At 64.5% G+C, this 55689-nt stretch carries 52 protein-coding genes and 5 pseudogenes (1 of these 57 only partly in view); 26 read left to right on the top strand and 31 right to left on the bottom strand.

Annotated elements, in window-relative coordinates:
- The 3 genes in view from AUC69_RS05205 to AUC69_RS05195 are tightly spaced (at most 40 nt apart) and all read left to right on the top strand, a layout consistent with a single transcriptional unit that may run on beyond the window.
- Positions 1–2237, top strand: partial view of a transglycosylase domain-containing protein gene (locus tag AUC69_RS05205; protein ID WP_069441207.1) — the 3' portion only. It extends 58 nt beyond the left edge of the window; only the last 2237 of its 2295 coding nucleotides appear in the window; its start codon lies off the left edge, out of view; its stop codon occupies positions 2235–2237.
- A gap of 40 nt (positions 2238–2277) precedes the next feature.
- Positions 2278–2949: a DUF1214 domain-containing protein gene (locus AUC69_RS05200; protein ID WP_158008022.1), complete on the top strand. Its 672-nt coding sequence runs from the start codon at positions 2278–2280 to the stop codon at positions 2947–2949.
- Positions 2940–3503: a DUF1254 domain-containing protein gene (locus AUC69_RS05195; RefSeq protein WP_069441205.1), complete on the top strand. Its 564-nt coding sequence runs from the start codon at positions 2940–2942 to the stop codon at positions 3501–3503. Before AUC69_RS05200 ends, AUC69_RS05195 begins: the two co-directional genes overlap by 10 nt.
- A gap of 2 nt (positions 3504–3505) precedes the next feature.
- Here AUC69_RS05195 and AUC69_RS05190 read toward each other — a convergent pair whose 3' ends face one another.
- The 4 genes from AUC69_RS05190 to AUC69_RS05175 form a co-directional block, all read right to left on the bottom strand.
- Positions 3506–3703, bottom strand: a complete 198-nt coding sequence (locus AUC69_RS05190) for a hypothetical protein (RefSeq protein WP_069441204.1) — start codon at positions 3701–3703, stop codon at positions 3506–3508.
- A gap of 110 nt (positions 3704–3813) precedes the next feature.
- The gene (locus AUC69_RS05185; RefSeq protein WP_069441203.1) at positions 3814–4161 is read right to left on the bottom strand and encodes a DUF1491 family protein; all 348 of its coding nucleotides are present in this window, start codon (positions 4159–4161) and stop codon (positions 3814–3816) included.
- A gap of 22 nt (positions 4162–4183) precedes the next feature.
- Positions 4184–4933, bottom strand: a complete 750-nt coding sequence (locus AUC69_RS05180; protein ID WP_083239111.1) for a peptidoglycan-binding domain-containing protein — start codon at positions 4931–4933, stop codon at positions 4184–4186.
- Positions 4934–5048: 115 nt separating this feature from the next.
- The gene (locus tag AUC69_RS05175; protein ID WP_083239110.1) at positions 5049–6869 is read right to left on the bottom strand and encodes a PAS domain-containing sensor histidine kinase; all 1821 of its coding nucleotides are present in this window, start codon (positions 6867–6869) and stop codon (positions 5049–5051) included.
- A gap of 369 nt (positions 6870–7238) precedes the next feature.
- On the opposite strand from AUC69_RS05175, the gene AUC69_RS05170 reads away from it, so the two are divergent.
- The 3 genes from AUC69_RS05170 to AUC69_RS05160 all read left to right on the top strand — a co-directional run bounded on the left by AUC69_RS05170 (position 7239) and on the right by AUC69_RS05160 (position 8565).
- Positions 7239–7646, top strand: a complete 408-nt coding sequence (locus AUC69_RS05170) for a DUF5330 domain-containing protein (protein WP_204377272.1) — start codon at positions 7239–7241, stop codon at positions 7644–7646.
- Positions 7647–7803: 157 nt separating this feature from the next.
- On the top strand, positions 7804–8253 hold the full coding sequence (locus AUC69_RS05165) for a SufE family protein (protein ID WP_069441200.1): 450 nt from the start codon (positions 7804–7806) through the stop codon (positions 8251–8253).
- A gap of 117 nt (positions 8254–8370) precedes the next feature.
- Positions 8371–8565, top strand: coding sequence for a hypothetical protein (locus tag AUC69_RS05160; protein WP_069441199.1), 195 nt, complete (start codon positions 8371–8373; stop codon positions 8563–8565).
- Between the two features lie 62 nt (positions 8566–8627).
- On the opposite strand, the gene AUC69_RS05155 is transcribed toward AUC69_RS05160, so the two are convergent.
- Complete coding sequence (locus tag AUC69_RS05155; protein ID WP_244500101.1) at positions 8628–9014, bottom strand: helix-turn-helix domain-containing protein; 387 nt, start codon at positions 9012–9014, stop codon at positions 8628–8630.
- Between the two features lie 148 nt (positions 9015–9162).
- Here AUC69_RS05155 and AUC69_RS05150 point away from each other — a divergent pair, with 148 nt between their 5' ends.
- From AUC69_RS05150 to AUC69_RS16070, 3 genes are all read left to right on the top strand, one after another.
- On the top strand, positions 9163–10113 hold the full coding sequence (locus AUC69_RS05150; RefSeq protein ID WP_069441198.1) for an IS1595 family transposase: 951 nt from the start codon (positions 9163–9165) through the stop codon (positions 10111–10113).
- Between the two features lie 553 nt (positions 10114–10666).
- Positions 10667–11443 (top strand): hypothetical protein, encoded by a 777-nt coding sequence (locus AUC69_RS05145; RefSeq protein ID WP_069441197.1) that lies wholly within the window; start codon positions 10667–10669, stop codon positions 11441–11443.
- A gap of 453 nt (positions 11444–11896) precedes the next feature.
- Positions 11897–12190: a hypothetical protein gene (locus AUC69_RS16070; protein WP_083239109.1), complete on the top strand. Its 294-nt coding sequence runs from the start codon at positions 11897–11899 to the stop codon at positions 12188–12190.
- Here AUC69_RS16070 and AUC69_RS05140 read toward each other — a convergent pair.
- Together AUC69_RS05140 and AUC69_RS05135 are read right to left on the bottom strand one after the other, a co-directional pair.
- Entirely contained in the window at positions 12151–12699 is a 549-nt protein-coding gene (locus AUC69_RS05140) for a PAS domain-containing protein (RefSeq protein WP_069441196.1), read from the bottom strand. The genes AUC69_RS16070 and AUC69_RS05140 overlap by 40 nt on opposite strands.
- A gap of 235 nt (positions 12700–12934) precedes the next feature.
- On the bottom strand, positions 12935–13342 hold the full coding sequence (locus AUC69_RS05135; RefSeq protein ID WP_069441195.1) for a Ros/MucR family transcriptional regulator: 408 nt from the start codon (positions 13340–13342) through the stop codon (positions 12935–12937).
- A gap of 435 nt (positions 13343–13777) precedes the next feature.
- Between AUC69_RS05135 and msrB the strand changes: the two genes are divergently transcribed.
- Both msrB and AUC69_RS05125 read left to right on the top strand, forming a co-directional pair.
- On the top strand, positions 13778–14197 hold the full coding sequence (msrB, locus tag AUC69_RS05130) for a peptide-methionine (R)-S-oxide reductase MsrB (protein ID WP_069441194.1): 420 nt from the start codon (positions 13778–13780) through the stop codon (positions 14195–14197).
- Positions 14198–14223: 26 nt separating this feature from the next.
- Positions 14224–16313, top strand: a pseudogene (locus AUC69_RS05125) (S9 family peptidase); the annotation flags it as partial.
- A gap of 7 nt (positions 16314–16320) precedes the next feature.
- Here the strand turns inward: AUC69_RS05125 and AUC69_RS18330 are convergent.
- The 3 genes from AUC69_RS18330 to AUC69_RS18320 all read right to left on the bottom strand — a co-directional run bounded on the left by AUC69_RS18330 (position 16321) and on the right by AUC69_RS18320 (position 17986).
- Positions 16321–17355, bottom strand: a complete 1035-nt coding sequence (locus AUC69_RS18330; protein ID WP_244500100.1) for a hypothetical protein — start codon at positions 17353–17355, stop codon at positions 16321–16323.
- 140 nt (positions 17356–17495) lie between these two features.
- Positions 17496–17696, bottom strand: a complete 201-nt coding sequence (locus AUC69_RS18325) for a hypothetical protein (RefSeq protein WP_244500099.1) — start codon at positions 17694–17696, stop codon at positions 17496–17498.
- Between the two features lie 59 nt (positions 17697–17755).
- Entirely contained in the window at positions 17756–17986 is a 231-nt protein-coding gene (locus AUC69_RS18320) for a DUF262 domain-containing protein (protein WP_425283507.1), read from the bottom strand.
- Between the two features lie 161 nt (positions 17987–18147).
- Between AUC69_RS18320 and AUC69_RS05115 the strand changes: the two genes are divergently transcribed.
- Together AUC69_RS05115 and AUC69_RS05110 are read left to right on the top strand one after the other, a co-directional pair.
- A complete protein-coding gene (locus AUC69_RS05115; protein WP_069441192.1) occupies positions 18148–18702 on the top strand; it encodes a hydrolase in 555 nt (184 codons plus the stop codon).
- Positions 18703–19214: 512 nt separating this feature from the next.
- Positions 19215–19820 (top strand): superoxide dismutase, encoded by a 606-nt coding sequence (locus AUC69_RS05110; protein ID WP_069441191.1) that lies wholly within the window; start codon positions 19215–19217, stop codon positions 19818–19820.
- A 72-nt stretch (positions 19821–19892) separates the two neighbouring features.
- Here AUC69_RS05110 and AUC69_RS05105 read toward each other — a convergent pair whose 3' ends face one another.
- Entirely contained in the window at positions 19893–21758 is a 1866-nt protein-coding gene (locus AUC69_RS05105) for an ABC-F family ATP-binding cassette domain-containing protein (protein ID WP_069441190.1), read from the bottom strand.
- Between the two features lie 42 nt (positions 21759–21800).
- The gene (locus AUC69_RS05100) at positions 21801–23366 is read right to left on the bottom strand and encodes a helicase HerA-like domain-containing protein (protein WP_083239108.1); all 1566 of its coding nucleotides are present in this window, start codon (positions 23364–23366) and stop codon (positions 21801–21803) included.
- A gap of 185 nt (positions 23367–23551) precedes the next feature.
- On the opposite strand from AUC69_RS05100, the gene AUC69_RS05095 reads away from it, so the two are divergent.
- From AUC69_RS05095 to AUC69_RS05075, 5 genes are all read left to right on the top strand, one after another.
- On the top strand, positions 23552–25423 hold the full coding sequence (locus tag AUC69_RS05095; RefSeq protein ID WP_069441189.1) for a methylmalonyl-CoA mutase family protein: 1872 nt from the start codon (positions 23552–23554) through the stop codon (positions 25421–25423).
- The gene (scpA, locus tag AUC69_RS05090; protein WP_069441188.1) at positions 25420–27579 is read left to right on the top strand and encodes a methylmalonyl-CoA mutase; all 2160 of its coding nucleotides are present in this window, start codon (positions 25420–25422) and stop codon (positions 27577–27579) included. Before AUC69_RS05095 ends, scpA begins: the two co-directional genes overlap by 4 nt.
- Positions 27576–28580: a methylmalonyl Co-A mutase-associated GTPase MeaB gene (meaB, locus tag AUC69_RS05085; RefSeq protein WP_069441187.1), complete on the top strand. Its 1005-nt coding sequence runs from the start codon at positions 27576–27578 to the stop codon at positions 28578–28580. The genes scpA and meaB overlap by 4 nt, the downstream gene beginning before the upstream one ends.
- Positions 28581–28647: 67 nt before the next feature.
- On the top strand, positions 28648–29295 hold the full coding sequence (locus AUC69_RS05080; RefSeq protein WP_069441186.1) for a pyroglutamyl-peptidase I: 648 nt from the start codon (positions 28648–28650) through the stop codon (positions 29293–29295).
- 10 nt (positions 29296–29305) lie between these two features.
- The gene (locus AUC69_RS05075; protein WP_069441185.1) at positions 29306–30664 is read left to right on the top strand and encodes a TIGR03808 family TAT-translocated repetitive protein; all 1359 of its coding nucleotides are present in this window, start codon (positions 29306–29308) and stop codon (positions 30662–30664) included.
- Here the strand turns inward: AUC69_RS05075 and AUC69_RS05070 are convergent.
- Together AUC69_RS05070 and AUC69_RS05065 are read right to left on the bottom strand one after the other, a co-directional pair.
- Positions 30661–31703, bottom strand: a pseudogene (locus tag AUC69_RS05070) (asparaginase). The gene AUC69_RS05075 and the pseudogene AUC69_RS05070 sit on opposite strands and share 4 nt — an antisense overlap.
- Before the next feature lie 16 nt (positions 31704–31719).
- Complete coding sequence (locus AUC69_RS05065) at positions 31720–32244, bottom strand: Lrp/AsnC family transcriptional regulator (protein WP_069441184.1); 525 nt, start codon at positions 32242–32244, stop codon at positions 31720–31722.
- 183 nt (positions 32245–32427) lie between these two features.
- On the opposite strand from AUC69_RS05065, the gene AUC69_RS05060 reads away from it, so the two are divergent.
- Complete coding sequence (locus AUC69_RS05060) at positions 32428–33438, top strand: mitochondrial fission ELM1 family protein (protein WP_204377271.1); 1011 nt, start codon at positions 32428–32430, stop codon at positions 33436–33438.
- Between the two features lie 84 nt (positions 33439–33522).
- Positions 33523–34497 carry a thioredoxin-disulfide reductase gene (gene trxB, locus AUC69_RS05055; RefSeq protein ID WP_069441183.1) on the top strand — a complete coding sequence of 325 codons (975 nt, stop codon included), beginning with the start codon at positions 33523–33525 and terminating at the stop codon, positions 34495–34497.
- Here trxB and AUC69_RS19265 read toward each other — a convergent pair.
- Positions 34498–36140, bottom strand: a pseudogene (locus AUC69_RS19265) (OPT/YSL family transporter).
- 306 nt (positions 36141–36446) lie between these two features.
- On the opposite strand from AUC69_RS19265, the gene AUC69_RS16065 reads away from it, so the two are divergent.
- The 3 genes from AUC69_RS16065 to AUC69_RS05040 all read left to right on the top strand — a co-directional run bounded on the left by AUC69_RS16065 (position 36447) and on the right by AUC69_RS05040 (position 39866).
- The gene (locus tag AUC69_RS16065) at positions 36447–37595 is read left to right on the top strand and encodes a hypothetical protein (protein ID WP_141700597.1); all 1149 of its coding nucleotides are present in this window, start codon (positions 36447–36449) and stop codon (positions 37593–37595) included.
- Positions 37477–39381, top strand: coding sequence for a hypothetical protein (locus tag AUC69_RS16060; protein WP_158008021.1), 1905 nt, complete (start codon positions 37477–37479; stop codon positions 39379–39381). Before AUC69_RS16065 ends, AUC69_RS16060 begins: the two co-directional genes overlap by 119 nt.
- Positions 39382–39482: 101 nt before the next feature.
- On the top strand, positions 39483–39866 hold the full coding sequence (locus tag AUC69_RS05040; RefSeq protein ID WP_069441182.1) for a phasin family protein: 384 nt from the start codon (positions 39483–39485) through the stop codon (positions 39864–39866).
- 6 nt (positions 39867–39872) lie between these two features.
- Here the strand turns inward: AUC69_RS05040 and AUC69_RS18305 are convergent, their stop codons facing one another.
- From AUC69_RS18305 to AUC69_RS18295, 7 genes and pseudogenes are all read right to left on the bottom strand, one after another.
- Positions 39873–40676 carry a putative zinc-binding metallopeptidase gene (locus AUC69_RS18305; protein WP_244500098.1) on the bottom strand — a complete coding sequence of 268 codons (804 nt, stop codon included), beginning with the start codon at positions 40674–40676 and terminating at the stop codon, positions 39873–39875.
- A pseudogene (locus AUC69_RS18300) lies at positions 40646–41338 on the bottom strand (CreA family protein); the annotation flags it as partial. The gene AUC69_RS18305 and the pseudogene AUC69_RS18300, both read right to left, overlap by 31 nt.
- Before the next feature lie 247 nt (positions 41339–41585).
- On the bottom strand, positions 41586–41882 hold the full coding sequence (locus AUC69_RS05030; RefSeq protein WP_244500097.1) for a hypothetical protein: 297 nt from the start codon (positions 41880–41882) through the stop codon (positions 41586–41588).
- Between the two features lie 33 nt (positions 41883–41915).
- Positions 41916–42209 (bottom strand): ElaB/YgaM/YqjD family protein, encoded by a 294-nt coding sequence (locus AUC69_RS05025; RefSeq protein WP_204377267.1) that lies wholly within the window; start codon positions 42207–42209, stop codon positions 41916–41918.
- 123 nt (positions 42210–42332) lie between these two features.
- Positions 42333–42551: a hypothetical protein gene (locus tag AUC69_RS05020; protein ID WP_069441179.1), complete on the bottom strand. Its 219-nt coding sequence runs from the start codon at positions 42549–42551 to the stop codon at positions 42333–42335.
- A 67-nt stretch (positions 42552–42618) separates the two neighbouring features.
- Entirely contained in the window at positions 42619–43626 is a 1008-nt protein-coding gene (locus AUC69_RS05015; RefSeq protein WP_280136620.1) for a transglycosylase domain-containing protein, read from the bottom strand.
- 203 nt (positions 43627–43829) lie between these two features.
- Positions 43830–44603 (bottom strand): biosynthetic peptidoglycan transglycosylase, encoded by a 774-nt coding sequence (locus tag AUC69_RS18295; RefSeq protein ID WP_069441177.1) that lies wholly within the window; start codon positions 44601–44603, stop codon positions 43830–43832.
- An 821-nt stretch (positions 44604–45424) separates the two neighbouring features.
- On the opposite strand from AUC69_RS18295, the pseudogene AUC69_RS05000 reads away from it, so the two are divergent.
- The 3 genes and pseudogenes from AUC69_RS05000 (at position 45425) to AUC69_RS04990 (ending at position 47207) form a co-directional block, all read left to right on the top strand.
- Positions 45425–46232, top strand: a pseudogene (locus AUC69_RS05000) (lytic murein transglycosylase).
- Positions 46232–46900, top strand: coding sequence for a thermonuclease family protein (locus AUC69_RS04995; protein WP_141700594.1), 669 nt, complete (start codon positions 46232–46234; stop codon positions 46898–46900). Before AUC69_RS05000 ends, AUC69_RS04995 begins: the two are co-directional and overlap by 1 nt.
- Positions 46901–46958: 58 nt before the next feature.
- A complete protein-coding gene (locus AUC69_RS04990; RefSeq protein WP_069441174.1) occupies positions 46959–47207 on the top strand; it encodes a hypothetical protein in 249 nt (82 codons plus the stop codon).
- Positions 47208–47223: 16 nt separating this feature from the next.
- On the opposite strand, the gene AUC69_RS04985 is transcribed toward AUC69_RS04990, so the two are convergent.
- From AUC69_RS04985 to AUC69_RS04960, 9 genes are all read right to left on the bottom strand, one after another.
- Complete coding sequence (locus tag AUC69_RS04985; protein ID WP_204377266.1) at positions 47224–47958, bottom strand: alpha/beta hydrolase; 735 nt, start codon at positions 47956–47958, stop codon at positions 47224–47226.
- A complete protein-coding gene (locus AUC69_RS17875; RefSeq protein WP_158008020.1) occupies positions 47861–49237 on the bottom strand; it encodes a tetratricopeptide repeat-containing protein in 1377 nt (458 codons plus the stop codon). Before AUC69_RS17875 ends, AUC69_RS04985 begins: the two co-directional genes overlap by 98 nt.
- A 40-nt stretch (positions 49238–49277) precedes the next feature.
- Positions 49278–49547, bottom strand: a complete 270-nt coding sequence (locus AUC69_RS17870; protein WP_204377265.1) for a hypothetical protein — start codon at positions 49545–49547, stop codon at positions 49278–49280.
- Positions 49544–50047, bottom strand: coding sequence for a hypothetical protein (locus tag AUC69_RS17865; protein ID WP_204377264.1), 504 nt, complete (start codon positions 50045–50047; stop codon positions 49544–49546). The genes AUC69_RS17870 and AUC69_RS17865 overlap by 4 nt, the downstream gene beginning before the upstream one ends.
- A complete protein-coding gene (locus tag AUC69_RS17860) occupies positions 49972–50430 on the bottom strand; it encodes a PLP-dependent aminotransferase family protein (protein WP_204377263.1) in 459 nt (152 codons plus the stop codon). Before AUC69_RS17860 ends, AUC69_RS17865 begins: the two co-directional genes overlap by 76 nt.
- Before the next feature lie 284 nt (positions 50431–50714).
- Complete coding sequence (locus tag AUC69_RS04975; RefSeq protein WP_141700593.1) at positions 50715–50903, bottom strand: hypothetical protein; 189 nt, start codon at positions 50901–50903, stop codon at positions 50715–50717.
- 20 nt (positions 50904–50923) lie between these two features.
- Positions 50924–51988 (bottom strand): sensor domain-containing diguanylate cyclase, encoded by a 1065-nt coding sequence (locus tag AUC69_RS04970; RefSeq protein WP_069441172.1) that lies wholly within the window; start codon positions 51986–51988, stop codon positions 50924–50926.
- Between the two features lie 146 nt (positions 51989–52134).
- Entirely contained in the window at positions 52135–54183 is a 2049-nt protein-coding gene (locus tag AUC69_RS04965) for an elongation factor G (RefSeq protein ID WP_069441171.1), read from the bottom strand.
- Between the two features lie 134 nt (positions 54184–54317).
- A complete protein-coding gene (locus AUC69_RS04960) occupies positions 54318–55475 on the bottom strand; it encodes a TIGR03032 family protein (protein WP_244500096.1) in 1158 nt (385 codons plus the stop codon).
- Positions 55476–55689: the final 214 nt, after the last annotated feature.

Genomic DNA, 55689 nt, shown 5'->3' with positions numbered 1-55689 from the left:
ATTCCTGGATCGATTCAGGCCTTTACGGCGCTTGGATCGGATTTCGCGACTGGTGGAGCGCCTATTCCTCATTTTTCGGCCGCTTTGAAATCAAAGGCTTTTTGCGCGCCTGCAATGAGCTCGCCTGCGAGAGCCTGACCCTGAGCGTGGCCGGTTTGCTCGTCGTGCTGACCTTCGCCCTGCCCGCCTTCGAGATCGCCCAAGGCAAGATCAATCTTTCCGACGAGTACAGCGTCACGTTTCTCGACCGCTACGGCAACGAGATCGGCAAGCGCGGCCTTCTGCGCGACGACTCGGTACCGCTGGAAGAGATTCCCGATCATATGATCAAGGCGACGCTGGCCACCGAGGACCGGCGTTTCTTCGATCACTTCGGCATCGACGTCATGGGCACGTTCAGAGCCCTCGCCGAGAACGCCCGCGCCGACTCGGTCGTGCAAGGCGGTAGCTCGCTCACCCAACAGCTCGCCAAGAACATGTTCCTGACGCCCGAGAAGGCGCTCGCGAGAAAGATCAAAGAGGCGTTTATCGCCGTCTATCTCGAGAACCACTACACCAAGCCCGAAATCCTCAAGCTGTATTTCGATCGCGCCTATCTCGGCGGCGGCTCCTACGGCGTCGAGGCCGCGGCGCAATATTATTTCGGCAAGTCGATCCGCGAAGTGACGCTGCCTGAGTCGGCAATGCTCGCCGGCATGTTCAAGGCGCCGACCCGCTATGCCCCCCACGTCAACCTCGCCGCCTCACGCGCCCGTGCCAACGAGGTGCTGAGCAACATGGTCGAAGCCGGCTATTTGAGCGAGGGTCAAGTCTACGGCGCTCGGCTCAACCCGGCTAGAATCGTCGAGCGCGGTGAGAATAAGACGCCGGACTACTTCCTCGACTGGGCCTTCGAGGAAGTGCAGCGATTGATGCACGGCAAGCCAAACCACATCCTCGTCGCGCGCACCACTGTTGACCTCGGCCTGCAAAAGGCCGCCGAAAACGCGCTTGAAGACACCGTGAACAAGTTCGGCCGTTCGCGTAACTTCAACAACGGGGCTTTGGTCTCAATGGAGACCGACGGCGCCGTGCGCGCCATGGTCGGCGGTAAGGACTACGGCTCGAGCCAGTTCAATCGCGCGGCACACGCTTATCGGCAGCCGGGCTCCTCGTTCAAGCCTTATGTCTATCTCGCCGCACTTGAGCACGGCTACACCCCGGACTCTACGGTGAGCGATGGCTATGTCAGCTGCGGCCGTTGGTCCCCGAAGAACTACTCCGGCGGCTTCAGAGGGCGCATGTCGCTGCGGACGGCGCTGGCGAAGTCGATCAACACAGTCGCCGTAAAGCTGTCTCTGGAGGTCGATCGGGGTACCGTGCTCGCCAACATGGAAAAGATGGGCATCAAGCATCTCAAGAAGACCTGCTCGATGGCGCTCGGCGACAACGGCATGACCCCGCTTGAGCATGTGGGTGGCTATGCCGTCTTTGCCGCGGGCGGGCTTGAGGTTCGGCCCTACGCCATCGAGGAAATCCGCACCATTCCCGGTGACTTGCTTTACAACCACGATCGGGACGAGCCGCCGCGCAAGCAAATCTTCGACCCCAAGGCCGTCGCGCAACTCAACTCTATGCTGCAGACGGTCGTGAACGCAGGCACGGGACGCCGCGCACAGCTCGACTACACCAATGCCGTCGGCAAGACTGGAACGAGCTCAGCTTATCGTGACGCTTGGTTCATGGGCTTCACCGGCCAATACGTCACCGGCGTATGGTACGGCAATGACGACTTCACCCCCATGGCGCGGGTGACCGGCGGCAGCTTCCCGGCGGAGACCTGGAAGGCATTCATGACCGCGGCCCACGACACCGACAACATCCCGAACATCCCCGGTGTTGATCCCCATCCGCTGCAAGTGGCCGAGCAGGCTCGGATCGCCGCCGTCATGTCGCAGAACACGAACGCCGAGTTGCCGGTACCGCCCCCTGCGGAGAATGTTAAGGACATGTCCACGGCAACGCGCCAGGTGCTGCAAAAGCTCAGCGAGCTTCTCAAGGACGCTCCGCGGCTGAAGCCGAACGGTCAAGCCCTTCCGGGCCGTGCAGAGACGCCTGCCGCCGGCTCGCCCTCGTCGAGCTTGGCTTCAGCGGCAAACACGGATGGGACGCCGCCACCGGCACCCGCGCCCGCGGCGACCGAACCCGAGAACGCGGCGTCCGTCGAACAGAACGCCAACGCACCGGTTCCACAATAGGCGTTCGCCGGCCACCACCCTTTCGAAAGACGATGCCTGCTTGACCAGCGTTCTTCCAGACATGCCGCTTACAGGCACCTCGACGCGCAGCAGCCTGTGGCGCGAAGAGGGCAGCACGTCCATGCGTGCGCTCGGTTACTTCATCGGGACTTTTGCCGTGGCCTTGATCCTCGGCATCGGCTCGGCTTGGTACATGATCGAGCGGGGCTCGCCGCTGACGACACTGCGCGTCGGTCCGTGGCAAAGCTGGCTCAGTGAAGGCAATCCCAACGCCGATCCCTACACGCGCGCGCATCTGGCTCGCAGCGGCAGGCTCCCCCTCACCTCCACCGTCGCGCGCTATTTCGTTGCCAACACGGATAGCCGCGGCAGCACGCTGAGCTCGGGCTGCGAATATTTGATCGTCGGCGCGCCGCTCAACGCACGCTGGTGGTCGCTGGCCGTCTATGACGAATATGGCTCGCTCATCGCTAACCCGTCTAACCGCTACAGCTTCAACAGCGAGGAAACCATTCGTCGGGCCGACGGAGGCTTTCGCATCAATCTTTCACGCAATGCGCGGCCGGAAAACTGGCTGCCAGGTGGATCGGGCGCGGACCGGAACCTCACACTTGTCTTACGGGTCTACGGCGCCCGCGACACCGACATTAGTGGCATCGGGCAGATCCCCGCGGATCGGCTCCCAAAGATCGAGCGCGTACGATGCGGGTAAGCCTTCCGGGACTCTATATTGCGCTTTGCGTCGTGCTGGCGGGCCTGATCCACGTCGTGGCAGTGCTCACCCTGCCGATGCTTGCGCCGCGAGACGCCCAAGCGAGACTGGCCGCTCTGGGTCCGGCAAACACGATGATCCAACTGCCGGCGGCCGCTCCCGGCCGCCAGGTCATGCCGCTGATGGCACCCGACGTTCGCTATGCTGTGTGCCGCTACGATCTTTCGAAGGGCCCGGTGCGGCTTAGGGCAAAAATTGCCGATGGCCTCTGGCTGATCGCCTTCTACACACCGCTCGGTGAGAACTTCTATGCTGTCGTAGGCGCCGACATGAAGCAGCCCGAGGTCGACCTGATCATCGCCACCACGGATCAAACGGTCGCCGAGGTTGGCGTAGACGCGCCGGAGGCCTTCGACAATGTCGTCGTCGTGAATTCGCCAGTTGTCGAAGGAATTGCGCTGATCCGCGCGCCTCTCGCCGGACAGAGCCGTAGCGGCGAGGCCGAACGGGCGCTCAAGGCCACGTTCTGCGGTCCCCACAATAGTTCGAGCTAGACCTAGGCCCGCGACTTCTTCCGGGCGCGCGGGGCGCGCCGGCGGTTCGTCGTGCCCGTCTGCACCGGCGTATCGTTCGACGTCCGGCGCTCGATACGCACGCCTGGGAAGATAATGATCTCACCAAGCGAGCCTTCGACGGGCTTGCCAATTCGGGCCGTGGCCTCCTCGGTTCGGCGGAATTCCAAAATGGTCGCCATTGTCGGTCTCCACGGAGTGCCTCGCGCTGGCGGCGCGTTCACGAGGCGCCAATGCGCCCCGGATGAATTTAGACCCAGGTAAGGTTAACGAAGTCCTAAGCGGGTCACGCTCAATCCTCGACCGCTGCCTCATCGAGAAAGTGCCGTCCTTGCCTGTCTTCGATCTCGATGATCCACAAATCCTCGTCGAACTCCCGTTGCCGGGCGAGATAGATGCTGGCTTCGCCGGACGCGACCGGACCGGCACCGAGGCAACGAACCCAGCGCCGATCGGTGTCGCTTCCCTCGAGTCCCGCCGGTGCCGGACCGTAAAGGCAGACCGTGCCGTCGAGCCGGTCCACGCTGATGAAGATCGCGCCAGCCGCCGCATCGCCCCGACGCACGATCACGGCCGGAACGGTCGCGGCTTGGCACCGGCGCAGATAGGCCGCCACCCAGATCTCACTCTTTACGCGCATGGGCTGGAGCCTAGCGCGAATCTCAAGGATGCGTAGCGATCTTGGTGAAGTCGCGGCCACTCACCTGACGGAGCTCGCCCAGAAGTTCCGGCGTGATCTGACCAGTCTCGGCAATGTTGCGGTCGCGCTGGAAGGCAGCGATGGCACGTGAGGTATTGTCGCCCCATTCGCCGTCGATCGGCCCTGGGGCGTAGCCGAGATCGGCCAGGACCTGTTGCACACCCTGCACTGTCGCGGACTCTTTGGCCTGCGTCTCGATGCTGTCGGACGCGGCCAGCGAGCCCGTCGCGGCGGCGGTCTCGAGACTGTCTCCGAGGAGAATCTGGCGCAGCAGCTCGTCGCTGGGTACGCCCGTGACTGCAAGACCCTGAGCGCTCTGATAGGTCGAGATCGCGGCGCGCGTCTTGTCGTTCAGAGCGCCGTCCAATGGCCCGACATCATAGCCGCGGGCCGCAAGTTCGCGCTGCACAGCCCTGACGACGAGCTGTGATTCGCCCGTGGCGGGATCCAGAGGCGGTAAATCGGTGCTGACCGGTGCGACGCTTTCGGGTGCCGTCGCGGTCGCGGCTTGCGCGGCGGGAGCCTCTTGAGCGCGTGACGTGGTGCTCCGCGTCGCCGCCGGCAGCGGCGATTCGCCCGCGCCTTTATGCGCGGTCGTCGTCGACGCAGCACCCCGCGGCGCATGCTCTTGAAGATAGAGCGCGTTGTAGATGATCGTTCCCGTCAGCCCGAAGAAGGCCAGGAACACCAATCGCGCTGTGACTACGCCCATGGCTCACGATGACTGTTGACGACCCAGGAAAGAGAAGCACCCCGCCCCTCCGGGCGCATCTTGGCTGCCGAAACTAAAGAGATGCTAAACGCGCGCTGCCTTGAGAAGAAGCGCCTCATGCCGCCGACACCGCCGGCGCATGCAACGGCGCCTCGATCGTTTCGAGCGGCGAATCGAGCGGCAACGTGATCGTTGCCGTCGTCCCCTCGCCGAGCTTGCTGGCGAGCTCGAGTGTTCCACCATGCAGCCGGGCCAGGCCTTTCACCACCGACAGTCCGAGCCCCGCGCCTTCATGGCTCCGATCGTAGGAACTGTTGGCCTGGACGAAGGGACTGCCGAGCTTCGGCAGGTCCTGGTCGGCGATGCCGATACCGTTGTCGGCGACCGTAAACACCACATTGCCACCTTTGGCACATGCCGATACGCGCACCCACCCCCCGGCCTCGGTGAATTTGATCGCGTTCGAGATCATGTTGAGCAGCATTTGCTTGCAAGCCCGCTTGTCCGCCGCGAGTTCAGGGATGCGGGGTGCGATGTCGACCTTGAGCGACAGGGATTTCTGCTCGGCCGTATGCCGCATGATATCGCAGCAAGAATTGATCAACGAGGCGACCTCGAACGGCTCCTTGACGATCTTGAACTTACCGGCCTCGATCTTCGACATATCGAGGATGTCGTTGACGACGTTGAGCAGGTGCTCGCCGCTCTCATGGATCAAACGCGAGTAGTCGCGATAGCGAGCCTCGCCGAGCGCACCGAAAAGTTCCCGGTTGAGAATTTCCGAAAACCCGATGATAGCGTTGAGTGGCGTGCGGAGTTCATGACTCATGCTCGCCAGGAACTGCGTCTTGGACCGGTTCGCACTCTCGGCCTCATCGCGGGCCCGGAGCAATTCGGCCTCTTGCGCCTTCCGATCGGTGATGTCGCGCGTAATGGCGACGATGCCGGGACGATCGAGCTTGGCGCCATCCGCGGGCCGCATCGGCCGGCATCGCATCTCCGCCCAGCTATACCGTGCCGCCCCGTCCGGTCCGGTCCGGCGCACGCGAAATTCCACGGCGATCGCTTCATTGTCGGCCTGGCAGCGTGACAGGGCCGTGAGATAGGCCGGGCGATCCGCCACATGCACGTGTTCGAAGAGCCCGTCGCCGAGGGCCTTTTTCGTCGGCTCGCCCAATAGCTGTTGCGCGGCTGGGGAGGCGAACACCACGCGGCCCTTGTCGTCGTGGCGCGTGATCATGTCATTGGCATTCTGCGCGAGCAGGCGATAGCGCTCCTCGCCGGCACGAACGGCGGTCTCCGACTGCTTGTGCACGAGTTGAACCATCACCGCCAAGCCGGCCGCATATGCCGTCGCCGAGGCGGCGCCAAACAGGGCAAACTCTTGCGGTGACAGCGGCAAAGCGTGGGGTGGCGGCACGAGGCCAACCACTCCGAGAATGGCAAGCACCGCAAGGCCCAGCCCCGCCGCCGCAGCAGCCCAGCCAACGATGCGCCGGTCGGTGGCGAGCGCCGCCTCGAGCGGCACCACGACCATCCATGGGATCAAGCCCGAGCCGAGACCGCCGGTCAGCCAGGCGCAATAGGCCACGAGGCCCGCGAAATTCGCCGCCGAGACCAGATGGGCGGCCGCGAATTTGCCGGTCCGGGACAGGAAGACGGCGATGGCGATGGGAGACAGCAGCCAGAGAAACGCCGCGGCGTCGAGAAAGGACGGTTTGCCGCCGACCACGAGGTAGATGGGGAAGACGCACAGCGCCAGAAGACCACCGAGCAAGCGCGAGGCGATGAACGACTGATGGCGAGCGAGGGTTAACGCGTCCCCACGGGCCGAATCGTGGACCAGCGAGCCAAAATAGACCCCCAGTCCTCGTACACTTTCATTACCGAACACACGCACCTCGGAGCGGGCACTTTCCGCTACGTCCCCGACCATCTTTGAATCCCGGATTATTGGCAGCCGCGCTTAAGGAAAGCATAAGGCGCCACTTCCTCCCGCCGAGCGAAGAGCTAGTCTAGGCGGTCGGCGCACGGAGGCCCCTGACGCCAAGCGGTTGCGGCGCGATCTTCGCCGTTTGATTCAAACTTTAGACAATTACGATCTCAAACAACAAGAAATTAGAAGGGAGTATTAGAAAAGTCATAATCGAATTTTCGATGGAATCGTCTGAAATTTTCGATTCAAACTTTATCGATCAAAGTGAAGGTCTCTTATTTTGTTTGAGCTATATTGTTGCGAGCTGCAGAGAAATGCAGGCACTAGAGGCGGCAAAACAAGCCGCAGGGTAACAGAGAGGGCAAACCAATGATGTTTCTTATCAGGACCGCCTTTTGGCTAGTCGTCCTTGTCTTGCTGCTCCCGACCGATAAGGACCAGCAGAACCAGATTTATGGCACCGCCCAGACCGCGGTCAGCGACGTTGCCGGCTTCTGCGACCGCAATCCGCAGACTTGCGCCACAAGCCAGGAGGCTTTTGCGGTGCTGGTGCAGAAGGCTCAGTACGGTGCAGGCATGTTGATGGAGCTCGTGGAAGGACAGACCGCGACCTTCGGCGATAGCCTGCCTGGCCCCGTGGCCATGCCGGGCGACCCGGGCATCATGCCCGTGCCGGCAGCCGTGCCGCTCGAGCCGGCCACATGGGACGCCACCGCGACCCAGGACACGCTTAACCCCGAGGACCGCGAAGCGGCTTGGGGCGGACCGGACGTCTAAGACCGGCCGATCAAATCTACGCCTTGGCAGCCCCCGCCTGCCAAACAGGGGCGCGCAGTTGGGAAGGTTTCTGCCCTTTCCCTCCCAAACTGCGCGCCCCTATCCTTTTTGACGCAGACCCGTCGCGGCGCGTATCATTGCCACCTATAGTGAAGACATGGACACGCTCACCAGCTCAGGATCCACGAGCTTCGAGGAAATCCTCGCCGACTTCGAGCTTCTCGATGATTGGGAGGACCGCTACCGCTACGTCATCGAGCTCGGACGGAAGCTGGAGCCTCTTCCCGAGGAAGAACGTAACGCCGCTAACAAGGTGCAAGGCTGCGTCAGCCAGGTCTGGCTGTCGACGAAGGTCGAGCGTAACGGCGTCCCTCGCCTCACCTTCATCGGCGACAGCGATGCGCACATCGTTCGCGGGCTCGTGGCGATCCTGTTTGCGATCTATTCCGGCAAGACCGCCGACGAGATCTTGACCGTGGATGCGCGCCAGACGCTGGGCGAGCTGCATCTCAACGAGCACCTGACGCCCCAGCGCTCGAACGGCCTCATGGCCATGGTGAACCGCATCCGCAGTGATGCCGATGCCGCCAAGGCGACGGCCGGCTAGGCGTTTTCGTCTCCGCGCGGCCCGCCATCGATGTTTGGCCGGTAGTCGGGCTCGCCCCAATGACGCATCCCACGTCGCTGCTGCTTCGATCCCTTCTCGACGATGAGACCGTAATGCTTGGCCAAGGTCTCCCTGCCGCTCAAGCCAATCCTCTGCCAGACAGGCTTCAATCATGCCGCGCGCCACGGCGATCGATGCGCCGCCACGCGCGCCGTCGTCCATAAGCCCAAAGCCGCCTTCGCCGTCGCGGCCGATGAAACCGCCGGCCGCGAGCCGCACGAGCATTCGGCGGATCTCGGTAGCCCTTCGTAGGCCTGCTTGCTTTGCGCCCACCCTTCTTGGCCGGGGCTGTCCCCCGCGCATCTGAGAGCTTCTCATCGGCGCCCCCGGTGCCAGGCGAGCGCATCGATAAGCGCGGCCACGGCGCGCTCGAGATGCTCCAACCGGCCATCGAGCTCTGGATCGTCGCGCCGGTCCTCGATCACCTCACACGCATGAGCGACCGTGGTTCTGTCGCGCGCAAACAGGCCGCCGACCTCGGTGAGACTGAGGCCGCAGACCACATGGGCAAGATACATGGCGACTTGCCGCGCGAACGCCGCCCGCGGTGAGCGCCGTGTTGCCGCGCTGAGATCGTGGACATCGACGTCGAACACGGCGGCCACGGCGGGATCGATGGCCCGGCGAACCTGCGCACCACCACCGAGGCCCGGCCGAAACCCGGCCCCATGGCACAGCCCCACTCCGCAGCCAACGCCCACGCACCGTCGCTCCGTGACGCCCTCCGTCCCGTCCGCTCGCACCGCAGTCATCATCAAGCTCCCTAAGCTGATAGGAATAGTGTCCCAATTATATACTTGACACCACAAGGCCAAATCCCTATGTTTAGGAGGACAGAGGGATTGAGCCATGAACGCCTTCACCGCTCCGCACTTTCAGAACGACAAAGCTGCCCGGAAATTCATCGAGAAAATCCGCTGGCCGGATGAGATCGTTTGCCCCCATTGCGGGACGGTCGGGAGCTACTATGCGACCAAGAAAGAAGGCCGCTACCGCTGCGCCGAGAAGCTTTGCCGTAAGGATTTCACCGTCACGACTGGCACGGTGATGGAGTCCAGCCACGTGCCGCTGCACAAGTGGCTCATGGGCTTCTATCTCATGGCTTCCAGCAAGAAGGGCATCAGCGCCCACCAGCTGCACCGCTCGCTTGGCGTAACCTACAAGACGGCTTGGTTTATGGCCCATCGTATCCGCGAGGCAATGCGCGCTGGTGGTATCACCCCCATGGGCGGCGAAGGCAAGATCGTGGAAGCGGACGAAACCTATTACGGCAAGATCGAAGATCGTAAGCCGTCGCCGCAGCGCAAGGGCCGCCCCTTCACCAAGAGCGGCAAGGTTGGCGTTGGCGGCAAGCGTGCCATCGTTGCATTAGTTGAGCGCGGCGGTCGTGTTCGCACCTTTCATGTTGGCGTTGCCGACAAGGTGACTGTCAGCAAGATCGTGATGGACAACGTTGCTCGCGAGACTCGTTTGCATACGGACGAAAGCCGTCTCTACACGGGCTCCGATGCCTATTTCGCTACGCATGAAACCGTGAAGCATTCCGCGAAGGAATATGTTCGCGGCGACGTGCATACCAATTCAGCCGAAGGCTATTTCTCAATCTTCAAGCGCGGGATGCGCGGCGTGTACCAGCACTGTCGCGAGAAGCATCTTCATCGGTACCTTGCGGAATACGACTTCCGTTACAATCACCGGATCGCGCTTGGCTGTGACGATGGGGAACGTGCCGCGCTTGCCGTCAAGGGTGCCGAAGGCAAGCGTCTCACGTATCGTCAGCCTGATATCTCCGGTCTTTAGGCTAGAAGCCGAGCGTTTCCTTCGGTGGAGAAGGAAGCGCAAGGGTTGACAGCGTTCCCGTTTTGTCCTGACTCACATATGGCGTCCGTCGCCACGATTCGGCCCTGCCCACAGCGCCCTTCTCGGGGTTGGGGCGCAGGGGCGCTCCGGGGCTGCTAGGGCTCGTTCCTAGCTTCCACCACGGAGGTGCCGATGGGCATTTGTGTGTGGCCGAAGGCGGTTTCAGTTGTTGCGTATATCCGCTTCCGGTTTGGCCGGTGGGAGTTCGTTCGAACTCACTGCAGGTCCTATCCTAACCAAGGCGTGACGGTCGCGGCTAGGTAGACAGGCAAAGGGCGACGGGCGTCACCTTTATCCCCATTGATTCAGTCTCTCGTCTTTCTGTCAACGATTCGTTTCTTCGCTTTGGTTGGCTTAGGGTCAACCTTGCCAAGGTTCGTATGTGGCTTAGGCGGCGTGTTGAGTGCTCCGCGTAGCGTTGCCTCAAATCGACGCTTCGCCTCCGCTTTAGAAAGCTGCTTCTCTTTCTTCTCCTTATCCATGCACCGCCCCGATGAAACTCAGTCCTGAACAACGTGAAGAAAGGCTGGCGAGCTCCAGGGAGGCAGCCCTCGCTTTTCTTGAGGACATGCAACACCTGCGAGAGATCGTTGGAAAGAAAGACCCCTCCAACGCTGAAATTAGAAGACTGAGCGTCATACTGAGACGGCTCCTTGTGGAGCGAGACCTGGCGATAGTTTCCGCGCCGCGTCTTGGTCGCGTCATGCTTGTCGCTCCAGATAACGATCCGGCTTACAAAGCCGACCGGAAATCCCCATTCCTGTTCTTCGCAAGCGGCCGCGCAACGGTTTTAGGTGGTTGGGCCGGCGCTCTGTTTGCTGTTGATGTCGTCCCTATCTTCGGTAGGGGCACGGTTGAACTCCCGAAACTCGATATCGACAAAACGATTGAACTGCGCCTCGACAACTTTCTAACCCAGAGAGTGCTCTGCTATCGCGGCACGTGGGTTAGCCGCAAGGAGGTGATCGAATACGTTGCCAATGTCGCCTCTGGCGTTCACTCTGGCTCTCTTAAAAAGACTGAGCACGTGACACTAGCTCACATTAGAAGCTCGTCTCGATTGTACCTTAAGCCAGACAAAACGCTTCACCTGGAGCTTTTTGCTCATGGAATTGATGTAGACGAGACAACTTTTAGGCACGCTCCAGACTCCATTGACCCCGTCTTGATGGAGCTTTTGGCTGCTGCCAAGTTTCTCACTGCCTCGCCATTCGTGGCTGAGCTAGAGGAAGCAGTAGGCAAAGAACTAGCCCCTCTCATCGCGAAATAGATGTAGGCAACCAAAGCCTCGGGGTCTTCCTTTTCGGGATCCCAACCCTGATACGCTTCAACCCCTGCCCGGATCGTGGCGGGGGTAAGCTCCACCCTCTGATTTTTGACAGATTCCGACACGCGCGAAGAATCGCAGTTCTAGGAATCCTGTCAACAACAGCCTTCCAAGCCATTGACCTATATGCGCTTTATGCTTGTGGCGTCAAGTATATAATTAGGAATAGTGTCCTATCACACTCTAAGAGAGAACGGACAGCCGGGGATAACGGAAGTCACAGCCACGCAAATGCTCCGAGCAATCCCCGGCCAATGCCCGGCCCCCTCGGGCGGGTGCATGCTCAGGCTTCAAAGGGTCAGGAGGCTTGAGAAAATGTCAGGAGAGGACCGCCGCAGTCACCGGAGGCCAGGCGCCACGCGCGGCGCATCGCCCGCCAAACGCGTCTTCGGACCCATGACCGCAGCCAGTGCCGCCGCTTATGTCAGATCCCGCGACTTGCCGCGATTGCTGCCGCTCTGGCCGTCCGAGATCGAGGATAGGACGCCCGCAGGCGGACGCCATCTGCTGGCAAAACTGCGCCGCGCGCTGCGCTGTGAGCGCCGCCGGGCCCGCGCCAATCATTGGAGCTACGACCTGAACCGGCATCTCGGTTTGTTGAGCGCCTACAAGGGCGAACTGGCGAGCCTAGCGCTCGAAGAACCCGAGGCTCAGCTGAATTGCACGCGCCGCGACAGCGGGAAGTCTTGAGGCTGGACGCGGGGATAATGGTACAGGGTGAACTCAGCGGCGACGTCCGCCTCGCTGGGGCCTGCCATGTCGTGGCAGAGGATCCTGTCGACCCGGCCGCCATCCTCAGACAGGGGCAATCTCAGCCAAAACAGGACGACGTGGTCGCGCCCTTCCGCCGGCCCGCGGACGACGCCATGCGCCGGCACGCCGGTCTCCGCCACGCGCGTATGAACCCGGCTCCAATAGGCCGCGCAATCCCCGGAAAACACCTCGTTGATGCGTTTCCCGGTGATCTCTTGCCCGTAAATATCGCGCAATCGCGTGCCCGCCAGGCGGAACAGGGCCCGGCTCACGCCCTCCCTGATATCGATCAATCCCAGATGCGGTAAGAGCCGCGGCACCTTGAGCGGGTCCAGATCGGAGCGCGCCGGCATGGGCCGCTGACCGGCCGATTCCAGCCAGTAATCAAAGAGTTCGCGCTGTCCTTGCGTCACCAATTGGGTCCGAAAGGCGCAACCGGACAGCATGCTGATCCCCCCTGCTGCGAGGCCGGGTATAGCCTCGCGAATCGCTGCACCCCTCGACTATGTGGAGTTCGCCTGTCACATGCAAGCGAGGACAGCAGATTCATCAGGAGTCACAAAGGCTTGTGGTGAGGGTGCGGAAGGGCACCCGATCTTGGGAGTCCCGCCCGGCGGCGAGACTCGAAACATGCGCAAACAGCGGGATTATTATGGGCGGATTATAGCCCGATTGCGTGCCTTAGCGGCGTCTTTGGCCGAGACCCATGCGCTTGGCGAGATCGGAACGCGCGGCGGCGTAATTCGGCGCCACCATCGGGTAGTCATGGGGCAATCCCCACTTCTCGCGATACTCTTCCGGGGACAGGTCGTAATGGGTGCGCAGGTGCCGCTTCAGCGACTTGAACTTCTTCCCGTCCTCGAGGCAGATGATGAACTCGGGCGTGACCGACTTCTTCAGGGGAACCGCGGGCTTCAGCTCTTCCTTGGCCGGCATGCCAGACGCGCTGGAGGCTTTGCTCAAGGCATCGAACACATTGTGGATGACCGCAGGCAGGTCCGTCGCCACAACCGTGTTGTTGCTGACATAGGCCGAGACGATCTCAGCCGTCAGCTCAACGAGTTCGTCCTTTTCCAGATTCGCGTCCATGAATTGGCTCCTTGATCCTGCCCACTCCCCGAAACGACTCATGTGCGGGGCCCACGGGACTCTTTGAGTCACCAGATTACGCCGTTTTTGTGACGAGAAACTACAATGTTACGCAACTACAGAATATTCGCCGCTCAAACATGCTTAGCTGATTTGCCCTCTATAGCACTTCTCGACAAATGCGCAACGCATCTCTTCTGGCGAACACTGGCTGCCAACCAAAGCAATTCCCGTCAAAGAGACTTTCTCTGTTCCCACCCGTAACTTCATTGCCGGAATTAGTTGAAAACTCGAACTGTCGCCTCGACCTCGGCGAGAAATAGGGTCCAGGTCAATCAAGCCTGCGTGAGACTGCCGCGAGACCTCTGCTGCCCGTGCTTTGCAGGACTTATATTCTGCAAGCAAAACGTAGTTCCCAATGAAAGTGTTCCGACCATGAGCAAAGCCGAAGACAAGGATATGGCCGCCTCGGAGACGGCGTGGCGGGAGAAACTGTCGCCGGAGGCGTTCCACGTCACCCGCGAGCACGGTACCGAGCGGGCGTTCAGCCACCCCTACCACACCGAAAAGCGCGACGGCATGTATCGCTGCGTGTGCTGCGATGCGCCGCTGTTCAGTTCCGACACCAAGTTCGATTCCGGCACCGGCTGGCCGAGCTTCACGGACCCCGCCGTCGAAGGTAAGGTGACCACCCACGAGGATACCTCCTACGGCATGCGGCGAATCGAGGTGAGATGTGCCAATTGTGACGCCCATCTCGGTCACGTCTTTCCGGACGGCCCCGGCGAGAGCGGCATGCGCTACTGCATCAACGGCTGTGCGCTCAATCTCGACACCGGCGAGAGCGGCGCCTAGGCCCTCAAAGGCGTAAGTCCCAAAGCATGAGTGCAAATCGTCTCCGCGCGCGCGCGCCGCGCGCCGCCCGCCACCCGTCGGCGTCAGCCCATCACGGCATCGAGCGCGTGGACGACTACGCTTGGCTGCGAGCCGACAATTGGCAGGCGGTGATGCGCGATCCCGCAGTGCTCGATCCGGAGATCCGCGCCCATCTGGAGGCGGAGAACGCCTACACCAAGACGGTGATGGCCGACACCGAGCCGCTGCAAGAGACGCTCTTCGCCGAGATGAAGGGCCGCATCAAGGAAGACGATTCGAGCGTGCCCGCGCCGGACGGCGCCTACTCCTATTACACGCGCTACGAGGTCGGCGGCCAACATCCCCTGTTCTGCCGCAAGCCCCGAAACGGCGGCGAAGGAGACGGCGGCGAGGAGCAGATCCTGATCGACGGCAACGCGCTCGCCAAGCCGCACGCATATTTCCGCATCGCCAATGTCGCCCACAGCCCCGATCACCGCCTGATCGCCTATGCGGTCGATACCAAGGGATCGGAATTCTACACGGTCAACATCATCGAGGCGGACACCGGCAAGCTCGTCGACAGCGAGATCACCGACAATAACGGCTCCCTGCAATGGGCGGCCGACAGCAAGACGCTGCTCTATATCTGGCTCGACGAGGAGCATCGCCCCCGCCGTCTCCTCTCCCACACCATCGGCGACGACACCGCCGATAGGCTCATCCACGAGCAGAGCGATCCCGGCTATTTCCTGGAGATCGGCGCCACCCAGGACGAGCGCTTCCTCCTGTTCGGCGTGCACGACCATGAGACGGCGGAGGTCAGCCTCATCGACGCCGGCGACCCGGCCGCGAAGCCGCGCCTCATCGCGCCGCGCGAGACCGAGCACGATTACTCGGTCGATCATCACGAAGGGCGCCTCATCATCCTCACCAATTCCGGCGGCGCGGAGGACTACCGCATCGTCGAGGCGCCTGCCGACGATCCTGGCCGAGAGAACTGGCGCGAGATCGAACCGCACCGGCCAGGCCGGCTCATCCTCGACGTTGTCGCCTACAAGGATTTTCTCGTCCGGCTCGAGCGCGAGGACGGCCTGCCGCGCATCGTGGTGCGCCGTTTTGCCGACGGCGAGGAGCATGAGATCGCCTTCGCCGAGGAAGCCTACGCGCTCGGCATCTCGCACGGCTACGAATACGACACCAGCACGTTGCGCTTCACCTATTCGTCCATGACCACGCCGGCGCAAGTCTCGACTACGACATGGCGACGCGCGAACGCACCTTGCGCAAGACGCAAGAGATCCCGAGCGGCCACGACCCGTCTCTTTATGTCACGCGCCGCGTCATGGCGCCGGCCAAGGACGGCGAGACGGTTCCTGTATCGCTGCTTTATCGGAAAGAAACCAAGCTCGACGGCTCCGCCCCGCTCCTTCTCTATGGCTACGGCGCCTACGGCATGACCATGCCGACCGGCTTCTCGACCACCGCGCTGAGCCTGGTCGATCGTGGCTTCGTCTATGCCATCGCCCATGTGCGCGGCGGCAAGGAGAAGGGCTATCGCTGGTACAAGGACGGCAAGCGCGAGAAGAAGACGAACACGTTCACAGACTTCATCGCCGCCGGCGAATATCTCGCGGCGGAGAAGTTTACGGCGAAGGGCCGCATCGTTGCCCATGGCGGCAGCGCCGGCGGCATGCTCATGGGGGCCATCGCCAATATGGCGCCGGATCTCTTTCTCGGCGTCATCGCCGAGGTGCCGTTCGTCGACGTGCTGACCACCATGCTCGATGCCACCCTGCCGCTCACGCCGCCCGAATGGCCGGAATGGGGCAACCCCATCGAGAGCGAGAAAGATTATCGCACCATCGCCGCCTACTCGCCCTACGACAACGTGCGCGCGCAAACCCATCCGCACATCATCGCGCTGGCCGGGCTCACCGATCCGCGCGTGACCTATTGGGAGCCGGCCAAATGGATGGCGAAGCTCCGCGAGGTGGACACCGGCGACAATCTCCTCCTGCTGCGCACCAATATGGAGGCGGGGCACGCGGGCGCGTCAGGACGCTTTGAGCGCCTGAAGGAGGTGGCGATCTCCTACGCCTTCGCGCTCAAGGTCGCGGCATCTAGACGCCCAGAAATTCATTTAGCCGATTGGCTACAAGTTCCCGACGCTTTACTAGAAACCGCTTATAGGCTTCCGGCCGGTGGAACTCGGCATCCATTGGTATGCACTGAGCCAAAAAAGCGGCACTCCCGTTCGCTTTGATGTAATTTGGGAGATACTCGGCCGGGGCCTTGTCACTAATTTGGCGATTGGTTTTGCCGGAGATGAACGACAAATTGGCAATGTCATCTGCCTCTCGCGACGTGTGGCTTGCTTTGAGCACAGCCTTCGGAAAAATGTGGTGAAACTGCAATCGATGTTGCGAGCCAGAGTGGTCTAGAGAAATAGCAAGATTGGATCTCCAATCCTTCGCGCCTGCCTCGCGAAAAGCGAGAAACATGGTCTTGAACACCGAACTTCGTTGATTTCGCCCTACGAGTTCATCGGGTGTTATATCAAGGCGTCCGACCTGCAGTCTTAACCGTTCAAGCAAGTCGGTGGCATCTCCTCCTTGCTTTATCGTACTCAGGTCCTGGTCCAAGAGCGTTTCGCTCGAGCCACGCGAATACCGGCCCTTGGCGTTTGCAAGCAACATCCAACTCCGGAGCCGTTGCATTTCATCAGCACCAATATTGAAGTCACGCTGGTGACCATAAAGCGCGAGAGCTATTAGTACATACGGTGATGACAGCAGGGCAGGACTGTCAATCCCGACGTTGGATCGCAAAAAGTTTGTAGCAAATTCCATACCGTCGCACGCGGGCTTCCATGCAGCCTGAAGTGTTTTCGGCGGCAGACCACCCACAGTTAGAAACCGGGATTGCCCGGTCGCAAACGCGATCAAATTCCGTAGATGAATACCTAGATCGAGTTCGAAGCCCGCTTTAGTGCAAAGCTGTTGGAACTGCTCGAATATCTTAAGTGAGTTCCTCCACTTGGCCGTTATCTGAGCGAGAGCCAGATCGGAGCCCCTGAGCTTGGCTCCAAGTGAATTTACCCGCACAAATATCTCCGTCACTTCGTCGTATGACAAGCTGCGCTCAAGCACATCCATTCGATAAATGTACCGGCGTATTGCTCGAAGACTAGCAAGACGCTGGGAATAGCGCTCGCATTTGGGATCATTGAAGTTTGAAACTCCCGCGCGAGTGAGAAACGCCGCGTCGCTGTCGGTCTTGAATACGTCAGACACCTTCACCCACTGTGGGAGCGACGCCAGTTCCGCGTTGCAACGACAAACGTCATTCTGTCAAAGCGCTTCTGCAACTCATCCTCAGATGAGTCCGCTTCGTCGGCGATCAGATCAACCTCGTCATCCTCTTCATCGGCACCCTCATTGACTTCGGTCACCACCGAGAGCTTGTCCGGATGTTCAAGGTTGAAGAGCAGCTCCATCGGTCTCTTACGTCCACGAACGCTTACCGGATTGCCCCTAAGGACTGCCGCCAATGAGGTCAGCCTTTGCTGACCGTCAAGGAGTAACCGACTAGCCTTAAATGCATTTGTCTGCTGTCCAACAGCGAAGTCGCGCGTGGCGTCGGCTCATCGGTTTCCCAGAGCAGAATGGCCCCCGACGGATATCCCCGGTAAAGGGAATCAAGAAGGTCGCGGACCCTCGTTGAACGCCAGACATATCTACGCTGCATTTCAGGTAGCCTGAGTTCGCCGCGCTCGATCATTGCCACAAGCTCTTCGACAGTCGCCTCAGCCTTTGACAATTTCGCCTCCCATCATCTCTGAGTGCATAACCTAATGTAATTCTACTTGGACGATTGCAATGACTCGATCAAAAAGAACCCAGTAAGCCCGCTAGGCGACCGGTCCGCATCTGTGCCAGAGTGCGCCCATGCTGCTCGCCCGCGACAAATCCCAACTCCTCATCGTCGACGTTCAAGACAAGCTGCTCGGCGCCATATCCGGCAAGGATCGCGTCGTCGACCGCTGCGTGCGGCTGGTTCGCGCCGCCCGCAGCCTCGGCGTGCCGATCACCATCTCGGAGCAATATCCGCAAGGCCTGGGCCCCACTCACGATTCGATCCGTGACGCATTCGCCAATGACGGGGAGCTCATCGACAAGGTGGAATTCTCCTGTCTCCGCAATGACAGGCTGCGCGACCGGCTCCACGAGCTCCGCCGCCAGGGCCGCTCGCAGGTCGTGATCGCCGGCATCGAGGCCCATGTCTGCGTGACACAGACCGCCATCGATCTGGAAGGCCAGGGTTTCGAGTCCTTCGTCGTCGCCGACGCCGTCGGCTCGCGCGCCAAGTCGAGCTACAAGCTGGCGCTGACCCGCTTACAGAAGGCCAGCGTCGACGTGGTCGACAGCGAGATGGTCCTTTTCGAGTGGATGGAGCGCTCGGGCACGCCGGAATTCAAAGAGCTCCAGTCGCTCATCAAATAGCGCCGCACACGATACCCTCTGCGTCGTCATCACCGGGCTTGACCCGGCGATCCATTCCATTGGCCTCTCCACGGTTGGTGCGGAAACGGCTTGGATGCCCGGGTCGAGCCCGGGCATGACGGTCTTTCTTTCATGAACGAAGCCTGCAAATTCGGTTCATGCTGGGTTCAGGCGCGGGACGGCAAAGTCACAGGCGTCAGATCCCTGTACCTGATGAAGCAAACCTTCCTCGGCACCGGGCGCGGAGTTCAGGGGCTCCGCGTCCACCCCTCTCCCCACAAATAGTTCGAAGCTTTCCGGCTCGTCATGCTGCCGTCATCGGCCCGCACGCAATATTTTTGCTGCGCCCTATTGGCATTCCGAAAGCAAAAACGCGCGCTGAGCTCGGAAGATCACGGGGTTTTGTTCATTTGCCGCACCGCCCTTGGCCCGCTTGCCTCGCCCCGATGGAACCTTTAGCTTTCTACGGTCTTTCCTACTTTCACCCACTCAAAATTCCCCGGAGACCAACCGTGGCATTCGAACTTCCCCCCCTGCCTTACGCCTATGACGCGCTTCAGCCTTATATGTCGGCTGAGACGCTCGAGTATCATCACGACAAGCACCACAAGGCGTATGTGGACAAGCTGAACGACCTCATCAAAGGCACCGAATTCGAGGGCAAGGACCTCGAGACCGTCGTCAAGGAAAGCTTCGGCAAGAACGCCGGCATCTTCAACAACGCCGCCCAGGACTTCAATCACATCCAGTTCTGGCCGTGGATGAAGAAGGACGGCGGCGGCAAGAAAGTGCCGGGCGCGATTCTCGCCATGATCGACCGCGACCTCGGCGGCTTCGACAAGTTCCGCAAGGACTTCATCGACGCCGGCATGACCCAGTTCGGCTCGGGCTGGTGCTGGCTCACCCTGAAGGACGGCAAGCTCGAAGTGACCAAGACGCCGAACGGCGAGAACCCGCTGGTGCATGGCGGCTGGCCGCTGCTCGGCTGCGATGTGTGGGAGCACTCCTATTACATCGACTATCGCAACGCGCGGCCGAAATATCTCGAGGCCTGGTTCGACAATCTCATCAACTGGGAGCATGTCGAGCAGATGTACGCGCAAGCGCCGAGCAAGTAGCCGGGCGCAAGCAAAAGACGCATTTCAACGGGCGGCCCTAGCGGTCGCCCGTTTTGCATTTTGGAGATGCGCTTAGTTGCCGGCCTGCTCGGCCACGTCGCTCGCTTCCAGCCAGCGCTTTTCGGCGTCGGCAATGGTGCGTTCGACCTCGCCGCGCTTGCGCATCAGATCGCTGGCGGATGAGCCCTCGGCACCCGCCGCCAGCATGGTGTCGATCTCGTCGCGCTTCTGCCAAAGCCGCTTCACCTCGGCCTCGGCCTGCACCACAGCCTTGCGCAGCGCCTTGGTGCGCTCGCGGTCTTGCGCCGCCATGCGCCGCTCGTCCTTGCGGCTGACCTTCTTGCCGGCGCTCTGGCCGTTGCCGCCCTTGCCCGCGCCGACGCCCAGCACCTGATCGCGATAATCCTCGAGGCTGCCGTCGAACTCGGCTGCCGTGCCGTCGGCGACGAGCACGAGGCGGTCGGCGATCAAGCCGAGCAGGTGGCGGTCATGGCTGACCACGACCACCGCGCCGCCGAACGCGGCGAGCGCCTGGACCAGCGCCTCGCGCGCCTCCACGTCGAGATGGTTGGTGGGCTCGTCGAGGATCAGGATATGCGGCGCGTCCCGCGTGATCAGCGCCAGCGACAGCCGCGCCCGTTCGCCCCCGGACAGCTGGCCCACGGGCACCATCGCCTTCTCGCCGGAGAAGCCGAAGCGGCCGAGATGACCGCGCACCTCGCCTTGGCGCGCGCCGGGCAACAAGCGCTCCATATGCTGGAGCGGCGTGTCCTCGGCCACCAGCTCCTCGATCTGATGCTGGGCGAAATAGCCGACATTGAGCTTGCCGCTGGCCGCGAGCCGGCCCGCCATGGGCGCGAGCTGTCCGGCGATCAGCCGCGCCAGGGTCGTCTTGCCGTTGCCGTTGCGGCCCACCAGCGCGATGCGGTCGTCCGGATCGATGCGCAGGTTCAGCGCCGACAGCACGGGCGTATCCGGAACATAGCCGACGGAGGCCTCGTCCAGCACCACCAATGGCGGGCGCAAGCCCTTGGGGCTCGGGAAGTCGAACACGAGGGAGGCGTCGCTCGCGGCCTCCGCGATCGGCTCCATGCGCTCCAGCATTTTCATCCGGCTTTGCGCCTGACGCGCGGTGTGCGCCTTGTAGCGCCAGCGGTCCACATAGCTTTGCAGCTTTTTGCGCTTGGCCTCTTGGCTCGCCCGCGCGGCCTCCGTCTGCGCCTCGCGCTCGCGCCGCTGCCGCTCATATTGCTCGTAATTGCCGGTGTAGAGGGTCGTCTTGCCGCCATCCACATGGACGATGTAGTCGACCACGCTGTTCAACAGATCGCGCTCGTGGCTCACCACGATCAGGCTGTTGCGATAGGCCTTGAGGAAGGATTCGAGCCACAGCGCCGCTTCGAGATCGAGATGGTTCGAAGGCTCGTCGAGCAGCAGCAGATCCGGCTCGGAGAACAGCAGCGCCGCGAGCGCGACGCGCATGCGCCAGCCGCCTGAGAAGGTACTGAGCGGCTGATGCTGCGCCTCCTCGGGGAAGCCGAGGCCGGCGAGAATGCGCGAGGCGCGCGCGGGTGCGCCATGGGCGTCGATGGTGTTGAGCCGCTCGTGAATCTCGGCGATGCGATGCGGGTCCATGGCGTGATCGGCTTCGAGGAGCAGCGCCTCGCGCTCCGTGTCCGCCGCCAGCACCGTCTCGAACGGGGTCGCCGACCCGCCGGGCGCCTCTTGCGCCACATAGCCGATGCGAATGCCCGCCGGCGCCTCGATCTTGCCGTCGTCCGCCTCGTAGACCCCGGCGATGAGCTTGAGCAGCGTCGATTTGCCCGCGCCGTTCCGCCCCACCAGCCCCACGCGCGCCTTCGGCGGCAGGGCGGCGGACGCCTTGTCGAGGATGAGATGGCCGCCCAGGCGCAAGGTTATGGAATCGAGGGTCAACATGGGCGGCGTGATAGCACAGGAAACCGCGCCTGCGGTTGAGACCTAGCGCCGCCGCTGGACGCCGCCGAGCGTGCCACGCTTGATGGCGTCCTCCAGCACGCGGGTGGCCATGGGCACCGCCGACCGGACGACCGCCTTGCCGAGGCTCGTCCAGAAGCCGTCGCTGCGCGAGCCGCCGCCCGAGGTCTTCTTGCCCGTCTTCTCCTCGGCCGCGGCGGTTTCCGCCTCGACCCGCTCCGCCGTGCGCTTTTGCAGGATCTCGTAGGCCGACTTGCGGTCGACAAGCTCTTCATAGTCGCCCGCCACCGGGCTCGCGGCGATGATCTTCTTGCGCTCGGCGGCGGTGATCGGCCCCACCCGCGCATTCGGCGGCTTCACCAAGGTCCGCTGAACAATCGTCGGCTGGCCCTTGGGATCGAGCGTCGACACCAGCGCCTCGCCGATGCCGAGCTCCATGATGGTCTTCTCCGTGTCGAAATCCGGGTTGGCGCGGAAGGTCGTGGCCGCGGCCTTCACCGCCTTCTGCTCGAGCGGCGAGAAGGCGCGCAGTGCGTGCTGCACGCGGTTACCGAGCTGCCGCGACACGGTATCGGGCACGTCCATCGGGTTCTGCGTCACGAAATAGACGCCAACGCCCTTGGAGCGGATCAACCGCACCACCTGCTCGACCTTCTCGAGCAGCGCCTTGGGCGCGTCGCGGAACAGAAGATGCGCCTCGTCGAAGAAGAAGACGAGCTTCGGCTTGTCGGGATCGCCCACCTCGGGCAGCTCCTCGAACATCTCCGACAGCAGGAACAGCAGGAAGGTCGCGTAGAGGCGCGGGCTCTCCATGAGCTTGTCGGCCGAGCACGCTGATATAGCCGCGCCCGTCGCGGCCCACGCGCAGGTCGTCGATCTCGCGGGCTCGCCAAACAGATGATTGCCGCCCTGTTGCTCGAGCACCAGGAGCGAACGCTGGATCGAACCCACCGAAGCCTTGGTGATATTGCCGTATTTGGTGGTCAGCGTGTCCGCGCGCGCCGCCAAATCCTCCAGCAAGGACTGCAGGTCCTTCAGATCGAGCAGCGGCAGCTTCTCCTCGTCGGCGAGCTTGAAGGCGATATTGAGCACGCCTTCTTGGGCTTCGCTCAGGTCCATCAGCCGCGCCAGCAAGAGCGGCCCCAACTCCGTGATCGTGGTGCGGATGGGATGGCCCTGCTCGCCGAACAGGTCCCAGAAGATGACGGGATAGGCCTGAAAATCGACCTCATAGCCGATCAGCTTGGCGCGCTCTTCGATCCAGCCCTTGGCCACGCCCTTCTCGGCCAGGCCCGACAGGTCGCCCTTCACGTCGGCGCAAAACACTGGCACCCCTTGGTCGGAAAAGGCTTCGGCCAAGCCTTGCAGGGTCACGGTCTTGCCGGTGCCCGTGGCGCCGGTGATCAGCCCATGCCGGTTCGCGAGCCGCAGGAGGACGAACTCGGGCTTGACGCTTTGGCCGATATAGACGCTTTCCGCCGGAAGCTGTTCCGGGTCCAATTTTACGACGGTGTCGGCCGCATCGGCTTTGGCCCGCGCCCTGCTTTTCCTGGGCGTGCTCTTCTTGGCCGCCACCTTACGCCTTGCCATCCCCCGTCTCCTCGCTATCCCTTGAGTCTGCATCCTTGGCCCTGCGGCACTTTAACGGGTGCACAAGCGCTACGCCAAGGTGGCCTATGGCCGCTTACCCCAGCAGACATGGGACTTTCGCACGGGTTTCTTGCCGCGCGGGCATCTGCTAGGAGAAAACCAGAACCATTCTAGGGTTGTCATAAATGGCTGAACTTCCCCTGGCCCGAGACTTTCCGGCCGCCGACAAGGCGTCTTGGAAGGCGCTCGTGGAAAAAGCGCTGAGAGGCGCTCCCTTCGCCTCGCTCGAATCGAAAAGCTATGACGGCATTGCCGTCGAGCCGCTCTATGGCCCGGCGAAGGATGCCGCGCTCGTCCCGGGACGGGCGCCGGGCACGCCATGGGAGGTGATGCAGCGCATCGAGATTGGCGACGGCGGCCTGGCCAACACGCAAATCCTCGAAGACCTGAACAACGGCGCAAGCAGTCTAAGCCTCGTGTTCCAGGGCTCCGTCGGCGACTACGGTTACGCGCCAATGCCCGCGGACGGACTGCTGAAGCGGATGCTCGAGGGCGTCCACCTCGAGTGGGGCGTCCCCATCGAGCTCCAGCTCGGCCCGCTTTGTAAAGATGCGGGCATGATGCTCGCCCACCTCGTGCAGCAGAGAGGCATCGCGCCGAAAGATGTGAACATTCGCTTCGGCTTCGATCCAATCGGCGTGCTCGCGGTTAATGGCTGGAACAACGTGGTCTGGCCCGACATGGCGCCGGGTCTTCGCCCGCCTCGTGTCGGAGCTGAAGAGCCAAGCTTCGCCGGTCCGTTCGCCGTCGCCGACGGCAGGCCGATCCACGCGGCCGGTGGCTCGGAAGCGCAAGAGCTCGCCTTCGCCCTGTCGACGGCGCTGGCCTATCTCCGCGCGCTGGAGGCCGGCGGCATGCCGCTCGACGAGGCGCGGCGCCTCATCTTCTTCCGTCTTGCCGCCGATCAGAACCAGCTCCTCACCATCGCCAAGTTTCGCAGCCTCCGGAAGCTTTGGTCGCGCGTCGAGGAAGCCTGCGGGCTCGACGCCGAGCCGGCCTTCGTCGCCGCCGAGACGGCCTGGCGCATGATGACCAAGCGCGATCCGCACGGAAACATCGTGCGCGGCACCATCGCGGCCTTCGCCGCGGCGATCGGGGGCGCCAACGCCGTGACGGTGCTGCCGTTCAGCGCTGCCCTCGGTCTGCCCGACGCGTTCGCCCGCCGGGTCGCCCGCAACACTCAGACGATTCTCATCGAGGAGTCGAACCTCCACCGCGTCGCCGATCCCGCCGCGGCTTCCGGCGCCATCGAGGCTCTGACCGACGAATTATGCACGGCCGCCTGGGCCCTGTTCCAAGAGATCGACAACACCGGCGGCCCAGCCGAGGCGCTGCGGGCCGGACTCATCCAGCGCGAGGTCGCCAAGGTGCGTGAGCAGCGCGAGACCGCCGCCGCTAGGCGCAAGGACTCGCTCGTCGGCACCAGCGACTTCCCCGATCTCGCCGAGGCGCCCGTTATGGTGCTCGAGGCGGCTCCCTCCTTGGCTTGTGACACCCCGAGCGAGCAGACGGCCGAGCCCTTGCGGCCCATGCGCCTGGCCGAGCCGTTCGAGGCCTTGCGCGACCGCAGCGACGCTTATCTCGCCGAGCACGGTACGCGCCCAAAGATCTACCTCGCCTGCTTGGGAAAGGCCGCCGACTTTAACGCGCGCGCGAGCTTCGCCAAGAGTCTGTTCGAGGCGGGCGGCATCGCCGCCGTCTCGCCGGAGGGCGCGCAAAGTCTGGACGACGTGGTGCAAGGGTTCGAGACGTCCCTCGCGAAGCTGGTCTGCCTGTGCTCCTCCGACAAGGTCTATGCGAGCGAGGGCGCGCAGGCGGTTCGGGCTCTCAAGGACGTCGGCGCCGAGCACATCTATCTGGCGGGCGAAACCACGGGCGACCTGGAGGCCGAACTGAAGGCCGCCGGCGTCGAGGCCTTTGTGTTTGCCGGCGGCAACATCCTGGCCATGCTGAACGACGCCCATGCTACGCTGGGGTTGAAGGGGAACGATACGTGAGCGGGATACCGAAATTCTCAGACGTCGCGTACCAGGAGCCGCGCGAGCCGGCGCTGGCCTCGGAGACGCCTGCCTGGGAGACGCCGGAAGGCATCGCGGTCAAGGCGGCGTATGGCCCCGACGATCTGCAAGGCCTCGACTTCCTCGATGGCATGCCGGGCGTGGCGCCCTATCTGCGCGGTCCCTACCCCACCATGTATGTGCAGCGGCCGTGGACGGTCCGCCAATATTCCGGTTTCTCGACCGCCGAGGACTCCAACGCTTTTTACCGGCGCAACCTCGCCGCCGGCCAGCAGGGCGTGTCCATCGCCTTCGATCTCGCCACCCATCGCGGCTATGATAGCGATCATCCGCGCGTGACCGGCGACGTGGGCATGGCGGGCGTCGCCATCGACTCGATCTACGACATGCGCACTCTGTTTGATCACATTCCGCTCGATCAGGTGTCCGTGTCGATGACCATGAACGGGGCGGTGCTGCCGGTGCTGGCGCTGTTCATCGCCGCCGGCGAGGAGCAGGGCGTGCCGCACGACAAGCTGTCGGGCACGATCCAGAACGACATCCTCAAAGAGTTCATGGTGCGGAATACGTATATCTATCCGCCCGCACCTTCCATGCGCATCGTCTCCGACATCATCGGCTACACCTCGAAGGAGATGCCGCGCTTCAACTCGATCTCGATCTCCGGCTATCACATGCAGGAAGCCGGGGCCACGGCCGACCTGGAGCTCGCCTACACCTTGGCCGACGGCATCGAATATGTGCGCGCGGCCATCGCCTCCGGTCTCGACGTCGATGCGTTCGCCCCGCGCCTGTCCTTCTTCTGGGCGACCGGCATGAACTTCTTCATGGAGATCGCCAAGATGCGCGCCGCGCGCGTGCTGTGGGCGAAGCTCATGATGGACGAGTTCAAGCCCAAGGATCCGAAATCGCTGGCGCTGCGCACCCACTGCCAGACGAGCGGCTGGAGCCTTGCCGCCCAGGACGTGTTCAACAACGTGATCCGCACCTGCGTCGAGGCCATGGCCTCGACCCAAGGCCACACCCAGTCGCTGCACACCAACGCGCTGGACGAGGCGCTCGCCTTGCCGACGGACTTCTCCGCCCGCATCGCCCGCAACACCCAGCTCATGCTCCAGCAGGAGTCAGGCACCACAAGCATCATAGATCCCTGGGGCGGCAGCTTCTATGTGGAGCGCCTGACCTACGATCTTGCGAAGCGCGCCATGGAGCATATCGAGGAAGTCGAGAAGTTCGGCGGCATGGCCAAGGCCATCGAGGCCGGCATTCCCAAGCGCATGATCGAGCAGGCGGCGACCGCCACGCAAGGGCGCATCGATTCCGGCCGCCAGACCATCGTCGGCGTGAACAAATACCGACCCGACAGCGAGGCCGACATCGCCATCCTCAAGGTCGATAATCGCTCCGTGCGCCGCCAGCAGCTCGACAAGCTGGAGCGGCTCCGGGCCGAGCGCGACGAGGAGGCGGTCACCCGCGCTCTTGACGCGCTCACCGAAAGCGCTGAGACAGGCAAGGGAAATCTGCTCGAGGGGCGCGTCGCGGCCGCCCGCGCCATGGCGACCGTCGGCGAGATTTCCTATGCCCTCGAGAAGGTCTATGGCCGCCACCGGGCCAACGTTTCGGCAATCACCGGCGTCTATAAGGCGGAGATGGGCCGCAAGGACGGAAATATGAACCGCGTTGCCGAGCTGATCGAGGCCTTCGAGACCGAGCATGGCCGCCGGCCGCGCATCCTGGTGGCCAAGATGGGCCAGGACGGCCATGACCGCGGCCAGAAGGTCATCGCGAGCGCCTTCGCCGATCTCGGCTTCGACGTGGATATCGGCCCGCTGTTCCAGACGCCCGAGGAGGCCGCACGCCAGGCGGTTGAGAACGACGTGCATATTCTCGGCGTGTCTTCGCTGGCCGCCGGCCATTTGACTCTGGTGCCGGCGCTCCGCCAGGCGCTCGAGGATCAGGGCCGGGGCGACATCATGATCGTGGTCGGCGGCGTCATCCCGCCGCAGGATTACCCCGAGCTCTTCGAGGCCGGCGCCAAGGCCATCTTCGGCCCGGGCACGCCCATCGCCGATGCCGCCATCGACATTCTCGGCAAGCTCGGCGTCGATGGCGCCAAAGCCGCCGCCGCCGAGTGAGCCGGACCACGACAGCCACGCCTGATCTCGACGGCATGATCAAGGCGATCCGCGCCGGCGACCGCGTGGCGCTCGGCCGGGCCATCACCCTGATCGAGAGCACGAAGCCCGAGGATCAGCGCGCGCGCAAGACCCTCCTGAAAGCGCTGCTGCCTGACACCGGCAAGGCCGTGCGCATCGGCATCAGCGGACCGCCCGGCGCCGGCAAGTCCACGCTGATCGACCAGCTCGGCGTCAACCTCATCGCCCAAGGCCACAAGGTCGCCGTGCTCGCCGTCGATCCCACCTCGTCGCGCACGGGCGGCTCGATCCTCGGCGACAAGACCCGCATGGGCCGGCTCTCCACGGAAGCGAACGCCTATATCCGCCCCTCCCCGGCCGGCAGCAGCCTTGGCGGCGTCACCAAGACCACCCGCGAGACCATCGCCATCGCCGAGGCCGCGGGCTTCGACGTGGTTCTGGTGGAGACCGTCGGCGTCGGTCAGTCGGAAACCGCCGTGTCCAACATGGTTGACGTGTTCGTCGTGGTCGCCATTCCAGGCGCCGGCGACGAGCTGCAGGGCATCAAGCGCGGGCTGTTGGAGCTCGCCGACATCATCGCCGTCAACAAGGCCGACAACGACAACATCGAGCGGGCCAACCGCGCGGCGACCGAATACCGCGCGGCCTTGCACATCCTCGCGGCGAGCAACGCCGCGTGGCAACCGGCCGTGCTGACGCTGTCGGCGCGCGACAATCGCGGCCTCGACGAATTGTGGGAGAAGATCAAGGAGTGCCAGGCCACCCTGTCGGAGGCCGGCGTGCTGGACGGCCGGCGGGCCGACCAGGCGGCCTCCTGGATGCGTGAGATCTTCGAGCAGCGTCTTCTGGCTGCCTTCAAGGGCGGACGGCGCGCCGCGCGCCAATACCAAGACATCGAGGACAAGGTCCGCACCGGCGAGGTCAGCCCCGCCGAAGGCGCCGACGAGCTCGCCCGCGTGGGGCTGAAAGAGCCCGAATAGAGGGCCAGGATAAACCACGCCCGCGAATTCCCTTTCCTCGCAGCTGAGCCGCTTGTAAGCCAGGGGCATGGTTAGGCCGCGCGTCCTCCTCACCGGCTTCGGCCCCTTTCCCGGGGTGCCCGACAACCCGTCCGGCTGGCTCGCCGAGACGTTGGGGCAAAGCGCCGCTTTCGACTGCGACCTCCACGCCGAGGTGCTGCCCACCGAGTGGGAGATCGTCGCCGCGCTCGCGCCACGCCTGCACGCCGACCTGCAACCCCATGTGATGATTCACTTCGGCGTCGACGCGGACGCCGAAGGTCTACGGATCGAGCGCTCGGCCCATAACCGCGTCGCGCCCCGCGCCGACGCCTGCGGTGCCCTGCCAGGCAGCCACGCAATAGCCCCTGACGGTGCCGCGCGCCTCGATACCGCGCTGCCGGTTGCGGCGCTCGCCGCTCATTTGAAAACACACGGTCACGCCGCCACGGCATCGCGCTCCTGCGGGCAGTATCTCTGCAACTTCCTCTACTACCGCTCGCTACACTGGGCGCATGCGCAAGACGTTCAAGGACAAGCCAGCCATGCGCTGTTCGTGCATGTGCCGTTGACGCGCGCCCAAGGCGGCGCCGTCCGTCAGGACGCGTTGCTGCACGCCGGCGAAACCACGTTCCGCTTCGTCCTCGGCGCGGTGCGCGTCAGGTTACGCAAAGCCGGGACGCCGCGCCGGTCCTAGAGGCAAGCCAATGACGCTCGGCCGCCGGCAATTGCTCGTGGCCGGCCTCGGCGCCGGTTTCGGTGCCGGGCTCACGGCCACGGCGGGGCCGCGCGCCGCACCGGCCCGCGAGACGGAGACGCCGCAAGCCTTCTCGACCTACGGCATCGCCCCGGCGGACGGCGTTATCGACCAGACGGCGACGCTGCAAGTGGCCGCCGACGAAGCCGCGCGCACCGGCGTGCCTCTGTTTCTTCCCGCGGGCACCTATGCGACTGGCCGGCTCAGCCTCAAATCCGGCACCCATATTGAGGGCGTGCCCGGCCTCACCATTCTCCGCTACGCCAACGGCGGCGCCATTCTCGACACCGAAGGCACCGACAATGTGCGCCTCACCGGCCTCGTGCTCGACGGCGGCGGCCAGGCGCTCGAGCCCGACGGCGCGCTGCTGACCGCCACCGAGGCGACCCATTTCGATGTCGCCGACTGCCGCTTTCTCGGCAGCAGCGAGAACGGCATCGTGTTGCGGCGCGTGGCCGGGCGCATCGCCAATTGCGAAATCGGCGACATCGAGCACGCCGCGCTGTTCCAGCGAGGACGCGCGGGCCTGGAGATCGCCCACAATCACGTCCGCGACTGCGGCGACAACGGCATTCTGGTCTGGCGCTCAGCACTCGGCGAGGACAGCACCCTCGTCACCGGCAACCGCATCGAGCGCATCGCCGCCAAGAGCGGCGGCAGCGGCCAAAACGGGAATGGCATCAATATATTCCGCGCGGGCTCTGTGCTCGTGAATGCGAACCGCATCGCCGACTGCGCCTTCTCGGCGATCCGCGCCAACTCCGGCTCCAACTGCCAGATGATCGCCAATTCCTGCACCCGCCTCGGCGAGGTCGCGCTCTACGCCGAGTACACCTATGAGGGCGTGATCATCGCCAACAACATCGTCGATGCGGCGGCCATGGGCATCTCCGTCACCAACTTCAACGAAGGTGGCCGCCTCGCCGTCGTGCAAGGCAACGTGATCCGCAATCTCTTCCTCCGCAAAGACGCCGACACGCGCGGCATCGGCATCGGCGTGGAGGCCGACAGCGTGGTCAGCGACAACGTGATCGAAGGGGCGCCCGCCTACGGCATCCTCATCGGCTGGGGCGACTTCTTGCGCGACGTGAGCGTCAGCGACAACGTGATCCGCAAATCCCATATCGGCATCGGCGTCTCGGTTAGCCCGTCCGCCGGCACGGCGCTCATCACCGACAATCTGATCACCGGCACCAAGGACGGCGCCATCCGCGCCATGGACGGCCCGAAGGCCATCGGTCCCGATCTCGCCAAGCAGAGCGCCGAGGCCTATGGCAACCTCGCGGTCTACGCCAACGTCGCCCGCTAACGCGCCGTAACCTTGTCGAGATCGCCGAGCGATTGTTGCAGCGCCGGGCTCGCGGCAATACGGCCGACGGTGAAGCCACGCCAGTTCTTGATCTCGCCCTTGAGCTGATCGGCAAGCACGGTTCGCGCCTTCGGCAGCAGCACGGCGAGCATCTCGGCCAACGCGCGCTCCGCGCCACGCTTGGCGCCGTCGTCGATCTTGAGCGCGATGCCGAGACCGAGCGCCGGCAACGCCGCGCAATGGACCCCTTCGGCGCCGCCTTTGGTGAATGCGGCGCCCCCGAGCCCACGCAGCACGATCGTGTCGAAGCGCCCTTCGCCGGCAACGAGAAGCGGCGCGGCAAAGCACGCCTGCATCAATCGCTTGGCGGCGGCGGCGCGTTCCGGGGCGAGCCCCGTGCCGGTGCCGAGCCGGGCGAAGCCGCGCGCCAAGGCGCTCAGCGGTAGCGCATAGGTCGGCAGCGAGCAGCCATCGAGCGCCATGCGCGAAGCGTCCAACGCCACGCCGCAAGTGTCTGAAAGGATTCGCGCGATCATGACCTGGAGCGGATGGTCCGGCGTCTCGTAGCCGCGGGGATCGAAGCCAAGATGAAGGGCCGCGCAAGCATGCCGGCATGCTTGCCCGAGCAGTTGTTGTGGATCGCGCGGGGACGCCGTCCGCCGCGCAGCAGCTCGCGCGTGGTCGCCTCGCTCAACGGCCAATGCGCGCCGCAAGCAAGTTCGCGCTCCGCGAGTCCCGCCTTGCCAAGCAGACTCCTGACCGCATCGAGATGGACGCGGTCGCCGCTATGAGACGCACAGGCTACCGCAAGCTCCTCGGCGTCGAGATCGAACACATCGGCCGCGCCGCTCTCCACTAGCGGCAGCGCTTGCAGGATCTTCACGGCCGAGCGCGGATAGACGGGAGACCCCACATCGCCGAGCTCGAGCAAGCACTCGCCGTGCGCATCGGCGATGGCGATGGCGCCACGGTGACGGCTCTCGACGAGACCGCCCCGAAAGACGTCGACGAGCACCGGGTTCTGAGATGTGGGATCCATGACGATGGACGTGGCCCTAGCCATCAGCCGCGGGCACGATCACCCGCCTTCCCCGGCCGCCACCGGCAGCCAGTTCCGTCGGCACGCCCGCCGCGTGTTTCGAGGCGCGGATCACCAGCGTCGTCTTGACGCTTTCGACATTGGGCGCGGCGGTCAACTCGTGAATGATGAAATCCTGAAACGCGCTCAGATCCGGCGCCACGCAGCGCAGCAGAAAATCGATCTCGCCCGACAGCATGTAGCAGTCGCGCACGATGGGCGATTCCTGCACGCGCTTCTCGAACGCGATGAGATCGGCCTCCGCCTGGCTGTGCAGCTTGATCATGGCGAAGGCCGAGACGTCGAAGCCCAGCGCCTTGTCGTTGAGTATCGCCGTGAAGCCCTCGATGATGCCCGCCTCCTCCAGCGCCCGCACGCGGCGCAGACAGGGCGGCGCGGAGATGCCCACCTTGCGGGCCAGATCGATATTGGTGATGCGCCCGTCCGCCTGGAGCTCCCGCAGAATCAGCCAGTCGGTGGCATCGAGGCGGGCGCTGCGCATAGGTCCTTAGCTCCCTGGACGTTCGCGGGGCCATCGCCTAGAAGGCGCATGGAGTGCCCCCGAAAACGCAAGGCTGATCGGCTTCGCGCAACATTAGGCCGTTTACGCAAAAGAATCGAAAAGAAATTGAGCGCTTTCCATTCCGAAAATTCCAGCAATGGCCGAGACGAGCCCCCGGGGCCCGTGGGCGGCGCCGCCGCCCTGATCGCCGAGAGCCGCAAGGCCCGCGCCGACAAGACCTGGGTGATGACCGACGGCGCCGTCGGCATGGAGGCTCAAGGCATCGCCGTGGCCGAGGCCATCGGCCTGCCCTTTACCCTCAAGCGGGTCCGCCCCAAAGGCGCCATGCGGCTTCTCCCCACGCCATTGCAGATCCTCGTGCCGCCAAAGGCACGGCTGCGCGCGGTGGCCGCGAACGAGTCGCTCGAGCCGCCCTGGCCGCGCATCGTCATCTCCATCGGCCGGCGCAGCGTGCCCATGGCGCTCGCGGTCAAGCGGCTGTCCGGCGCCTACGCGCTCCATATCCAGAACCCGAAAGTGCCGGCCCGGCTATTCGATCTCGTGGCCGCGCCCGTCCACGACAATTTCGAAGGCCCCAACGTCATCACCACCTTCGGCGCCGTGCATGGCGTGACGCCCGAACGGCTTGCCGAGGCGGGAAAAAGTTTCGCGCCGCGCATCGCGGACCTGCCGCACCCCCGGGTCGCGGTGCTGTTGGGCGGCGAGAGCCAGGCCTTCAGCTTTCCGCCGGAGGTCGCCACGGGCTTCGGCGCCAAGCTGGCCATCCTTGCCCGGGAGACCGGCGGCTCGCTGCTCGTCACCCCGTCGCGGCGCACCCGCCCCGAGACGCTCGACGCGCTCACGAAGGCGATCGGCGGCGTCCCTCATTTCGTCTGGGACGGCACCGGCGACAATCCCTATTTCGCCTTCCTGTCGCTCGCCGATGCCATCGTCGTCACCGAGGACTCCGTCAACATGGTCACCGAGGCGGCCGGCACCGGCAAGCCGGTCTATGTGCAGGCGCTCCCCGGGCGTTCGACGCGACTCACCCGTTTCCATGCGCTGATGGGCGAGCGCGGCGCCACCCGTCCCTTCGAGGGCCGCCTGGAATCATGGAGCTACGCGCCGGTCAACGACACCAAGATGGTCGCCTCGGCCATCCGCCGCGCGCTCGGCCTTGAAACCAAAGCCTAAAATGCGAACGGCGCGAAGCGGGTTGCACGCGCGTCCGCCTATGCTTACCTCTTGCCTTCCGCTCCCCAGCTAGAGGCAATTTTCATGGGTTCCCGTCACGCCAAGGTGATCATCATCGGCGCCGGTCCTGCCGGCTACACGGCCGGCATCTACGCTGCGCGCGCCATGCTGGAGCCGCTCCTCATCGAGGGCATTCAGCCCGGCGGTCAGATGACCATCACCACCGACGTCGAGAACTATCCCGGCTTCGCCGCCGTGATCCAGCCCGTGCTCATGGATCAGATGCGCGAGCAGGCCGAGCATGTGGGCACGGAGATTATCGCCGACACGATCGTCGAGGCCGACCTCAAGCAGCGGCCCTTCCGGCTCAAGGGCGATAGCGGCGTCGACTACACCGCCGACACGTTGATCATCGCCACGGGCGCCAAGGCGCGCTGGCTCGGCCTCCCCTCGGAGCAGAAGTTCCAGGGCTACGGCGTGTCGGCCTGCGCCACCTGCGACGGCTTCTTCTATCGCGGCAAGAACGTCATCGTGGTGGGCGGCGGCAACACCGCCGTTGAGGAAGCGCTGTACCTGTCCAATCTCGCCGAAAAGGTGACCCTGGTGCATCGCCGCGGCGAGCTGCGCGCCGAGAAGATCCTACAACGGCGCCTGTTCGATCATCCCAAGATCAACGTGATGTGGAACCATCAGCTGGCGGCGGTCTTAGGCGACGACGATCCGCTCGGCGTCACCGCCGCCACACTCAAGAACACACAAACCGGCGAAGAGACCACGGTGCCCATCGACGGCGTCTTCATCGCCATCGGCCATTCGCCGCAGACCGAGCTGTTCAAGGACCAGATCGAGCTGAAGCAGGGCGGCTATATCAAGACCAAGCCGGGCTCCACGGCGACCAGCGTGAACGGCGTGTTCGCCGCGGGCGATGTCGCCGACGACGTCTACCGTCAGGCGGTCACCGCGGCGGGGATGGGCTGCATGGCGGCGCTCGATGTGGAGCGGCATTTGGCCGGCATCGGCGCACACACTGAAGCGACCCCCAGCGAAGCCGCCGAATAATCAGAACAGGACGGCGACGACCCCGTAAAGGCTTTCGCCCGCCACGAGGCCGGCGGCCGCGCTCAGTAGGAAGCGCGCCGACCAGCCCGGCGCCAGCCAATGCAGCAGGCTCGCAAGCGCCGCCCCGAGGAACAACGTGATCGACGTGCCGGCCGGGATGACGAAGGCCAGCCCCAGCGTGGCGCCGCTCGGCACCAGCAACAAGCGATGCCCGGTGATGCGCCGCTCGATGAGCGCCAGCACCACACCTAAGACCCCAGCAATGGCCATGGCCACGAGCGCCGACCGCGGAATGCCCGAGAGCCCGACGCTCAAGGTCTCCGCCACCGCTTTCCAGGTGGCCACGGCGGGCGCCGGCCATTCCGGCGTCAGCAGCTGGGTCGCGGGATCGGTGATCAGCAGGAGATAGACGAGGCTGCCGGCGAGGCTGCCGATGACGACGCCGCCGCATTGCGCCGCCACTTGGCGCGCCGGGCTCGCGCCCACCTCGTGGCCCGCGCGAAAGTCGTTGAGAAGATCGGCGCTCTGACCGGCGGCGCCGCCGGCGACATTGGCCGTCATCAGATTGGTGATGGGCTGTCCCGGCGCCATGGCCCCGAAGGCGAGTTGCGACACCTTGCCGATGGCGCCGATCGGCGCGACCGAGGTCTCGCCGACCACCCGCGCGGCGACCGTGGCCAGCACGAAGGCCATGGGAATGGCGACCAAAGCCATGGTCCAGTGGATATCGAACAGCGCGATCTGGAGCACCACGGTAAGGGCTGCCGCCAAGGCGAACCCGCCGAGCCGTGTGAACGAGCCGGGCTCGAGCGGCAGCCTGTCGGCCTCGCGGCGCGGTCCGTGCCACGTGCCGAGGAGTGCCGCGGCGAAGCTGGTAAGACTCGCGGCCACCATCATGGTGACGCCCGGCCACAGCAGCCAGCCGACCAGCGGCTGAAACCAATCGTCGGGACTGCCCGCCACGTCGACGATGCCGCGGGCGATCAATGCAGGCCCGATCACGCCCCAGGCGATGAGTGCGCCGGCGAGCAGCCCCAGCCCGGCCCGCAAGCCGATGATGCTGCCGAAGCCGAGCAGGAGCAGCGACGGGTCGAAGGCGAGCGTCAGCTTCTTGGCCGTGAGCGACGGCGCGAGGCGTGGGATTTGCCACAGCACATCGTCGATGAGGTTGAACAGCACGGCGCCGGTCAAACTCGACATCAGCACGCCGACGCGCTTCATCGCCTCGCGGCCGTGGCTGAACATGTCGCGCATGGTCTCCGCCGTCGCCATGCCGGCGGGGAACACGAGGTCCGACTGGATGATGAGGCGCTGCCGCAAATACCAGCCGACCCAGATGCCGAGAAAGCTTACCGCGAACACCCAGGCGGCCAGCGTCGGCCACGGCAGATTACCGCCGGTCATGATGGCGAGCGCGGGGATCGGCGCCACGAGCCGCTGGAGATGATCGAGGCCGCCGACGACGCCGCCGTCTGGTTGATGTTGCTCTCGAGCACGCCCCACGGCGCCAGCCCGAACAAGCGCGTTACCGGCACCCAAAAGGCGAAGGCGAGCAGCAACGCCGTGATCGACATGTTGAACGACCAGCCGATCTTGAGCCCTGAATAGACATTGCAGGGGGCGAGCAACGCGCCGAGGATCATGCCGGTGGCGAGCGCGCGGGGCGTCAGCTCGCGCGCGTCGGCGCGCGCCGTGGAATCGTCGAGAAGCGCCATGTCAGCGCTTCGTGCCACGAACCCGGAGCTTCACCAACCCTTGATCCGCCAGGTAAGACGTTAATTTGACCCGCCGCGCCGGGGCCACCTATGCTCCTCACCCCCGTCGAAGGATTGGTGCCCGACTTGATTTCCGCACTGCGTAAATTGTCGAGAGCCGCATGCCTGGCCCTTTTGTCCTGCGGCAGCGCGCTGGCCGCCCCGACCTGCCCCGTTGAGCGGGGCGAGCCTTTGGTGCCGGCCGACGAGGCACTTTGCGATCAGCTCGAAGCGGCGGTGCGCAAGCCGAGCGCGCTTCCCCACGATCAATACGAGGCGAAGCTCGCCGCCTTCCTGCGCAACTATTGTCATCGCCGCGAGGCGTCGGGCTGGAAGAGCGACAAACATATGCGCGACACCGGCCCCTTCGTCGGCGTGTTCCACAACGGCAAGTGGACGGGCGCGTATCACGGCACCCACGCGCCGGCCGTCGTCTGGTACTCGCCCGACATGGTGGCATGGCTCAAGGCCAACCGCGCGGAAGGCGACGAGCGCGCGCCCGTGTCCGAGGCGCCGGTCCCCGATGGCGCCATCATGGTCAAGGAGATGTTCCCGCCGCCCACCTCCCATTGCAAGGACGCCCCCCTGATCCATCTGTTCCCGGAGAATGGCGGCGCCATCATGGTACGCGACGCCAAGGCCTCCTATGACGGCTGGTTCTGGGGCTGGTTCGGCTGGGGCAAAGGCGACTGGGCGCCGACCTGGCCCGCCAATTCCGCCAACGGCTACCCCAATACCGGCTTCGGTCTTTACTGCACCAATTGCCACGCATCGGCGCGCGGCAACCAGACCTTCGCCTCGCTGCGCAACATCAAGGGCGAGCCCGGCGAGCCGATCACCTTTCTCAGCCAGGACTTCTTTCTGGAGGACCACTTCAAGGGCGGCGAGACGCGCCTCGGCCAACGCAAGGGCGGAAGCGTCATCCAGCCTGAGTTCCACACCCATCACGAGGACGTTGCCACCGAGGAGGTCGAGGTGGAGCGTGCCACCACCGCCGTCAACCGCCGCATGCGCAGCCGGAAACCCTATAGCAACGAGTTCTCGGAGATCTTCCAGCTGCTCGCCGGCGCGCCGTCATCGGAGACCGCGGTCGCCAAGCTACCGTCGGAGACCTACGATCATGTGTGGTTCCCCGCGGGCAAGCCCACCCGCGGCATCGCGCTTCGTCACCTCGGATCAGTGCCTCGGCTGCCACAGCGCCGGCGGCACCGGCCTGCAATTCCACATGACCGAGCCGGCGCCCGAACCGAAGCTGACCAATATCTCGCCCTACGGCACCTGGCGGAAATCGCCCATGGGCATGAGCGGTCGCGACCCCATTTTCTTCGCTCAACTCGCAAGTGAGATCGAGACCTTCCACCCGGAGGCCAAGACGCTCATCGAGGACACCTGCATGAGCTGCCATGCGGTGCAGGGCCATCGGCAGCACGCCATCGACAAGAACGCAGAGTCCGGGCAGTGCGTGCCGCTCGCCCGCGACGCACTCAATGCCGTCCCCTACCCGGCCGGCAACCCGACCGCCGGGCTCGCCCATTACGCGGCACTCGGGCGCGACGGCGTCTCCTGCACCACCTGCCACGGCATGGTGGTCGGCAAGGACGCCTCGGAGAAGGTCGCGGACGCGCGGCAAAACGCCTGCGTGAAAGCGCGGCAGCAGGTCACCAATCCGGGGCATAGCGGCCTCGCCAAGACCTTCACCGGCAATTTCCTGATGGCCGATCCCGGGGAGATCTTCGGCCCCTTTAAGGACCCGAAGAAGAAGCCCATGGAGCATGCGACCGGCCTCGCCGCCGCCCATAGCGAGCATGTGAAGAGCTCGGAGATCTGCGCGAGCTGCCACACCGTCCATCTGCCCGTGCTCCACCGCGGCGAGATCATCGGCCATACCTACGAGCAGGCGACCTATCCGGAATGGGCCTTCTCCGGCTACCGCACCGGCAAGACCGTCGACGGTGCGCTGCCGGGGGGCGCCGGCGCCAAGGCGCAATCCTGCCAGGGCTGCCACATGCCCAAGACCGATGCGCGCGGCAAGCCCTACCGCAGCAAGATCGCCACCATCCAGGAATACACGTCCTTCCCGCAGGCCGAGTACACCCTGCCGCCGGAAGACATCGACCTGGAGCCACGCGAAGGCTTCGCCAAGCACACGCTGGTCGGGCTCAATCTCTACCTCACCAAGATGGCGCAGCAATTCCCCGAAGTGCTGGGCATCCGCACGGAAGACCCGATGCTGCCGTCGCGGCGCGGGGTCGACCCGTTGATCGCGACCGAGCGCGCCATGCTCGAGCAGGCCGCGCGCGCCGCCGCGATCGATGTCGGCGCGGTGACGCGCGACGGCGACACGCTGACCGCCGAGGTCAAGGTCGCCAACAAGGCGGGCCACAAATTCCCCTCCGGCGTCGCCTTCCGCCGCGCCTTCATCGCCTTCGAGGTACGCGACAAGCTCGGCCAAGTGCTGTGGGCTTCGGGGCGCACGAACAAAACCGGCGTGATCGTCGACGAGACCGGAGCGGCGATCGCCGGCGAGACATGGTGGACGCCAAACTGCGGCGCGCGCATCGACCCCGGCGCCCGGGCCCATCAGCCCCATTACCAGGTCATCGGCAAGCAGAGCCAAGCGCAGATCTATCAGGAGCTCGCCGCCGGCCCCGCCGATACGGACACCCCGCATTGCGGCCTCGGCGCCGAGCCCGAAGCGCCGCTCACCTCAAGCTTCCTCTCCATCTGCGCCAAGGTGAAGGACAACCGGCTCCTGCCCCACGGCTTCCTGGGGCACGACGAGCGCGTCGCGATCGCCACGGCGCTGGGCGCCAAGCCGGACCTCGCCGAGGAGGTCGCCCCGGTCGGCACCGGCGGCGACCCCGACTATGGCAAAGCCGGGGGCGACGGCGAGGACGCGATTCTCTACCGAATCCCCTTAGCCGACATCCCCGGCGAGCCTGCCGAGGTCCGCGCAACTCTTTACTATCAGGCCATTCCGCCCTTTTTCCTGCAGGATCGCTTCTGTACTGCTAAGAGCGAAGATACCAGACGGCTCTATTACCTGGCCGGCAAGCTCGATACTGGCCCTGGCCCTATCGAGAACTGGAAGCTCAAGGTGGGCCAGACCGCCAGAGCGAGCGTGCCTTGACCGCCCAGCGCCGATAGCGTCCCGGGCGATAAATGCGTAATCTGGAGCGACGACCGAGGCGGCTCGCCCGCAGCTGAGAAAACCGGGCTTAAGGGGAATCCATGGCTGAGAATCCTACATTCGAAATTCCACCAGAGATGCGCAATCTTGCCGAGAAGAATGTCGAGCAAGCCCGCGTCGCCTATGGCCAGTTCATGGAGTTCATGAGCCAAGCCATGAATGCCTGGTCCACGACCGGCGGCCCCGAGGCCGGGAACTTCAAGGCCCTGCAAGAGCGGGCCATCGCCTTTGCCAAGGAGAACGCCGAGCGGTCCTTCTCGCTGGCCAGCGAGATCGCCAAGGCCAAGGACATGCAGGAGGTGGTGACCCTCCAGAGCCGCTATGTGCAGACCCAGATGCAGACCTTCGGCATCCAGGCCCAGCAGCTCTCCTGGCTCATGGCCGACGCCTTCCGCAACATGCAGACCAAGCCGCCGAAATTCTGATCCCGGCTAGCCGCCCGGCGCCTGCTGACGGACCAGCGTGTGGACGAAGCCCAGCTTCTCCACCACGGCCGCATGCAGCACCTCGGGCACCACGTCGATCAGGCCCATCTCCCGGTTGAGCTCATTGAGCACGAGCCCGAGCTGGCGATAGCGGCCGACCATGGCTTGCAGGTCGCTGAAATCGACCGGCCCGATCAGCCCCATGTTGACGGCGGTATCGAGCACGCTGGTGATGTCGAGATAGAGCGCGAAGGTCTCCGCCCAGTCCTCCCACGGATGCATGGTGGCGTAGGCGCTGACGAAGCGGTCCCTCCAGTCAGGCGGCGGCCCCTCGCCGTAATGGCGCGCCATGGCGTCTTGGTAAGGCGGGTCCTCGTGATCGCCGAACAGGGCCTTGAAGCCGTCCTCGTGCTGCCCGCGCACCAGCAGGTCCCAGTAATAGTGGCCGATCTCGTGGCGGAAATGTCCGATCAGCGTGCGGTGCGCCTCGCCGAGATCGACACGGAGCTTCTCCCGCTCGACGCTGTCCGCCTCGCGGATATTGATGGTGATCGTGCCGTCGGCGTGCCCCGTATAGACGCGCTCGCCCTGGCCCATCCAGCGCCAGAACCCCTCCTCCGGAATCGTGTCCGCCTTGAAGTCGAAGGCGAGCGGCGGCGAGAACCCGTCCGCCGCCGATCCATAGGGCAGCCCGAGAAAGTCGAGAGTGTAGAACAATCGGCGCTTGGCCGCCTCGAGCTCGGCCCAGCGCTCGCGGTTCCCGGAAGCGACAGATCCGGGATGGTGCGGTTGAACCGGCAAGCGTCGCATAGGCCGCCATTGACCGCATCGCCCACGGGCAGACAGCGGTTGCAGACATTCTCCACGGTATAGTTGGCGCATTTGACGAGCACCGCGCCACACGTCCCATTGGCGCAGCGATAGGTCCCGTCGCCGAGCGGCTCGAGCGCGGCGATGGTGCGGCAGGACGGGCACCACCCGACCTCGCGGCCACAGGCCTCGCAAGCCACGTTCTCGAAGAACAGCGTTTGCCCGCATATGCAGGAGAAGGTCCGCATGGTCCGCGTCTCGCCTTTACTCGGACGGCCAAGGATGATCGGCACCGCGCTGATGGCGTTGGCCGGCGAGCCGTCGATGATCTTGGCGCTGATGGCAAGATAGACCAGCGCGTTCCGCTTCAGGTCGGGGATCCGATAGATGCGGGTCTTCTTGAAGAAGATGCTGGTCTTCTCGCTGAAGGCTTCCTCACGTTCCGGCAGCGTTTTGAGGTCCACCGTCACCGGCCCCATTTGACGGCACGTCACCGAGAAGTTGGACGGGTCCTCGTTCAGGCCGAGCGGCTGGCCCCAGCCGCCTTTGCGCGCCTGGGAGATATAGCAGGTGACGCCGGGCACCTTCGGATCGTCGAACTCGCTGATGCACACCTTGTCGTTGGGCGACAGCATGCGGAACGTGGTCGACACGCAGTCCATATCGTCGCGCGCGCCGGCGCCAGCATCAGCAGCAAAATCGCGGCGGGCAGCAACACGGACCGGCAAGCGGCGGAGAGGATTCGCATTTTCAGATGGCCTCTTGAGGCGGGGACGTCAGGTGCAAAGACAACGCGCGAGGGAAAGGTAAGGTTCGCTTCGCACCCGTACCAGAGGCGAGGTTGTCGCTCGCGCCACCGCGCTCCGCGCGGCTTGAGCGCGGACCAAGTGAGCAATGCCGACGGTAAGGTTAGCGGGTGAGCCGGCGCTTATTGGCCCGGACTTGGCTGCGGTACCGGCCCACGACCTTGTGCATCGAGCCGCCCATGGCGAGCGTTCCCATGGCCTCGGCGAGCGCAAAGCCCTTCTCCATCACCATCCGCTGCGCCTCGCGATGGCTGGCGGCATCGCCGAGCGCAATCTTCATGGTGCGCAGCATCATGACTTCCTGCGCTTCGCGCCATAGCTGTGCCGACGCGAAGGCAAGATCCATCCAGGCTTTGTACATGTCGTTCCCCGCAGCAAAAATCCGGCCGCGCGATGGCACGGCCGGATTGCCACAGTAAGCCACAGATTTCGGTCAGCGCCTAGCCGTCGTGAGCGCGCCGAACAGGAAACCCACACCTAGCGCGATGCCGATCGCGGCAAGCGGGTTGCGGCGGGCATAGTGATACACCTCGTCGTAAGCATCCACGGCCATGTCCTGGGCACGGCCCAGATGCTCGCCGGCCTTGTCGGACACATTGGCGGCGAACTCGCCGACGTCGTCCTTCACGGACCGGGCGGTGGCGGCCGCATCGCGCGCGGCGGCGGCGGCGTCGCGTCCAGCCTGTGAATTTGCGGCATCACGGTAAACGTCACGGGGGGTCGTCATCTCACTGTCCTCCTGTTCGCGGGGCCAGCAAGGCGCGGCACCGGTTACGGAGAAAACGCCCATCTTCGGGAGAATGTTCCGGGCGAAGGCCGGCATCCGCGGAACAGAAGGACGGCCGGCGCTTCAGTCGTCACACAGGCCGATGAAGTCCAGGCCGGCCTCTTGGCAGAGGAGCCGCGCATCGTCCTCGCTGTCGGCCTCGATCTCCACGCGCAGATCGCCCTCCAGCGCGCAGAACTTGACGCGCGAGGATTTGACACGCGACGGCTTGGGCCGCCGCTCGACGCGGACGACGCTGACATGCATGCGCTCGGTGGCGAGCCGGGAGCGGGTTTGGACCATGGCCTATTTTGCCATGATTCGCGTGGATTTGGCTGAGGGTAAAGGCGGCTCCCGAGAAGCCGCCGGCCTAGCGGAACAGCCCGCCGAACAGCCCGCGGCGGTCCCGATTGCGCGGCGGCCGGTTATCCCGGAAGAAGTCCAGGTCCTCCCCACGAAAGCCCTTGGGCTTACGCCCCTTCCTCTCCGGTTTCGCCTCGAGCTTGCTCGCAGCGAGCTTGACCGAGCGGTCCTTCTTGCGGGTCTTGGCGCGGAACGCGGCGACCTTCTGCAGCTTGCGCTTGAAGTCCTCGTCGGACTTGATCGCCTCGCGCATGAACGTCGCCCAGATCTCGGCCGGCAGGCTGCCGCCCGTGACACGGTTCATCGGCGAAGAGTCGTCATTGCCGACCCATACGCCGACGACGAGATTGCCGGCGAAGCCCATGAACCATGCATCCCGATAGTCCTGGCTCGTGCCCGTCTTGCCGTAGGCACGGATCGGCAGGCGCGCCCCGCGCCCGGAGCCGCGCTCGACCGTGCCGCGGAGCAGCGTCAGCAGATGCTTCTGCTCCGTCAGCCGCCACAGCCCCGCCTTCTTGGGCGGCGCGCCGTTCGTATCAGCGTCCTCGAAACCCGTGATCGCCCATGGCTTGACGGGGTAGGCGCCCGCGTTCACCGCGGCATAGGCGGATGTCAGCTCGAGCAGCGTCACCTCGAAGGCGCCGAGCGCCAGGCTCGGCCGCGCCTTGAGCGGCGTGGTGATGCCGAGGTCGCGCGCCGCCTTGATCACCGGCTTGCGGCGCACCGCTTCGGAAAGCTGCACCGCCACCGTGTTGATGGACGAGGCGAAGGCGCTGCGCAGACGCATCGCGCCGCGATAGCGATGCCCGAAATTCTTGGGCTCGTAGCCGCCGACGGAGATCGGCCGGTCGACGACCGTGCTGTTGGGCGTGAGGCCGCCCCGCAGCGCCGCCAGATAGACGAACAGCTTGAACGACGAGCCCGGCTGCCGCAGCGACTGTACCGCGCGGTTGAACTGGCTCTCGTCGTGGTCCCGCCCGCCGACCATGGCGAGCACGCGGCCGTCCGGCCGCATCACGACCATGGCAGCCTGGCTTGCGCGCCGGGCCTTGCCTTGCCTGGCGAGAACTTTCTCGACGGCCTCTTCCGCGAGGCGCTGTGGGGCCGGGTCGAACGAGGTGTAGACCGGCAAGGGCGAATAGTCGCCCGAGCGGGGCACGTCGATGGTCTTCGCAACCCAGTCCGCATAGTAGCTGCCGATGGATTCGGTGGCCTTGCTCAGCGGCGTGGCGGGCTCGACGCCTTCGCGCCGCTTCGCCGCCAGCTTGCCGTTGCTGACCATCGCGTTGAGCACCGCATTGCCCCGGGCCGCGGCCGCCTCGGGATTGGCGGCGAGCGACGTCGGCGATTTGAGCAAGGCACGAGATAGGCGGATTGCGGCACGGTGAGCTCGGGCACGGACGTCGCGAAATATTGCTTCGCCGCCGCGCGCAAGCCGTAGCACCCTTGTCCGAAATATGTGCTGCTCAGATAGCGCTCGAGGATTTCGTCCTTGCTCAAGCGAAGCTCCAGCGCCAAGGCAAGCCACGCTTCCTTCTTCTTGCGCGCCATGGTGCGGTCCGCCGACAGCAGGGAGTATTTCACCAGCTGCTGCGTGATCGTGCTGCCGCCCTGCACCACGCGTCCCGCCGCGCGGTTCTCCAGCATGGCGCGTGCGAGGCCGATCGGGTCGACCCCGAGATGGTAGTAGAAGCGGCGGTCCTCCATCGACAGCAGCGCGTCTACGAAATGCTGCGGCACCTCGGAGAGCGAGACCGGCTCGGCGACACAGCCCCCGCGCCGCGCGAAAGGCTGCCCGTTCTTGCCGTGGAGAACCAGCGTGCGCTGGCTGGCCGGCTCGAGCGCCGCGAGCGAGTACTCGCCCACCGGCGAGGCCAGCATGAGATAGGGCACGGCGATCAACCCGCCGGTGACCACGAAAGCGGTGATAAGGCTCGAAAGGGCGGCGGCGCTGAGCCGTCCGGCGAAGCGCAGCCGCCGCGCGATCGTCATGACGGCGCTCGTCGGGAAGAAGACACGGCGCCGCTAACGAATGGCCGTCTCGCCGGCGTCGGCACGGCGCGAAATCGAATCGATATGTTTGACGAATTTCCCAAACACCCAGCCCGTGTCGCCGGTTTCGGTTCTACGACTTCGACCCACACACCGTCGCGGGACGCCACGCGCAACCTGGCGCCAGCAAGTTGGACCTTGATGACGGCATTGGCGCTGGACGGACCTTTGCGCATGTTGACCGCGTCGACAACCTCAACCCATGGACCTTTTTGGTTCGCATCGATGCCGCCCTCGGCCACATGCTGAGCTTGGCGCCGAGAAGGCTGGACGTCGGCCGCTCGCCGGTCTGCCCGTTCGTCTCGGCGGACGAAGCGGCGACGGCCCGTTGCGGCGACGAGGGGGCGAACAGATCGCTCGCGGCCGCGAAGCCAAGGGCACCAACGGCGCCGGTAGCGCCGAGAAGGATCGCGGAGACCGCGGCATATCTGGTAATGACATTCATCTCCCGGGAATAACCCGACAAACCGGGAAACCGTTCCGCAAAGGGCTCCCTTCCCGCCCCGTCTAAGCGGATTGCCAAGCCACGAATCCTCACGCTACAAAGGCGTTAGCGGGGAAAACGACGCGCGTCCTTGAGGGACGGACAGGCTCTAAGGGCGCGGAAGCGTTCGAGGTCTGGCCGGCCCAGAGAGGCGCCAGCCAAGGCGAGAAACATCTCAAGGATGGCGGTTCGGCGCTCGTTGGCGGCCCGGGCCTCCCACAATCGGAAGGCCCTTATGGCGCAAATCCTCAAAGCGCAGACCCAAGTCTTGTGTGTCTTGCGGACCAGGCTGGCGGCGTTCGCCGCCGCAAGCCTTCTCATTCTCCTCTCCGCCGCCCCGGCCCTGGCCGCCCAATGCGGCAACAACTCGGCCGGCTTCGAGCGCTGGAAGCGGACCTTCGCCCAGGAAGCGAAAGCCAACGGCATCGGCCAGCGCGGTATCAGCGCCCTGATGGGCACCACCTATTCCGTGGGCACCATCCGCGCCGACCGCGGCCAGAAGAGCTTCAAGCTCAGCCTCGATCAGTTCATGGCCAAGCGGGGCGGGCCGGCCATCGCTTCCCGCGGCAAGAAGATGAAGGCGGCCAATGCCGCCCTGCTCGCTTCGATCGAGAAGCGCTACGGCGTGCCGCCAGGGCCGCTGCTTGCCATCTGGGGCATGGAGACCGGCTTCGGCAGCTTCATGGGCAACCAGAACACGATCTCGGCCGTCGCCACGCTGGCATATGACTGCCGCCGTACCGAGTATTTCACCGGCCATCTCTATGCCGCGCTCCAGCTCATCGACCGTGGCGTGCTGAGCCCCGGCCAGCGCGGCGCCATGCACGGCGAGGTGGGCCAGACCCAGTTCCTGCCCAAATCCATCCTGCTCTACGGCGTCGACGGCGACGGCAACGGCCGCATCGATCTCAACTCCAGGCGACGCGCTGGCCTCAACGGCGAACTTCCTGCGCGGTCACGGCTGGGTGCCGGGCGCCGGCTATCAGCCGGGCCAGCCGAGCTACGTCGCCATCCAAGGCTGGAACGCCGCTGGGGTCTATCAGCAGTCCATCGCCATTATCGGCCGGCAAATCGACGGCGGCTGATGGCGGGTCGCAAGCCCTCTCGACGCTCGGGCCGCACATCGTCCACGACCGCAACGCGGACGCCCATGACGCGGCGCGCCATGATCAACGGCCTCGGCAAGATCATCGCGCTGATCCTGGTGCTCGCCCTCGTGCTTCTCATCGAGCGCTACTGCACGGTTCAGCCGGAGCCCTTTGGCCCCGACGCCGAGATCGTCTCCATCGACGGCGACAGTCTGCGCGCCGGCAACGGCGAGGAGTACCGCATCTTCGGCATCGACGCGCCGGAGCTGCACCAGTCTTGCGAGGAGGTGAACGGCAAGGACTGGCTGTGCGGCCGCGCCGCCAAGGTCAAGCTCACCAAGCTCATCAAGGGCGGCAACGTCGCCTGTGACGTCCGCAACGCCGACCGCTACGGCCGCAACGTGGCGGTGTGCAGCGCCGAAGGCGTGCCGGATCTCGGCGAGGCGATGGTGCGCGAAGCTACGCCATCGATCTCGGTCGGAAATACGGCTACCCCTATGCCAGTGCGGAAGCAGAGGCCCGCACCGAGAAGCGTGGCATCTGGCGCGGCACCTTCCAGCGGCCGTCCGAATGGCGCCAGGCAAATCCGCGCAACTAGCGCCAGTCCAAAAGGCCCCATTTCCAAGGGCTCTCCGCCCCCGCTTCCCACCCATCGGCGTGTGTGATTGAATTCCTGAGGGAGGCAACGCGAACCCGAACGCGTACAGAGGATTGGGGGACCCAATGAAACGACTTGCGCTCGCTCTTCTGATAGCCGGCTTGGCCGTCGCCGCGGCCAATACCGCTCAGGCGGAAGGGCGTAGAATGATCGTCTTCGCGCTCTACGGAGCGGCCGGCACCTCCGGCAGCACGGCAACCACCACGGTGATCGATTTCACCACCCAGGTCGCCTGCCGGGAGGCGCGGGACGAACTCCGGCGCAATGCCAAAGCGCCTGGCTTCGGCCTATTCGCCACTTGCGTGGAGCCCTAGGCGAGCGGCCTTCGGACTATTGCGCGGGCGCTTGGCCGCTGGAGAAGGTCCAGTAGCGACCGCTCTTCGCCTTGACCGGCGAAAGCCGCGAGCGCTTGTCCGGGCGCTTTCGGTGCAGGATCAGATCGCGCAAGTCGCCCAATACGGAACCGGAATCGGCGTAATAGCTGTGCCCGACGAAATCCGTGCGGATCGCACTCGCATCGATCGTGTCCACGCCGGGAGCGATGGTGATACCGCCCGTCGTGTCGCCGGCGCGGCGATAGCCGGCGAAGGTCTTCGACGCCATCAGCGCATAGTCGCCCGACGACGCATAGAGCGTGGTGCCGCCCTCCCCCGCCAGGATGTTCGGTGCAATGTCACGCTTGAACGTGTCGGCGTCGATGTCGGGTGCGGCCAGGACAATCTCGTCGAATTTCTCGCGGATGCTCGGATCCTCGAGCACCAACTCTTTCAGCGCGCCCGTGAGCACTCTCGTCCCCATACTGTGAGCGATGAGGTAGATGTGCTCGGCATCCGACCGCGCGACAAAGTCTTTCAGGAAATTTTTGAAGTCGAGCCGCGACCACTCGGCATTCGTCTCGTCGACCTTGTAGGACGCATAGCTCGCCTGAGACGGCCAGCTGTAGAATACGGGCGCGTCGAAGCCGAGATCATAGGCCATCTGCGCCGTACGCCGGGCCGCATCGGTGAAGGTCACGTTGTAGCCGTGAACGAAAACGAAGGCGCTCTTGCCGGCGGAGGCCTGCACGCGGGCAGCGACGTCCTTGAAGAATTGGGACTCGTCCGTCTCTTCCACCGAAAGCAGCACCACGAAGCGCTCCGGATCGTTGCACCATTCCAGGCGCCAGATTGACGGCGTCTCCAGCGCACCCACCCGGTGCTCGAGCGGGATGCTGACGGTCGTAACCCCGAACCTCAAGTCCACCGCGATCACCGCCATAGACTTCCGCGGGCTCGGCCGCGCCGGTAGGCTTGCGGTCCGTGGCGTAATAGACCTTCACCACCGCGTAGGAGGGCTCCTCCTCCCGCATGTAGGCGAAGCGCCGCTTCATCTTGCTTTGGAGCTTCCGGGCGCGGCGAACAGCTTTTCCGCCTCCTTTTCGCGCCCCGCCGCCTCGTAGAGCCCCGCCGAGGAGCTCGATTGCTTCGATGACCGCCTCGTTGCGCTCGCCGAACAGCGCCTTGCGGATGGCAAGGGCGCGCTTGAGCGCCGCCTCAGCATCCTGGTTGCGTCCCGCCGAACGATAGAACCAGGACAAGGACACGAGGCTGTCGGCCACCTCGGCGCTCTTCGGCCCGAAGGCCTTCTCGCGCACGGCGAGCGCCTGCTTGAGCAGCGTCTCGGCGCGCGCCTTGTCGCCTTCCTGCTCGAGGACAAGCGCGGCCTCGAGCAGCGCCGGCACGACGCCGGGTTGGTCGGCGCCGTAGCGCGCTTCAGCTTGCGTCACGTAGCGCTCGGCAAGCTTGGCGGCCTCGGCGCCTTGTCCGCGCATGCGAAGCTCCTGAATCCGGCGCGGCAGTGCCTCAAGCTCGTCCAAGCCGACGGCCTCCAGCCGGATGGCCTGGACGCGCGCGAACAGAGGCTCGATGTCGCCCTCGCGGCCCTGCTTCTGATAGAGGCCTATGAGGTTGTTGAGGCTCGTGGCGACCAGCGGATGGTCCGGCCCGAAGGCCTGCTCGCGGATGGCAAGCGCTTGCTTGAGCAGATGCTCGGCGTCGGCGTAGCGTTGTTGCGACGTGTAGAGCCAGCCGAGCCAAGTGATGGCCGTGGCGTATTCCGGATCGCTCTCGCCACGCGTCTTTCGCGCAAGGTCCACGTAGCGCTTGGCGAGCGCCGCGGCCTTGGCTTTCTCGCCCTTGGCCGCGAGATCTCCGATCCGAAGATTGATCTTGGCAAGTTCGTCCGGCGTTTCCGCGCCGGCCGCATCCTGCGGGAAGAGGAGAACGGCCGGCGCGATCAGCGCAAACGCCATGAGGACGAGCGCTGATCGCATGACTTCGCCGAACGAGCGGCCGTTGAGACCCATATACATCTCCCCTCAGGGAGAGGTTGGCGCAGCTACCGTTCTACGCGGCCTTCGCGTAATAGGACTTGAGCTGGTTCATCACCTGCTGCTTGTCGAACTCCGCGCCCATGGCGAGCATGGCGTCGGCGAAGCGGCTGGCGATCTCGGTGATCTGCTCAGGGCTGAGCTGGTTCAGGATGCCGATACGGACCTGCACCGGCTCCGACAGGGTCGGCCAGATGCCGAAGCCTTGCGCGCGGGCGCCCTGGACGAGCTCCTTCTCCTTGCCGGCGAGCTTGCCCGGCAGGTTGAGCACCACGAGGCTCGTCATGTTCGAGGTAACCTCGCAGCCCATGGCCTCGACGGCCTGACGCAGCGCCTTCTCGTGATAGGCATAGTCGGTCGCCTTGCGGCGGCGGCCGTAGCCGAGAATGATGCGCAGCGCCTCGTGGAACGAGCGACCGCGTAGCACGAATGGGTCTGGTGATAGCCGGGCGTGTCCACGTCCTTGCCGTCGATGATGCCCCAATGGCGGGCGTCGAGGATCGGATGGTTCACATAAGTGCGGCAGCCCCGCTGCTTGACCATCTCGATGGCCTTGTCGGTGAAGCTGACCGGCGCATAGGTGAGCGGCAGCGCCAGCACGCCCTTCTGCGGACACGACGCCCAGGCGACCACACCCGGATAGTCGTCGATGTTGAAGTCGGCGACGCCGAGGCTCGACACCGCATCGACGATGCCCATCACGCCGTGCTTCAGGCAGGCGTCGGAGAAGCCCTTGAGGTCGTGATGCGGCCCGAGCCGGTCTCCCAATGGGCCATGAATGCCCACATGGGCTTGTGCTCGGACAGCGCCTTGTCGACGGTCTCGCCGCTGACCGACTGGCCGTGCGGCGTCTCCACGATGGTGACGCTCGCGGCTTTCGGGTTGAGAGAATCGGCGGCCAGCTCCTCGGCGGTCGCGGCCTTCATGCGGATCGTGAGACTGTCGATGCCGGAGAAGGTGCCGTTCGGGAAGGCGACAACTTTGTCACTCGGCAGGATCAGGCTGAGCACACAGTCGAGCCCCGTGAAGCCGGTGCCGGCCACGCCATAGGTATAGACGTTCTTGGTGCCCCACAGCTCGCGCAGCATCAGCTTGGCTTCCATCATGCCGCGGAGCACGTCCTTCTGCATGTGGTCTGCCACGCCGCTCGCGGCGAAGCGCTCGAGCACGCGCGGGTCGGTGTTCCCGGGCCGGGGCCGGCGGCAAGGGTCTCAGGGATTACGAGCTGCGGAAATACTGTCATGGGAACACCCTCTGTCTATCGGTCAAAGATCAAGATTTTCGCCCAATCGTCTACCGGTCCGGGCGGAAACGAGCAAGTCCAGCGGGACGAATACATCACTGGCTCATACAACAGACTGCCCTGTTCCGGAACCGATTTTAGCCGTTTTTTGCCCTTTCTGCCTCGTTTTGTTGATAGCCGGGACAGCTCCCGCGGGAGCTCGGAGAAAACTCAGGCAGCATCGCCAGCCGAACCGAGCGGATGGCATTCCGCCGACCGTGGCGCGATGCCGATGCGATTCCGGCCCTCGCCACGGACCCGGCGCAGCGCCGCTTCGGCCTCCCGGTGCATTCTGGCGAAATCGCCGCCGTCGCCGTCGCATGTCGTGACGCCGATCGACACGCTGAGCGGGATCCCCATGAGAGGCATCCCCTCCCCGCTCAAGATGGAGAGTATCCTCTCGGCGATAGCTTGGCTCCCGCCTCGTCGCAGTCGGGCGCGTAAATCATGAACTCGTCACCGAACCGGCTGCACTGATCGCCGGGGCGTAAGCTCCGGCGCACGGCCTCGGCCGTGCGTGCGATGACGGCGTCGCCTGCAACGTGGCCGTGAGTATCGTTGATCGTGGAGAGATTATCGATGTCGACGAGCATGACCGCGCTCTTCCCGACATGTCTCTCCAGGGCCTTCTTGATGATCTCCATGGCCCCGCGCCGGTTGTAGAACCCGGTCAAGCTATCCTGTATGGAAATTTCGTGAAGCTCTTTGATGCGGCGTCGCATGGTCGCGTGGTAGCGCGCGACGAAATAGCCGATGAGCATGGCAAGCAGCAGCGCGGCAGCAAGCGAGGCGATTTCAATAGAGCGGAAGCGTGCCTCACCGGCCAGGTAATACCCCATGTCGAAGTCGACGCCGATAAAGCCGCTATACCGTCCCTCACTGTCGTAGATGGGAACGTGGGCGGTGAGGAAGGTCCCGTAGTCGTCCTCCTCGAAATCGGACGTGATGTACTCCTTGCCGGCTGCGAGATCTCTCAGCCACTGGCCATCGTCGTCCTCTTCGAGCTCGAATTTCTCCATGTACTGCGACGGGCGCAGCTCGTGCTTTGTGCGCAGCTTCGGCGACGTGGCCGTGTCGAGAACGAAATAGGGGACGCCGCCGCGATCGGCCATCGAATACACGTAGAAGATGTCGGGATCCGCCGAGTGAAACTTCACCAACGGTGCCAACGCCCGATCGTAGAGTTCTTGGCTGTAATTTGCTGGGTCTAGCAATTGACGGTGCAGATCGCCGTCCACGACACTCGCGGCGATGTGGCCGACCTCGCCGACATGCGCCCGCAAACCCTCGAGGCGGGCGCGCGTGGACAGGTGCTGCGGAATCGCCACGATCGCGACCAGGATGGCGGCCGCGATGAGGCTCGCAAGACCGAAGACAAGCGGATCAACGCCCCACCGGGCAATCGCAGCGCCGAGCCGTGACTGGCTTTTGGACACCGGATGCATACCCCTTCCAGTCTCGAAACAAGACCGAGCGGAGCGACGCTACGCGAGCAACATGAAATGTCACGTCAACCCGTTCTAGCCCCTTAATAAAATACGCCACCCCGCTCCGAAACCAATCAAAACAGCCGGCCTGTCGACCTCCCAGCTCAGGCCGCCTTGGCGCCGTGATGGGCCAAAACCTGATCCGCCGCCTTGCCGACCAGCTCGGCCAGATGGTCCAGCTTGGCGTGGAAGGTACCCACCCCCGCCGTAGCCGATCTGAGCTCGACGATCAGAGTCTGGATCTCGGCTTCGGGAATATTGGCCTGCACCACGTCCCATCCGGGCCAGCCGGGGCGCGCATCGAACCCCAGAATCTGCCCGCGATGGGACGAGACGATGGAGTTGATGCGCGCCGTGGCCTCCGACGGTACGGCGATCTCGACCGCCATGATCGGCTCCAACAGCACCGGCTGGCATTGCGGCATGCCCTCGGTCATGGCGATGCGTCCGGCCTGGCGGAACGCCATGTCGGACGAGTCCACCGAGTGATAGGAGCCGTCGATCAGGCACACGGCGACATCCACCACGGGGAAGCCGAGCGGCCCCGCATGCAGATAGTCGCGCACGCCGATCTCGACGCTCGGGATGTAAGTTCTTGCGGCGACGCCGCCGGTGATCTTCTCGGAGAAGGCAAAGCCCTCCCCGCGCGACAAAGGACCGATGGTCACCACCACGTCGCCGAACTGTCCGTGGCCGCCCGACTGCTTCTTGTGGCGCCCGCGCACTTCGGTCGATTTGCGGATGGTTTCCTTGTAGGGAATTTGCCGCGGGTGCGTGGCGGCGGCGATGCCGTATTTGCGGGTCAGGCGCTCCAGCGCCACGCGCAAATGCATCTCCCCCTGCCCCCACAGCACCATCTCGCCCATGTCCTGGTTATGGGTGATGGAGAGCGATGGGTCCTCCTCGATGATCTTCGCCAAAGCCGCGGTGAGCTTCACGTCGTCCTTCTTCTCCTTGGCCTCGATGGCGAGCCCGTAGACCGGATCGGCGATTTCCCCGGGCTCGACGGCGAAAGACGCTCCCTTCTCCGACGACAGCGTCTCGCCCGTCTTGATGCCTTCCAGCCGGCCGAAGGCGACCGTGTCCCCGGCCATTGCCGCCTCGCGCTTCACCGGCTCGTGGCCGAGAAGACTAAACACGCCGCCGATACGCTCCTCGGTGTCGCCGGCATAGACGGTGTCGCCATCGGCGAATTTGCCGGCCAAGACACGCGCCAGAGACAGCTTGCCGCCATGGGCCGTATGGAACGTCTTCATCACGAAGGCGCACGAGGACGCATCCTCGACCCCGAGGCGCTCCGCCGTCGCGCCGACAAACGGCGCCTCGTGGCGCAGCGCCTTCAGCAGGCGCAAGATGCCGTTGCCGTTCTCCGCCGAGCCGAGCAACACCGGGCAGATCACCCCCTCGCGAAGCTCCTTGGACAGATCGTCGAACACGAGGTCGCGCGGCGGTGGCACATCCTCCAGCAGCTGCTCCATCAGCGCATCGTCATAGTCGGCGAGCTTCTCCAGCATGGAGAAGCGGGCTTCCTGCTCGCGATCGGCGAGCGTCTTCGGCATGTCGATGACCTCGGACGCCGCGTGCTCGCGATAGACATGCGCGCGCTCCAGCGCCAGATCGATGAAGCCGGTGACGATGCCGCTCTCCCAGATCGGCACCTGGCGCAGCACGAGCGGCACGGTGGAAGCGGGCTGTAGCATCGGCACGATGTCGCGCACGCGCGTCTCCGCTTTGTCGATCTTGTTGAGGAACAAGAAATGCGGGATGCCGCGATCCTCGAGCTGCTTGAGGATGAGCTGGAGCGCTGGCACCTTCTTCTCGTCGGGCTCGCACACCACCACGACGGCGTCGCAAGCCGCCAGCACATTGGCGGAGTCGGCCTGAAATTCGATGGAGCCGGGGCAGTCGAGGAAGGTAAAGCTGTCGCCGAGAAATTCGACCGTGGCCGCGTTGAGCTCAACGCTCATGCCGTGATGGCGGGCCTCGTCGGAGGCATCGCCAACCGTGTTCTTGGCGGCGGTGGCGCCCTGCCGGTTGATAACGCCGGTGCGCGCCAGGATGGATTCGAGAAGTGTCGTTTTTCCGCTGAGATAGGGGCCAACCAGTGCGATGCAGCGGGCGCTGCGGGCTGGCTGGCCCTGCGCTTGGCCCATGATCTCCTCCCTTGGCGGTACGCCGCGCGGAGGCTGGCCGTTATCGGCCCTTATCCCTCAACGCGAGCCTCGATGACCCATCGTGTCAAGGGACGGGCCCTCTGGCAAGGGCCGCGATTCGGCAGGAGCAGACCCTAGGCCAGCCCGCCCTCGGCCAAGGGATCGTGGGTGATGAGGCCCAGCACCTCGTTCGAGGCGAAGCCGAGCGACATGCCACGCATTACCCCGGGCACCACGGCGACGTCGTAAAGCTCGCCCACCGGGCCATCGATGCGGAACCAATGGACACAAGCGCCGGTGTTGAGGTCGATCACCTGCACGCCGCACCACGGTTCGGAATCCGCATCCGCCAGCTTCTTGTCGAGCGCCAATCCCTCGAAGCGCTCGTAGCGCGGCTTCGACAACCCGACCAAAGCGAAATTGCCGTGGAAGCCAAGCCCGCGCACGAAGCCGGGGCAGAACGCCACCACATGGAACTTGGCATCGGCCGCCTTCGCCGCCGGCTCGACCCAGCCGAGCTCGCCGGTGCCGGAGTTCAGCACATAGAGCTTGCCGTTATAGACCCGCGGCGAATGCGGCATGGACAACCCGCCAATGACAATCTCGCCGGTGGCGACATCGATGACGATGCCCCCGTCGAAGCGGCGGTCGCGCCAGCCGTCGATCGTGTCGGACTTGCTCACCGCCGTGACATAGCGCGGCACCCCGTCCTCCATGGCGAGGCCGTTCAGATGGCAGCGGTCCTCCTTGACGATCTTGGACACGAAAGGCGGCTTCCACAGCGGCGTGAAGCTATGCCGATCGGAGGTCGTGGCCAGGCAGTTATGTGTCGTGTTGACGAAAATGATTCGGCCGTCCTTGAGCTGACCCACATCGTGGGCGTCGAGCTCGCCCGTGACGAACAGCTCGCGCGGCACGTAGCAATGGTCGAACACATTGTTGACCAGCTGATCCGGCTCCAGCACGTTTTTGAACTTGATGATCTGGAACAGCGTGGCGAGCAACAGCGTCTGCTGATCGGGCACGCAAATCCCCATGGCCTTGCGGAAGAAGCGCTCGTCCACCAGCAGGCCGCCCTCGACATTCTGGCCGAGCAGATAGAACTTGCCGGACTGGTAGGACGAGATGGCGACGGAGATCTTGTTGGCGCCGAGAAACCCGGCGAACCCCGGCGACATGGAGTAGGTAACCTTCTCCTCCGGCTTGGCCTCCGCCGGCGCCCCCTCCTGCCCGGCGGCCGCCTGCGGCATCTCATCGGCCGAGGCCGGCTGGTCTTCACTACGTTGCGACATGAACTGGCCTTCTTCCGAGGGGCCCTAGGTTTAGCCCGTCGGGCGGACGACTGACAACTTGCGAAGGGCAATCCCTCGTCATTCGCAACCGGAATCGGGCCACAGCACAGTATTCTCTGCCTGTTCTCGTCGGCCCGGAGTTCCGCTATGGTGCCGCCCTCTTCCGAAGGGGGTTCCATGCGTCTGTTTGCTTATGTGCTGACGGCCTTTCTGG

Origin of the sequence: Methyloceanibacter superfactus (genome assembly GCF_001723305.1) — a bacterium.
Classification (GTDB): domain Bacteria; phylum Pseudomonadota; class Alphaproteobacteria; order Rhizobiales; family Methyloligellaceae; genus Methyloceanibacter; species Methyloceanibacter superfactus.
Note: the sequence above shows the minus strand (reverse complement) of the source record. Positions and strands in the feature narration are given on the sequence as shown.

Excerpts from the sequence above, each read along its gene's own strand:
- AUC69_RS05190 (WP_069441204.1), bottom strand. The coding sequence starts at position 3,703 with ATGGCGACCATTTTGGAATTCCGCCGAACCGAGGAGGCCACGGCCCGA.
- AUC69_RS05040 (WP_069441182.1), top strand. The coding sequence starts at position 39,483 with ATGGCTGAGAATCCTACATTCGAAATTCCACCAGAGATGCGCAATCTT.
- AUC69_RS05135 (WP_069441195.1), bottom strand. The coding sequence starts at position 13,342 with ATGGACGCGAATCTGGAAAAGGACGAACTCGTTGAGCTGACGGCTGAG.
- AUC69_RS05170 (WP_204377272.1), top strand. The coding sequence starts at position 7,239 with ATGATGTTTCTTATCAGGACCGCCTTTTGGCTAGTCGTCCTTGTCTTG.
- AUC69_RS05105 (WP_069441190.1), bottom strand. The coding sequence starts at position 21,758 with ATGTTGACCCTCGATTCCATAACCTTGCGCCTGGGCGGCCATCTCATC.
- AUC69_RS18325 (WP_244500099.1), bottom strand. The coding sequence starts at position 17,696 with ATGGAGCTGCTCTTCAACCTTGAACATCCGGACAAGCTCTCGGTGGTG.
- AUC69_RS04960 (WP_244500096.1), bottom strand. The coding sequence starts at position 55,475 with ATGTCGCAACGTAGTGAAGACCAGCCGGCCTCGGCCGATGAGATGCCG.
- AUC69_RS05165 (WP_069441200.1), top strand. The coding sequence starts at position 7,804 with ATGGACACGCTCACCAGCTCAGGATCCACGAGCTTCGAGGAAATCCTC.
- AUC69_RS05075 (WP_069441185.1), top strand. The coding sequence starts at position 29,306 with ATGACGCTCGGCCGCCGGCAATTGCTCGTGGCCGGCCTCGGCGCCGGT.
- msrB (WP_069441194.1), top strand. The coding sequence starts at position 13,778 with ATGAGCAAAGCCGAAGACAAGGATATGGCCGCCTCGGAGACGGCGTGG.
- AUC69_RS04965 (WP_069441171.1), bottom strand. The coding sequence starts at position 54,183 with ATGGGCCAAGCGCAGGGCCAGCCAGCCCGCAGCGCCCGCTGCATCGCA.
- AUC69_RS05015 (WP_280136620.1), bottom strand. The coding sequence starts at position 43,626 with ATGCGGCCGGACGGCCGCGTGCTCGCCATGGTCGGCGGGCGGGACCAC.
- AUC69_RS18330 (WP_244500100.1), bottom strand. The coding sequence starts at position 17,355 with ATGGATGTGCTTGAGCGCAGCTTGTCATACGACGAAGTGACGGAGATA.
- AUC69_RS18305 (WP_244500098.1), bottom strand. The coding sequence starts at position 40,676 with ATGCGACGCTTGCCGGTTCAACCGCACCATCCCGGATCTGTCGCTTCC.
- AUC69_RS05185 (WP_069441203.1), bottom strand. The coding sequence starts at position 4,161 with ATGCGCGTAAAGAGTGAGATCTGGGTGGCGGCCTATCTGCGCCGGTGC.
- AUC69_RS05080 (WP_069441186.1), top strand. The coding sequence starts at position 28,648 with ATGGTTAGGCCGCGCGTCCTCCTCACCGGCTTCGGCCCCTTTCCCGGG.
- AUC69_RS05115 (WP_069441192.1), top strand. The coding sequence starts at position 18,148 with ATGCTGCTCGCCCGCGACAAATCCCAACTCCTCATCGTCGACGTTCAA.
- AUC69_RS05140 (WP_069441196.1), bottom strand. The coding sequence starts at position 12,699 with ATGCTGTCCGGTTGCGCCTTTCGGACCCAATTGGTGACGCAAGGACAG.
- AUC69_RS16070 (WP_083239109.1), top strand. The coding sequence starts at position 11,897 with ATGACCGCAGCCAGTGCCGCCGCTTATGTCAGATCCCGCGACTTGCCG.
- AUC69_RS05095 (WP_069441189.1), top strand. The coding sequence starts at position 23,552 with ATGGCTGAACTTCCCCTGGCCCGAGACTTTCCGGCCGCCGACAAGGCG.
- AUC69_RS04990 (WP_069441174.1), top strand. The coding sequence starts at position 46,959 with ATGAAACGACTTGCGCTCGCTCTTCTGATAGCCGGCTTGGCCGTCGCC.
- AUC69_RS17875 (WP_158008020.1), bottom strand. The coding sequence starts at position 49,237 with ATGGGTCTCAACGGCCGCTCGTTCGGCGAAGTCATGCGATCAGCGCTC.
- AUC69_RS05195 (WP_069441205.1), top strand. The coding sequence starts at position 2,940 with ATGCGGGTAAGCCTTCCGGGACTCTATATTGCGCTTTGCGTCGTGCTG.
- trxB (WP_069441183.1), top strand. The coding sequence starts at position 33,523 with ATGGGTTCCCGTCACGCCAAGGTGATCATCATCGGCGCCGGTCCTGCC.
- AUC69_RS05100 (WP_083239108.1), bottom strand. The coding sequence starts at position 23,366 with ATGGCAAGGCGTAAGGTGGCGGCCAAGAAGAGCACGCCCAGGAAAAGC.
- AUC69_RS05020 (WP_069441179.1), bottom strand. The coding sequence starts at position 42,551 with ATGGTCCAAACCCGCTCCCGGCTCGCCACCGAGCGCATGCATGTCAGC.
- AUC69_RS05145 (WP_069441197.1), top strand. The coding sequence starts at position 10,667 with ATGAAACTCAGTCCTGAACAACGTGAAGAAAGGCTGGCGAGCTCCAGG.
- AUC69_RS05180 (WP_083239111.1), bottom strand. The coding sequence starts at position 4,933 with ATGGGCGTAGTCACAGCGCGATTGGTGTTCCTGGCCTTCTTCGGGCTG.
- AUC69_RS04970 (WP_069441172.1), bottom strand. The coding sequence starts at position 51,988 with ATGCATCCGGTGTCCAAAAGCCAGTCACGGCTCGGCGCTGCGATTGCC.
- AUC69_RS04975 (WP_141700593.1), bottom strand. The coding sequence starts at position 50,903 with ATGGGGATCCCGCTCAGCGTGTCGATCGGCGTCACGACATGCGACGGC.
- AUC69_RS05025 (WP_204377267.1), bottom strand. The coding sequence starts at position 42,209 with ATGACGACCCCCCGTGACGTTTACCGTGATGCCGCAAATTCACAGGCT.
- AUC69_RS05150 (WP_069441198.1), top strand. The coding sequence starts at position 9,163 with ATGAACGCCTTCACCGCTCCGCACTTTCAGAACGACAAAGCTGCCCGG.
- AUC69_RS04995 (WP_141700594.1), top strand. The coding sequence starts at position 46,232 with ATGGCGGGTCGCAAGCCCTCTCGACGCTCGGGCCGCACATCGTCCACG.
- AUC69_RS17870 (WP_204377265.1), bottom strand. The coding sequence starts at position 49,547 with ATGACGAGCCTCGTGGTGCTCAACCTGCCGGGCAAGCTCGCCGGCAAG.
- AUC69_RS18295 (WP_069441177.1), bottom strand. The coding sequence starts at position 44,603 with ATGACGATCGCGCGGCGGCTGCGCTTCGCCGGACGGCTCAGCGCCGCC.
- AUC69_RS16060 (WP_158008021.1), top strand. The coding sequence starts at position 37,477 with ATGACCGAGCCGGCGCCCGAACCGAAGCTGACCAATATCTCGCCCTAC.
- AUC69_RS05065 (WP_069441184.1), bottom strand. The coding sequence starts at position 32,244 with ATGCGCAGCGCCCGCCTCGATGCCACCGACTGGCTGATTCTGCGGGAG.
- AUC69_RS05175 (WP_083239110.1), bottom strand. The coding sequence starts at position 6,869 with ATGGTCGGGGACGTAGCGGAAAGTGCCCGCTCCGAGGTGCGTGTGTTC.